This window comes from Rhizobium sp. WYCCWR 11152, assembly GCF_013087615.1.
GTDB classification, from domain to species: Bacteria; Pseudomonadota; Alphaproteobacteria; order Rhizobiales; family Rhizobiaceae; genus Rhizobium; species Rhizobium indicum.
Genome location: NZ_JABFCP010000024.1, coordinates 1 through 57,374, shown reverse-complemented (window position 1 = coordinate 57,374; position 57,374 = coordinate 1). Strand labels below are relative to the sequence as shown.

Below are 57,374 nucleotides of genomic sequence, written 5' to 3'. Positions count from 1 at the left end.
CGCTGGCAGGCCCCGACCGCGTGCTCGCCCAAATCTGCGGCCTGACCGATGGACTGCTTGCAGCATCGAACCCCGCTTCTGTGGTGGGCGTCGGCGTATCCGCTCCGGGTCCACTCGATACGGTCGCCGGCGTCGCCTCGAATATCCCGACGCTCTCAGGCTTTGTCGACTTTCCACTGAAGGCGGAGTTGCAGAAGCGGTTTTCGTTTCCGGTCGACCTCGAGAACGATGCGATTGCCGCCGCCATCGGCGAGTGGCAGTTCGGAGCCGGCAAAGGGCTCGACAATCTGGTCTATGTCACCGTGAGCACCGGCATTGGCGGTGGCGTTGTGTCGGATGGTCGCGTCGTGCGCGGCCGCAAGGGCATGGCAGCCCATGTCGGGCACATGTCGGTCGTGCCGAACGGAGAGCCTTGCCCCTGCGGCAACAGGGGTTGTTTCGAGGCCTACGGATCCGGAACGGCTTTTGCGCGCCGCGCCCAAATGAGGGCGATGGAATCCAGCGGGACGACAATCGGCAGCGATGGCGGCGCCATCGACAGCCGCAGCGTTTTTGCGGCGGCAAGAAATGGCGATCGTCTCGCAAATCAACTGATTGACGAGGAAGCGGAAATTCTCGGTCGCGGCTTCACCAGCCTGATCCATATCTTCAGTCCCGATATCATCGTGATGGGAGGCGGGCTTTCCCACGAGTTCGACCGGCTGCAGCCGGGCATTCAAGGCTACATCGCGCAATGGGCAATGCCGGCATTCAAGGATGTCAAAGTGGTGCTGGCGGCGTTGGATCAGAACTCGGGCCTCGTTGGCGCAGCGGCTCTGGCGTTTCTGACGGGGAATGGCGTTCGGACCTGATCCAGACCCTCGAGGCGACAGGCTTGGTCAGATGCGCCGGTTCAACTCGTCTTCGCTGATCCCAAAGTGGTCGAGAATGATGCCGACGTTTCGACGATGAGATTTGAAATAGACGTCGAAGAGATCGCCAAGCAGCGGAACCGTTCCGCCGGCGGCGTCGATGCCGAGATTGACGGCCATGCGGGCGAGTTTGTGGGTGGGAATGCCGAGACGTCTTGCCTCATCGATGATGAAAAGACCGATGAGGGATCCGGCAATGTCGCCGATGGCGGGGATGAGGCCGAGAATTGAGTCCGCGCCGATACGCACGCCGATGACAGGCAGTCTGACCGCGGTATCCATCAGGCGCGCTATGCCGACGGCGCGCCGAATTCTTCCGAGTTCGATGGACGTCAGGTGTTTCGCGCGGGTTGAGGTTGGCATCAGCGGCCTTTTGGCGCAAGCAATCGCTCCGCCTCATTGTGATTTTCCATTGCCTTGAAACGATGCAAACCCAATAAGGTTCGCCTGTGAAGCGGGTAGGAAGATCGACGGCGCGTCAGGCAGCCCTTCGCGGTCTTGAGCCGCTGGCGGCCGCGTCGATCTGAAAGCGGTTTACGACCCCTTCCAACGTCTGCGTTTGGCCGCCAAGCGCCCGGCAGGCCGAGGCGGTTTCGACGGCCATGGCTGCGTTGCGCTGGGTTACCTGATCGAGCGCGTTGACGGAGGCGTTGATCTCGCCGATCGCCACCACCTGTTCGGAGGACACCGAAACGATGCGGGCGATCAGGCCGGCAACCTGCTCGACCTGCCCTTCGATTTCCAGGAGCGCCTTGCCTGTGCGGTTGACGAGGTCCACGCCGGTGGAGACCTGGGCGGAGGAGGTGGAGATCAGAGCTCTGATCTCCTTGGCGGCGTTGGCCGAGCGCATGGCAAGTTCACGCACTTCTTGTGCGACGACGGCAAAACCTTTGCCTGCTTCGCCGGCGCGCGCTGCTTCAACCCCGGCATTGAGCGCCAGAAGATTGGTCTGGAAGGCGATTTCATCGATGACATTGACGATGGCGCCAATCTGGGAGGACGAGCCTTCGATCCTTTCCATGGCGGCGATGGCTTCGCGAACGACGGCTGCCGAATGTTCGGCGCTGGTGCGGGTCTCGGCCATCATGCCTGTCGCCCTGCCGGCATGGTCGGAGGCGTCTTTGGCCTTAATATTCATTTCATCGAGCGCGGCTGTCGCCTCTTCGAGCATCGCGGCCTGCTGTTCCGTGCGCGACGCAAGACTGTCGGCTGCATCGGTGATGCCGGCCGAGGAGCTGCCCACTTGCTTGGAGGTCTGGGCGATCTCCGCCATCGAAGCGCAAAGCGCGTCCATACTGTCGTTGAACTTCGCGCGCAAAGTCTCGTAGGCAGCGGCGAAGGGTGTCTTGATCCGGCAATCGAGATTGCCGGTCGATAGCTGTTCCAGTCCATATGTCAGCTGATCGATCACCGCTTCGCGGATCTGTTCCTCGGCGGCTTTTTCGGCCAGCTGGCTGCGTTCACGCTCGAATTCCGCATCGCGAAGTGCGGTCTCACGCTTCTGTGCGTCCTGCCGCTCAAGTGCGTTGCGGCGGAATACCGCGACGGCCTTGGACATGGCGCCGATCTCGTCTGACCGGTTGGCATAGGGAACTTCGGTCGAAAAATCGCCTTCGGCAAGATTGCCCATATAGGCCTTCATGCCATCAAGCGGCACGATCGCCCGGCGTCGCAGGAGATAAAGCCCCACCAGCAGCAGCGCGAACGATCCGAAGCCTGCAGCACCCGCATAGATCGTCCAGGTGACGATCTCCGAGGCGGCATTGCGCTCCTCGCCCTTCAGGAAGGCGTCGGAATTGGCAACGAGTTTCTCGACCGCGTCCTGGTGCGAATGAAAGGCGACGCGCAGTTGTTCGATCGCACCATGCGCCTTGTCTTCGTCCTTGGCATTCAGGGCCGGGATGATCTCACGGTTCATCACTCCCCAGAATGCATCGCCTTTGGCGATGACATCGTTTTCAAGCTCGTCCTTCAAAGCCTGCGGCAGCCGGGTGGTTTTCCAATAGGCGCGGCGGTCGTCATAAGCGGCCTTGAGATTGGCGATCTTGGCAAGGTTGGTATCTGTGAGTTCGGGAAATTTGCTCGCCTCGAAGGAGAGCATGTAGGATTCGACCACAAATAGCGGCGGCGGCAGAATATCGGCGATCAAATCCTTGCCGTAGACGACCTGCTCATAAACCGGCCCGTTGACTTTCAGCCGTTCAAGCGCCGATTGCTGCAATCCGATCGACATGAAAAGGCCTACTGAAACGGCGACGCCGAACGCCACCAGACTGCGAGCAATGGTGAATGCCAAGACTGTCTCCAAATAACTTTTGGCTTCTCTACTTCGAGGGGCCCGATCTACGTACGGCATTATTTGGCAAGAACACTGAAATATGGTTAATTCTTTTGATGTCGGGGTTTTAGCCAGCTCTTTCAGGTCTGGGGCAACCGTCCAAAATTGGGTTGATAGGTTTAAGCCGTGGTACCAAACCATCGCCAGCCATCGTGACGGCTCAAGGCGACATTACATTCATCGCAAAGGAGATCGGCATGGCTGAACCTCCGCTTTCCGTACGAAGCGCAAAAGCGCGTGATCTTGCTCACCGGCTTGGCGGCCATGAAACCGCTCGATAGCCGACATTGTTGAGCGTGCCCTCGAATGGGTACGCACTCGCAACCTGCCGTGCTTTCTCCTAGTGTCGAAGCTCCGCGGGAGAGTGTCAAGCGGTTGGCTTCTGATTGGGTCGATTGTCGCGCGTTAAACGCCGTTCAGGCCAATCGCATGAGAGTTTCATTCAGGTCGCCGATCTTTCGCAGCAGCTCGACCAACTTATCCGAATCATCTTGACTGAGTCGGCCCGTTCCGCCGCTGCTCTGCCAAAGCTGTTCAAATTGTTGGCTCGTCTGGTGCGCGCTGCTCATGATTTCGATGATTTGAGCGCGGTTTTCCCAGGTTGCAACGATGGTCGGTTCGTCCATCTCCACCGACATATCCGGTTCGCGTTCCAGCAAAAACAATTCCTGTTTCCTCTTGGGCGATGACGGTTTGGTTCGGATGGCGCCATCCAGCCTACCAGATGGGCCATTCCTGCGATGACTCAGGAACATGGGTTTGACAGTCTCAGAACGATTGAAAATCAAACGATTGGCTAGCGGGTGTGGGGCGGACCCGTTAGCCAATCGGCAAACCCTCCCTGGAATCACCCGAAGCAGAATTCGCATGAACAATAAATGGGAAAATTTCCCATTTGTCAACATGCGGCGACAGCGTTTTCAGCGCGGACCCGGACCCGGACCCGGTGGCGGCGGCCCAGGCGGCGGGCCGTCCTGCGGTGGCGGCCCCGCTCTATCCGGAGCGGAAAAATCTCGGTCCGGCCCGCCTCTGCCGAAGGGCGAACGATCGGGCGGCGGTCGATCCGAAGGGCCTCCTGGACGTCGAGAACCGAAGCCGTCCGGAATGCGCCCGTCGGGAAAGCCGGTCATTCTGCTTGAGTCCCGCACGCCGATATCGACGAAGCCATGACCATCAGGAGAGGGCGGCATCGAGCCGAAAGGCGCGGCCCCTCTGGGGCCTGCGCCCGGCCCGTCCTTATCCGTCGGCCGGAAGGTCTCGACGTTGACGATGCCGTTTTTCAAGCCCGGCACCAGGGGTTCAGCCTGAATGCGCGTGATGATCAATCGATCGGCGACGGCCTTGAGACGCACGAGCGTTTGCTTGCCGGCCAGGTATCCATGCGTCCTTCCAAGCGAAAGGCCGCCGATCAAGACGCGATTGCTGCTCTTGACGGGGATGCCTCGAACATGGGCGCCTTCGGAAACGGAGCGGGGCTCGATGCGCCGGGCAATGATCGTACCGTCAGGTTTGCGGATGCCGAACACGGCGACCCGCTTGCCCTTGCGCAGGCCCTTCGTCACGACACCCGTCGTGTCGATCGTCTGCCCCAATACGGTCATGCCGGTCTTGTCTATCCGGTCGATGCGGCCCTGGACTTCGCTGGCGATCGTGATGCGGGCGGCAAGCTTGCCCGTCAGCAGCACCCGGGCGACATGACCGACCTTCATCGCGCTCGCGCGAACCCGTCGGCCGTCGATTTCGATCGGTGTCGTCGCACTGAACGGTATGTGGATGTTGTTGACGATGATGCTTCCAAAGCCCTGGATGGTCCCGACGATGCCCGTTCCGCCGATCCCGTGATCTTCGTTCTCCCCGCCGCCCTGAATGGAAAGACCGGACCCGCCGATGCCATGATCGCTGGTGCCCGTCGGCTGCGCGGCGGCAATCTTGGGCCCCAGAACCTGAAGCGCTATTCCGGCCAGCAGAAATTGCCTTCTCGAAATCGCCGACGGGGTCATTCGTCCGTCTCCGTCTTGGATGCGGCGTCTGCCTGAAGATCGGCCTCGCCCTCCTCCGTCATGACATAGAGCCCAGCGATCCAGCGGCTGTTGCCGCCGGGGTCGTCCTTGATGGCCTGATGGGCGATCTTGTTGAGCTTCAGGAGCAACGCCATTCCTTCTGCACGCGCGATCTCGTCGAGCCGGGCGGCCAGAATAGGTGATATCCCGTCATAATGGACCGCGCGTTCGAAGTTGGGAGGAGGCTCGTTCATCAGGTTCATGACCGACGCCTGCACATGGTCACGGAGGTTGCGCGTAAAATAATGCCGACGGGCTTCGTCACCGGCATTTGGGACGATCGATGAGAGGTCGAGCTGGATCCAGCCGTTCTGATCGAGAACGACGATGCCTTTATCCAGCCAGTCGTCCAGGATGGAGCGGGGGTGGACGTCCTTGGTGATGTCACTCACCAGGCTCTCGAATGACGGGCCGCCGTCGCTGGAGGTCCGGGGCAGGGCACTCGGCCGATCCTCCGCATCGCAATAAAACGGATCGGCAAGCCATCTGGCGAGAATGCGGCTCGTCTGCGAAACGCCGGTGGTCAGGAAGGATGCCGCAAGCACCTGACCGCGCAGCCGGTTGACGTCCTTGCGGTGAATGCCGGTCAGAAGCGAGATGCGGCTATCCGTCTGGTTCTTGTTCGGCAGCGCGAATTCCTTCTCTGCGACCTCGATATAGAGGCGGCGAAGAACGGTCGAAAACGAGATGAAGTTGAAGCCGGAGGCGAGTGCGAGCTTGACCAGCGGGCGAAGCACGCGGATCAGCATGGACTGCAAGGTCTCTTCGGAGAAGGGTAGCTTCGCGCGCGGCTTCGACATCAAGAACACACTCGGTCTCTGAAAGACCATTGCCGGCAGACCTTCGGCAATCGTCCTCAGTCTCCCCTATGGGAAAGTCCAGACTGCCGCAACGGACAAGCCCTATGCAAGACCAGCCTATGCCATGCTTGCTGGCGGCGCGGCCGTGAACGCGCCGCCATTGGGAAGACATTTTGCGTCTTCTGTCAATGCGTTACCGGATGGGGCTCGGGTGACAGCACTGCGCCGTGGCGCCAGTCGATCAGCCGGTCGATGCGTGCAATCTTGTGGAAAACCTCGAAAACGTCGAATGAGGTGCCTTTCTCGATGTGGGCTGCCAGCAACTCGCAAAGCTCGAATATTTCAGGCGGCGTAGCGGTCATCTCGACGCCGTCATCCGTGAAGACACCCGATCGCGGCCATGCCCGCGTCTGTTGCTCGTCGAGTTTGCTGCCGACGAAGGGGATCGTATCGATGATGCCGGAGGCAAGCGCGAAGGCCGCCTCCGCCACGATTTCGGAACAGGTCGTGTTGGGCTCCTTCGCCAAGGCCGGTATCTGCAACTGCTTGAATTCCCGCATTTTTCAATCCGTCAGAGATAGTTGACCAGGCTCAGGCTCTGGAGTTTCGAAACGAGCGTGTAGGCCGTTTCCAATTGCGTCTGCAGCTGGTTGACGAGCGTCGAGGCCTCATAGGTATCCACTCCCTGGAGATCGACGAGGTTTCCCTGAAGCAGAGTGGATTGAGCGTCGAGCGCGTCATTTGCCTTTTCGAGCCGTTCCCGGGCGAGGCCGAGTTCGCTTTGCTGCGTCACGATCCCGGAGGTCGCCTGCGCCGCATAGGCGATCGCCTTGGATGCGACGGTGCTCTGCGCGTCGGAGCTGAGATCCTGGCCGAAGAGGGCAGAGACGACGACGGAGGCGAGCGCGAGATAACGCATGCCTTCGGAATTGGCGCTGGCCGACGAGGTGATGGTTTCCGATCCGCTGATCCGGCTCGTCATGTCGGTGCTGGAAGCGGCCGACCAGCCTTCGGAAGCGTCCGTCCAGGCGCTCTCGGAGAACATCGGCTCGACCGTGTCGGTGATGAAGCTGCCGATTTCTTCGCCCGTCAATTCGCTGACGTCTTTTCCGAGACCGGTTACATAATCGTTTAGAGCCGAAACGATTGTAGCCGAGACCGCCGAGGATTGATCGGTCAGAGGCTGGCTGTCGAGGTTCGTTCCGCCGAACAGGAACTCGCCATTGACTGACGTGTTTGCCGTCGAGACCAGCTGCGAAATCGTGGCGCTTGCCGTCTGCAGGGCAACGGCGATGCTCGTCGTATCCTGGCTCGCCTGGAGCGCGGTCAAATTCGAGACCAGGCTGTCCCCGGCATCCTTGAGGCTCGAAAGGGCGGTTTGCGACGCGTCCATGCGCAATTCGACGACGGCATTGCTCGTCTTGAACGAGGCGGCCTGGGCGATGGCGCTGGTGAGATTGATCGACTTTGCAGCGCCGGCGCCGAGGGATACGCCGATATCGGCGTAGGTTCCCGTGGTCGCTTCTGTCGAGGCCTGCTGCAGCTTGTTTTGGGACTGGCTGATGGTGAGCCGCAAAACATTCTGCATCGCCGATGATGAGACAAAAGATGCTTTCATGACTAGCTCGCTATGTCGAGGAGCGACTGGAACATCTCGTCGATGACGTTCAGGATCTTCGTCGCCGCTTTGTAGGATTGTTCGATGTCGAGAAGCAGCGTCAGTTCCTCGTCGAGGTTGACGCCGGTTTCGTTGGAATAGGCCTCGTCGGAGCGCGACAAGGCGGCCGCTGTGGTTTCGGAGGCCGACGTGGCGTCGCTTCGATATTGCTCGAGCCAGCCGATGGAGGCGCTGGCATAGTCCGTCAGGCTTTGCGACGTCGAGAGACCGGCGTCGGAAGAGAACGAGCGCTGTTCCGTCAGCGCCTCATACAGGGCGTCGAGATTGTCCGAGAAGCCGCTGTCTCCCGAGGTGTTGAGATCGGTGATCCCGCTGATGGAGCCATCGCGCAGCTTCGTCGCATCGCCGCCCTCGCTGGTGACAACGGCTGGATTGACCGAGATGGTGGAGGCGATCCCTGTCGTATCGTCGGAAGCAGCAGGTGTTCCCCCGGTTGCGCCTGACGCCGTCGTCCAGACGAAAAGTCCCGGCGCGCTGGTGCTGCCGTCTGTTTCCGAGAAGATCTGGACGAGCGATTTGGCGATCTCGTCGAGTTGGGTCTGGAATGTCGGGGCGATCTCGTCGCGAAGCTGCAGCAGCGCTTGCAGGCTGCCCGAGGCACTCGTCGTCGATCCCTCGCCGGCGTCGAGCGCAACGCCGTCGATATAGATGGAATTGCCTTCCGTTCCTGCAACGTAGGTTGCTGTCGACGCGAAGGTGACGGTGCGGGGAATGGTCTCGAACAGCACGGTGCCATCAGAGGTGTAGAGCGCCATATCGTTATTGTCGCGCAGGGTGGAGGTGACGCCGACGATCGAGGAGATCTGCTTCAGGAGCTTTTCACGCTCGTCGAGTGCCGAGGATGTATCGGTGCCGGTCGATGTCGCCAGCTTGACCGCATTGTTGGCCGACTCGAACTGCGACAGCAGCGTATTCAGGGTGGAAACCTGTGTGGCAATCTCCGCATCCGCCTCGGCTCTGATCGACTGGACGCCGTCGCTTGCGGTATTGAGCGAATTGGCGAGATCCTGCGCGGCGGTCACGGCCGATTGCGCGGCGGTCGTGCTGCTCGGCGACGTGCCGAATGTCTGGAGCGCCTGCTGGAATGCCGTGAGATAGGTACTCGGCGAGGTCTCGTAGTCGTTGCCGCCCACCAGCGACTTCAGGCTTTCGAGACCCGTCACCAGCGTCTGCTGGGCGCTGTCCTTGGCATTCGTTTGCAGATACTGGGCAAGCAGCGCAGTTTCCTGCGCCCGGCTGATGCTGACGACCTGGGCGCCGGAAAGAGACGTCGTCACCGACGCCTCCCGTCTCACATAGTCGGAATTTCCGACATTGGCGATATTCGTCGAGATGACGCTGCTTTGCTGGCCCGTATTGTTGAAAATACTTTGCACGTTGTTCAAGGCGGAGGTGAGCGACATGCCGGCGCCCTCCCTATCGTTTCAGATTGACGAGGACATCCATGATATCGGAGCCGGTCTGAAACACCTTGGAATTGGCGGTATAGCTGCGCTGCGCCTCGATCATCTCCGTCAGTTCGCCGGCGAGATCGACGTTCGAGCTTTCGAGAGCGCCGGACTGGATGGAGCCAAGCCCGTTCGTCTGCGGGAAGCCGGTGACCGTGACGCCGGACAATCCGTTGGCGCTATAGACGTTGCCGCTGAGCAGCGTCAGATTGTCGCGGCTGGCGACCGTCGCGAGAGGGATCTGGTAGAGAGCCTTTGTCGCGCCGTTCGCGTAGGAGACCGACACCACGCCATCCGCACCGATAGACACCGAGCTCACCGCACTTGCGGCCTGGCCGTCTGCCGAGCCCGTCGCCGAGAAGTCGGAGGCAAGCTGGGTGAAGTCGGAATAGTCCATGGTGATCGTCTTTGCCGTCACCGGATCGACGATGTCGGTGTCGGTTGCGGAGGTCAGCTGGCCATCGGCGTCGAAGGAGAGCGTTGCAACGCTCACGGCATCGGAAGAGTAGGGAAAGGACGTCGTGCTGCCAGTGGCTGCATCGGCATTGCGGTAAACCGCGACCTCCCAGGTGCTGCCGGTGACCGCGCCGCTTGCATCCGTCGTGACGCCGGTCTTGGTGAAGTAATAGTCGTACTGGACGGTGCCGCCGAGGCTGTCATAGGCAACCAGCGACATCTTTTGCGTGTCGTCGGTGACGCTTGCCGTATTGGCGCTCGGCAGCGTCGTCGTATCCGTGACGACGGTCGCTTCGGAGTTCAGGTTGCCGCTGAAATAGGCGCTGCTCGAAGCGACGGCGCTCAAGCCCGATTGGGATACGTTGACCGGCACCAGGCCGTCGAAGCCGTTGACGACCACTGCCGGTACGCCGGAATCATAGGAATATCCCATAAGCGTGAAGCCGGCACCGTTGACGAGATTGCCGTCGCTGTCGACCGAGAAGTCACCGGCCCGGGTAAGCACAGGCGTGCCGTCGGCGCTTTCCACGATGAAGAACCCGTCTCCCGAGATCGCCAGGTCGTAGGCCGAAGTCGTATAGGAAATGTCGCCCTGTTGGGAAATCGCCTGGCGCACGGATGTCTGAACGCCGCCCGAATTGTAATTGCCCGAGGAAGACGGCAGGACCAGCGACGAAAAGGACGTGGAAACGGCCTTGTAGCCGGTGGTATTCGCGTTTGCGATATTGTCGGAAACCGTGCTCAGCCGGTTTGCTTGGGCGCTCATGCCGGAGACGGCGGTTTTCATGCTTCCAAAAATGCTCATGGCTCGATCCTTTAAGGTTTGGGAACATGCCATGTGACGAGGGGCTTCCAGGGCCCGGATTGCGGGCGCACGACATCGCTGGCGCCGGGCAAGGCCGACACCGGTCGATGATCTGATTGTCTGGACTGACCCCGTGATGGCGATAGGCGCTTCGGCTCATCCGCGCGCTAGTATCGTGCGCCTGTGGCGGCGCACCAATGTTTCAGCATTTCAGGAGCGGCCCGGCTGAAGGCTCTGCCAGCTCCACTGCCGGGCCGCTTTCAGATCGTCTCATTGCAGTTTCTCCAGCAACGGCAACGGCGACGCTCCGTATCCGCCGTCAGCCCGCGGACTGAACGGACAATGAACCGGTGTCGGATGTGTCGAGCAGATCGAAGAGCTGGCTCGCCTGGCTTTCGGTGACGTCCTCGGGCTTGCCCGCCATGAACTCGTCCAATGTCACGAGCCCGTCTCCATTCGTATCGAGATCGGAGAGCAGGGATTGAGACTGGTCGTCTTCTGCGGGCGGCGGCGGTGGCGGTCCTTCGGAACGTTGCGACTGCTCGGCCGACATCGCCTCGGTCAGCGCATCGACCGATAGCGAACCTGCGCCTTCGCTGTCGAAGCTGTCGAACAGCGTGCCGGCCTGGTCTTCCGTCACATCGGACGGCCGGCCTGCGACGAACTCGTCCTTGCTGATGGAGCCGTCTCCATTCGTATCGAGATCGGAGAGCAGGGATGCAAGATCGTCATCACCGGCGGGCGGAGGTGGCGGTCCGCCGGAGCGTTGCGACTGCTGAGCGGACATGGCCTCGGCGAGCGCATCGACCGATAGCGAGCCGGTGCTTTCGCTGTCGAAGCTGTCGAAAAGCGTGTTGGCCTGGTCCTCCGTCACGTCGGACGGCCGGGCCGCGACGAACTCGGCCTTACTCACGTAGCCGTCGCCATCGCTGTCCAATTGGGCAACGTCCATGCCTTCGCCGCCATCCTCATCCTCGCCCGATACCGACTGATCGGAGAAGCGGTTCATCGACAGTGTCATCAGTTGAGACAGGAGTTTGCGCTGCTGGACGTGTCTTCATCGAGCTGCCCGCTTTTGGTTGCTTTTGCCGACGAAACCGTATTAGAGGATAGGATCTCCTCGGACGCGGATGTCGGGTACTTGCTATAGGAATAGGAAGAGACTGATGTTGCAGCGGAAATGGTCGTCATAAGCGCTCCATCGCTAGGAGGGTGAGGATGCAACGCATTACAGAACTGATAAGTTCTCTAAATCGAAATCACTAATGCCACAACCGAAAAAATTGCCCCTCAGAAATCGTAGTCTGCGTTCTCAGGTCGTCGGCACGCGTTTCGGCAGGGTGGTCTAGACCGTCATGGATATTATCGACGAACCTGCGGACGAGCCGCGCAAACGGGGCCGGCCGAAAGTTTCCAGCGACGAGGATAAGCGGGCGCATATCGTCGAAGTCGCCGGCCGCGTTTTCGTCAAATACGGTTATGCCGGAAGCACGACCGCGATCGTCGCCTCCGAGGCGGGCGTTTCGAAGCAGACGCTCTATAAGCTGTTTCAGAGCAAGGAAGAGTTGTTTGCTGCCGTGGTGGGCGCGCATCGACGCCTGATGCTCGATCTGCCCAGGCCTGCCGAAGATATCTCGATTGCCGCGAGCCTCGAGCGCATTTTCATGATCGATATGGATGAGGACAAGGATGCGGATCGCACCGGCTTCCTGCAACTCGTCTTTCGCGAGGCGGCGCAATTTCCCGAACTTGTCGATATCCTGCAGCGCGAAGGCATGCTTGCCAGCCGCCAGCATCTCGCCGACTGGCTGGGCGAACGCCGGTCGGAAGGCAGATTGACGCTGGACGATACGGCGAGCGGAGCCCGGATGCTGATGGATATGATCCTCGGCGGCATGGGTCCGCCGGAAGGGCGCGCGCAGGCCTGGCCCGATCGGGCTCAACTGTTTGCCCATCTTCGCCGCGGCATTGCCATCTTTGCCGCAGGCGTTGGCGCCACTTAAAGCGCTCAGATTCGCTCCTCGCGCTTTCATCCGGCAAAACGCGATCCCTTGACTTTCGCTTCCAATCCCGCATTGGATGAATTATAGAACCATGGAGTTCTATTAAGTTGATTCGGCCACATGTAGGTGGCTACGCTTCGCCATGACCGGCGACGACATTCCCGCAGAGATGAAAATGTTCACCCGTGACTGCCGGCAGGCTTTCGCGCGGCACCGCCGTGCCTATGAAAGGGACAGACGTTGGTTTCCACCTATGTAAGCTATCTCACGGTCGCGCGAAATCTGAACGCCAGCCTCTCGAACGTGGCTTCACAGGCAACGGTTGCCCGCGACAGCGCCTATTACAAGGAAAACATCGACAAGGTCACGACCGTCGATGAATTCATGAGCGATTACAAGCTTTATTCCTATGCCATGAAGGCCTACGGCCTTGAAGACATGACATATGCCAAGGCCTTCATGAAGAAGGTGCTGGAGAGCGATCTCAGCGATTCATCGAGCTTCGCCAACAGCTTGAGTGACACCCGTTATGCCGAGTTCGCTGCCGCCTTCAAATTCGCCGGCGAGACGAAGACGGCGCAATCGGACGTGCAACGGGACAATCTGCTCGATGCTTATGAGGAGTCCTTCGACACAGAGGCGGACGATATCGCCGACGCGACGGACTATTTCGAAGAGAATATCTCGTCGATCACCTCGGTCGACGATCTTCTGTCGAGTTCGAAGCTGAAGAACTATGTGCTGACGGCTTTCGGGCTCAGCACCGAATACACCTCGACCAGCTTCCTGAAGAGTGTTTTGACGAGCGATCTCGACGATGCCGATAGTTTCGTCAACCAGCTCGACGACGAGGTCTATGTCAACCTGGCGAAGGCCTTCAACTTCAACGAGGATGGCTCGACCGACGGCGACGTGATCTCGGAAAATCAGATCTCGCTGGTCACAAGCGCTTATGCGGTGGCCTCGGCGACGATCGCTTCCTCGGAAACCGGCGAGGCCTATGACACCTATTTCGCGGCGCAAATCGGCAACGTCACCTCCGTCGATGAGCTGATGAGCGACGACAAACTGGTTTCCTATCTGAGAACTGCCTATGGGCTTACCGATAGCGAGACCGATAACTTCATTTCCGCGGCGCTGAAAAGCGCTGATATCGCCGACGCGATCGGCTTGTCCGAGTTGCACGATGCCTTCAATTTCGATGAAGACGGCGCGCTTGCCGATGGCGACACAGCCCAGACATCGGAACAGACCGCCGCCACCACGGCGGCCTTCGATGAAAATTATGAGGTGCTGATCGCCAACACCGACACCGAAGACGCCACCGACAACTATACGACACGCATCGCCAGCGTCACCTCGATCGATGATTTCCTGATGTCGAATGATGACGACGACGATGACGACAACGACGATCTCCCGGAACTGTGGGAAATGGCGTTACGAGCCTTTGACATAGACCCGGACAGCGTTTCGAGAAGCGAGGTCCGGAAAATTCTCGAAAGCGATCCCTCGGACTCGAAGAGCTATGTCAACAGCCTCGGCGATGACCGGTTCGTCGCCTTTCGCAAAGCCTTCAACTTCGACAACAATGGCGACGTGACCGTTCCGCTGCAGGCCATGTCGGGATCCGTCGTCGACGACTATGCCGCCTATTACAAGCAGGACAAGATCCGATATCTCGAAGGCGACGAGCTGACGGAAGCGACCGACGCGGCGGACGATGAGATCACCTATTTTCGCGAGCAGATGGCGACGATCACCACGGCCAGCGAATTCCTGGCCGACGATCGCTTGGTTTCCTTCGTGCTCGAGGCGAAGGGGCTCGATCCTGATGCTGTCACGTCGGACGAGTTGGAGAAGATGTTTTCTTCCGATCTCGACGACGAAGACAGTTACGTCAACAAGCTGGACGATAATCGTTTCGCCGAACTCGTCGGCGCGTTCAATTTCGATCAGGACGGCAATATTTCGGCCGATCCGACCGGGACGGTGCAGCAGCGCGGCGACGTGCTGGAGACGATCGACGCCTATGTCAGGCTGACGCTCGAGGATGATCAAGGCGACAGCAACACCGGCGTGCGCCTTGCCCTCTACTTCCAGCGCAAGGCGCCGGAAATCTCGAGCGCCTACGACATTCTGGGCGACAGCGCGCTCTTCGAGTTTTTTACGACGAGCTTCAACCTGTCCAGTTACGTCTCGAACATGGATGTCGACAAGCAAGCCGAGATGATCGACAATTTTATCGACATCGAGGATCTGTCGGATCCTGACAAAGTCGACGATCTGATCAAACGCTTCACTGCCATGTATGACATGGCCAACGGCACAGGCACCACGTCGACGGCACTTTCGATCCTGACCGGCTCGGCGACGATAAGCGCCGATACCCTGCTTGCCATGGCGCAATTGAAAAGCGGTTGAGCGGCCTGCAAGCCCCTTCCCGAAGAGCCTGACGCAGGTGCATCGCTGCCTGCCGGCAGGGCAGGGGGCCGGCTGCCTTTGCCAGGATGCGCCTGATGAAGGCAGCGCTGGTTGAAAGCAAAAATATCCTGCACGTTATATTCATAATTAAATCCCCATTAATAAGCATAGGCGAATATTTCCGAAATGGCTGGATTGACAGCAACGGAATCTAGGGGGATTGCGCGTGAATATTCTTGATCGCGGTGCAAATGCTGTCGCGGCTCTTGCCGCTTTATCGAATTCACAAGCCATGATCGAGTTTGATCTATCGGGCAGGATCCTCACCGCGAACGAAAACTTCTGCAGGGCGCTCGGCTACGAGTTGAGGGAGATTGTCGGAAAACATCACAGCATGTTTGTCGAGCCTGCCTATGTATCCTCAGCGGAATACAAGGCTTTCTGGACGAAGCTCGCAGCCGGGAAATTCGACCAGCAGCAATATAAGCGCCTTGGAAAAGGCGGCCGCGAGGTCTGGATCGAAGCATCCTACAATCCCGTGTTCCGACGCGGGAAGCCGGTCAAGGTCATCAAGATTGCAACGGATATCACCGCGCAGAAGCTGAGGTCTGTCGAGGATTCGGGCAAGATCGACGCATTGTCTCGGGCTCAGGCGATCATCGAATTCACGCCGGCCGGCGAAATCCTGACCGCGAACGACAACTTCCTGTCCGCCCTTGGCTATTCGCTTGCCGAAATCCAGGGCAGACATCATTCGATCTTCTGTGAAGCCGATTACTCGAGGTCAGAGGCTTACAAGGAATTCTGGCGGAAACTTGCGAGCGGCCAGCTGGTTGCCGACGAATTCATGCGTGTGGGCAAGGGCGGACGGAAGGTCTATATCCAGGCTTCCTACAATCCGATTTTCGACCTGAACGGCAAAGTGTTCAAAGTCGTGAAGTTCGCAACCGATGTCACGGCGCGCGTCGAAAATGTCGAACAACTTGCCCGTTGCCTGACGAATCTTGCGGACGGCGACCTGTCGCAGATGATCCAGAAGCCTTTCATTCCTTCGCTGGAAAGGCTGCGTGCCGACTTCAACAGCGCCTCGGAGAAGTTGAAGGGCGCAATGGCAACGGTTGCCGAAAATGCCAAGGCGATCTCAGCCGGTTCCAACGAAATCCGCACAGCGGCCGACGACCTGGCAAAGCGTACCGAGCAGCAAGCGGCATCCGTCGAGGAGACGGCCGCCGCCCTTGAGGAAATCACGACGACGGTCAAGGATTCGAGCCGCCGCGCCGAGGAGGCCGGTCAACTCGTGGGGCGCGCCAGAAATCACGCCGAGCATTCCGGCCAGGTGGTGCGTGACGCCATCGGAGCGATGGACCAGATTGAAAACTCGTCACGCGAAATTTCCAATATCATCGGTGTCATCGATGAGATTGCCTTCCAGACGAACCTTTTGGCGCTCAATGCCGGCGTAGAGGCGGCACGAGCAGGGGAGGCCGGCAAGGGGTTTGCGGTCGTTGCCCAGGAGGTCCGTGAGCTGGCGCAGCGGTCGGCGAAAGCTGCCAAGGAGATAAAGAGCCTGATCACAGCGTCCGGTTCCCATGTCGCAAACGGCGTCGCCCTCGTCACGAATGCCGGATCCGCGCTCCAGGAAATCGCCAGTCAGGTTCACGAAATCAATACCAACGTCACGGCGATCGTGGAGGCGGCGCGCGAGCAATCGACTGCGCTCGGGGAGATCAGCCAGTCCATCAACACCGTCGACCAGGGAACGCAGCAGAATGCCGCAATGGTCGAGGAACAGACGGCTGCGAGCCACGGTCTTGCACGAGAGGCCGCGGCGCTCTTCGAGCTTCTCGAACAGTTCCGTTTCAACGATGCACCGAGATCCAGGTCTTCGTTTGCGCAGGCGGATCGTCACCCTGCCGCACCGACGGCTTTGAAAGTCGTTCGTAATTCGTCCCTCGCATCCATCCAGCGCGGGTCGGCGGCCGTCGCGCTGACGTCTGATTGGGAAGAGTTCTGATTACGCCGACTGAGCCATGCTTCAGCAGTATTGGCGACAAATCAATCGAGCGATCACGAACCGGGATAGCTCGGTTTGCGACGCTCAATCCAGGCATCGAGCCCTTCGCGCAAATCGGCGGTTGGCGCTATGCGGGCGAATTGTTCGCCTTCGATCAGCAGCCCCTCCGCAATGCTCTGGTTGATGCCGCGCGTCACCGCCGTCAGAATGGTCGCCGCCGCCAGCGGCGAATGACGCAGAATGCGGCGCGCGAGGTCGTGGGCGGCCGGTATGAGATCGTCATGCGGGACAAGCTGGTTGACAAGGCCGAGTTCGAGGGCGCGCTGCGGGGAGAATGTGTCGCCCGTCAACAACAATTCGAGGGCGCGCTTGCGCCCGGCCAGCCTCGGCAAACGCTGCGTTCCGCCAAAGGTCGGCGGCATTGCAAGATTGATCTCGGGCTTGGCGAACAGGGCGCGTTCGCTGGCGATGGCGAGGGGCACTGCCTCAGCGATTTCGCAGCCTCCGCCAAAGGCAAGGCCGTTGACGGCGGCGATGACGGGTTTGCGGAAGGCTTCCAGCCGCGCGGTCAATCGCTGCCCGCGCGCGACGAAATCGCGCATGGCGACATCGGTGCCCTGCGCCACGCTTTCTGAGAATTCGTATATATCGCCGCCCGCCGAGAATGCCCGCTCGCCTGCGCCGGTGAGGATGATCACTCGGATTGAATTGTCGGTTTCGATGGCGTCGAGGATCGCGAGAAAGCGGTCTATCAAGGCGTAATTCAGCGCATTGAGCTTTTCCGGGCGATTGAGAGTGAGCGCGGCGATTCCGTCGCGGCTGTCGATCAAAACAGTGTCGGCCATTCGGTTTTCCTTTCCGCTATGCTGCGTCAAGAGAAGTATGCCGCCGGCCAACGCTTGTGTATATTCACTAGTCGGTATACATAGCGACATGATCTCACACGCAATCCCGACGCGCGAACGCATCATCTCGGCGGCGGCCAAGCTGTTTTACAACGAGGGCATCAGGAGCGTCAGCGTCGATGCGGTGGCTGAAGAGGCCGGCGTCACGAAACGCACCCTTTACTACCATTTCGCCAGCAAGGACGATCTCATCGGGGCCTATCTGGAGGCGCGCGACCAGCCCAACCTCGCTCTGTTCAAACGCTGGTACGCGGAAACGACGGGCGAACCGGCGGATAAGGTACAAGGCATCTTTCGCAATCTCGCCCGCGCGGCCCGCCATCCGAAATGGAAGGGCTGCGGCTTCCTGCGCACCTCTGCGGAACTCGTCAATATGCCCGGCCATCCAGCCATGAAAGTCGGGATTGAACACAAGAAGAGGGTCGAGGCCTGGCTACGGGTCACATTCGAGGCGGCCGGAATCAAGACGGAAGTGCCGCAGCTCGCCCGGCAGATCGTCCTGCTGCTCGATGGCTCGTTCGCCGTCGTTCTGTTGCATCGCGACCCGACCTATATGGAAGCCGCAGGCGAGGCGGCTGGTTCACTGATCCGCGCTGCGACCGCAAACGCAAACGCGTAAGGCGCTCGCTCTGAAGACCGCATCTTTCGCCCTCGGCATGGCCTGAGGTCGCTGAGCGGGAAGGGCATGATGTTGAGCCTCTAAACAACGGAACAATGCTGCACTGCCGAAAAAATCGCCACGCGCGCCACTGCGCGTTTTTTCAGCATGACCCCATTGACAATTCATCCTTGATGGCACTTCATAACATTGTTCCAGTAAAACAGACATGCGTCCATTATACTGGAACAATAGGAATCATCCATAAGGGGAACGCCATGACCATTTCCTTTCGCACCGGCGTGATATCGCTGGCCGTCGCCGCTCTGTTGTCCACGCCTGCGCTGGCCGAAGGCAGCAAGCTCGATGAAGTGCTGGCCCGCGGCCATCTCGTCCTCGGCACGGGCAGCACCAATGCGCCTTGGCACTTCAAGAGCGCCGACGACAAGCTTCAGGGATTCGACGTCGACATGGGCCACATCATCGCCAAGGCGCTCTTCGGCGATCCTGAAAAGATCGAGTATGTGAACCAGTCCTCCGACGCCCGCATCCCGAACATCACCACCGACAAAGTCGACATCACCTGCCAGTTCATGACCGTTACCGGCGAGCGCGCCCAGCAGGTTGCCTTCACCATTCCTTATTATCGCGAGGGTGTCGGCCTGATGCTCAAGGCGGATGGCAAATATGCCGACTACGCCGCCCTCAAGGCGGCAGGCTCCTCCGTCACCATCTCGGTTCTCCAGAACGTCTATGCCGAGGCAATGGTGCATGCGGCCTTGCCGGAGGCGACCGTCGACCAGTACGATTCCGTCGACCTGATCTATCAGGCGCTGGAATCGGCACGTGCCGATGCAGTTGCCACGGACCAGTCGTCGCTCGCCTGGTACATGACGCAGAATCCGGGTCGCTATAAAGATGCCGGCTACGGCTGGAATCCGCAGACCTACGCCTGCGCCGTCAAGCGCGGCGATCAAGATTGGCTGAACTTCGTCAACACCGCCCTGCACGAAGCCATGACCGGCGTCGAATTCGACTTTTACGCCAAGTCCTTCAAGACCTGGTTCGGCAAAGATCTGACGCCGCCGCAGATCGGCTTCCCGGTCGAATTCAAGTAACAGCCATGCGGAGCGGGACATGTTTCCCGCTCCGCATTTAAAGAGTGAGAGCATGACGTTGTCCGAAAATCGCTCAGACTTTTCGGCATCACGCTCTGGTCTGAAAGGGCGGCCCGCATGGGTTACACGTTGAATTTCGCTGCCGTCTGGCGCAATTTCGATTTTCTTTTGAGCGGGCTCGCGCTCAGCCTCGGCCTTGCGGTGATCTCGATCCTGATCGGCGCCGCGATCGGTCTTGTGGTGGCCTTCGCGCTGACGTCCAAAAGCCGTTTTGCGGTCGTGCCGGCACGGGTCTATGTCACTGTCATTCGCAACCTGCCGATTCTCGTCCTGGTGCTTTTCGTCTTTTTCGCGCTGCCGCAAATGGGCCTGCGCCTCGACAAGATAAAAAGCTTCGTCCTGGTTCTGTCGCTTTATTCCGGCGCCTATCTGGCCGAGGTGTTCCGCGCCGGGCTGCTGTCTATTCCGAGAGGACTAACGGAAGCGGGGCTTGCCATCGGCCTGACGGGGATGCAGATCCGCAGCTCCATCATCGCTCCGCTGATGTTGCGCAACGTGCTGCCATCACTGTCCTCGACGATCATCTCACTCTTCAAGGACACCTCGCTCGCCGCCGCCATCGCCGTGCCGGAACTGACGTTTGCCGCCCGCAAGATCAATGTCGAGAGTTTCCGCGTCATAGAGACCTGGATGGTGACATCAGCCCTCTATGTCGCGACCTGTTTCCTCATCGCCGCCGTGATGCGCTTTGTCGAGCGCCGTCTGGCCCTGCCGAGTTAGCCCTGATGTCCCACACCTTTCTCGAACAACTCTGGATCGCCCGCTACGTCATCATGAACGGCATCGGCGTGACCGTGTCGATCTCCCTGCTGGCCATCCTTGCGGGCTCCGTACTCGGCGTTTTCGTCGGCTTGGCGCTCGTTTATGGCGGCGTCATTTTGCGTCTGGCCGTGCGCGCCTATACGGACATCATCCGCGGCACGCCGGTGCTCGTGCTCGTTCTGGCGAGCTACTATGTCTCCGCCGCCGTCGGCCTCGATCTCGGGCCGTTCTCGGCCGGCGTGCTCGCCCTTGCCATCTTCTGCTCCTCCCATGTCGGCGAAATCGTGCGCGGGGCGCTTCAAGCGATCCCGAAGGGCCAGACCGAAGCCGCCAAGGCGATCGGCCTGACCTTTACCCAGACATTCACCTCGGTGCTGTGGCCGCAGGCCATGCGCCAGTGCCTGCCGGCCTGGGTGAATACGGCGGCCGAGATGGTGAAAGCCTCGACGCTGCTCTCCGTCATCGGCGTCACGGAACTTCTCCTGCGCACGCAGGAGATCATCTCCCGCAATTTCATGAGCCTCCAGTTCTACTTCCTGGCTGGCGGTCTCTATTTCATCATCAACTATGGCATCGAGCACTTCGGCAAATATGTCGAGCGCAAGACCGCCCTGCCGTCCTGAGGAGTTCCCCCGATGGCCAAGACCATTCTCGACATCCAGGGTCTGCGCAAGACTTACGGCATCCACGAAGTCCTCAAGGGCGTCGACTGCGCCGTGCAGGAAGGCGAAGTCATTTCTATCATCGGCTCGTCCGGCTCCGGAAAGACCACCTTGCTGCGTTGCATCAACATGCTCGAGGAATTCCAGGGCGGCACGATTAGCCTCGACGGCGAGGAGATCGGCTACCGCGCCGAAGGCGCGACGCGGCGCCGCAAGAGCGAGAAAGAGATTGCACGCCAACGCGCGTTGACCGGCATGGCGTTTCAGCAGTTCAATCTTTTTCCGCATATGAGTGCCGCTGAAAACGTCATGCTCGGCCTCGTCAAGGTGAAGAAAATGGCCAAGCCGGATGCCCGCGCCATCGCGGAAAAATGGCTCGATCGTGTCGGCCTTTCCGCCCGCTCGAACCATTATCCCGGACAGCTTTCCGGCGGTCAGCAGCAGCGCGTCGCGATCGCCCGCGCCATCGCCATGTCGCCGAGGCTGATGCTGTTCGACGAAGTGACTTCCGCGCTCGACCCGGAACTGGTGGGCGAAGTGCTCCAGGTCATCAAGGGGCTCGCCGCCGACGGCATGACCATGCTGCTCGTCACGCACGAGATGCGCTTTGCCTACGACGTTTCGTCACGCGTCATCTTTATGAACCAGGGCGTCATCTGCGAGGAGGGCGATCCGAAGGACATGTTCGTGCATCCGAAGACCGAACGGCTGGCGGAATTCCTCAAGACCTCAAGTTTCAACTAGACGAAAGAGAATCCATGCCGATCACACGTTACGGTGGCGCAACTCCCCTAACGACTGGTTGGCTTACGATCGCATGGCAAGCGCACATTGAATGTGATGGCAAATCCATTTTATTGCTAGCATTGCTATCATGTCCCACAGGTTGCCATCATGCCCGCAGTCACAATCAGAAACCTCTCCGACGCGACGCACCGTGCTCTCAAAGTGCGTGCGGCTCATCACGGGCGCAGCGCCGAAGCGGAAATGCGCGAAATCCTCGAGGCTGCCGTCCGTCCGGAAACACGTCTGCGTCTCGGCAGCGCGCTCGCCGAACGGAGCCGTCGCCTCGGGTTGACGAATGAGGACTTTGCCGTTCTGGACCAAGCTCGCGACACATTGCCTGCAAAGCCGATGAGCTTTGAATGATTATCCTCGATACGAACGTCGTTTCCGAGGCGATGAAACCAGCGCCCGACGAAGCCGTGAAATTCTGGCTCGATGAGCAGGCAGCCGAAACCCTCTTCCTTCTAGCGTCACGATCGCCGAACTGATGTTTGGAATCGGCGCCCTCCCGGCTGGCAAACGCAAGGAAAGGCTCTGCGACGCGTTGGACGGTCTGATGGAACTCTTCGAAAGCCGTATTTTGGCTTTCGACATCACAGCGGCACGGCGCTATGCCGATCTCGCGGTCAAGGCCCGAGCCGCTGGCAGAGGATTTCCCACTCCGGACGGCTATATCGCCGCCATCGCGGCATCAAAAGGGTTCGCCGTAGCCACGCGCGATACAAGTGCTTTCGACGCTGCAGGTGTTGAAGTGATCAATCCCTGGGCGGCTTCGACCGCATAAGGTCGTTCGGCCAGTAAGAACAAGCCGCCACGTGAGTGGTTCGACGCTGGTCTGCGTTTGCAAGGCGTTGCAGGCACGCGCTCAATTTACGCTCAGTCTGCATTCCCAGCGTGCAAATTCCAGGGGGAGGGATCCAAGACATCTTGGAAATCCTGAACGCAGGATTTTGGCACGAGCTTTGCTTTCCTGTCTTGTATGCAAGATAGCCACACATCTGAGAGCACGCAGAAGACCATCGAGGAGACGATCGTCTCTGGGATTCTTTCAGCCAAAATTCGGCCTGGGACGCGTCTCAGCGAAAACCAGCTGGCAACGCTCTTCAGCGTGTCTCGAACCCGCGTCCGTGAAGCCATGATGCGCTTGGAAACACGCGGTATCGTGCATGTCAGTCCGAGACGAGGCTGGTTTGTTGTCGAGCCGTCTGCTGAAGAGGCGATCGCGGTCTATGAGGCACGGCGCGTCATCGAGTCCGGATTGCTGCGCAGCATGCGCGTGCTGACAGGCGAGGGACGCGAAGCGCTCGACGCGCATTTGAACGAGGAAAAAAGCGCAATGGCTGCGGGCGACCGCCAGCACCTGATCTATTTGATGGGCGATTTCCACATCCGCATCGCAGAATTGAGCGGCAACGCCATCATCGTCGATATCCTCCGCGATCTCACCGCGAGGACGATCCTCATTTCGATGCTCTATCAGTCTGAATTTCATGCAGCACAGTCTCATGACGGGCATTGCCGCATCTTCGAGGCCATGCAAGCGGGTGATTTCGTCAGAGCTGCCGAGCTCTCTATCGAACATCTGGACGAAGTGGAAATGGGCCTCGACCTGACCACACGCCCGGATCCGCTCTCGGAACTGCGCAGTTCGCTGTCACTCCCTCCCAAGGCCGTGTCCTCCGGCCCAACTGTCAGACCCAAAAAGCCACAACTTCAAAGGAGCAATTAAAACATGCTGACAAGACGAGTCTTCTTCGCAATCGCTACCCTGGCTGCAACCTTCGGCTTCGGCTCCGCGTCTTACGCCGATGCTCTCGCCGACATCACGGCGCGCGGTACGCTGCGTGTCGCCGTCCCGCAGGATTTTCCGCCCTTCGGTAGCGTCGGTACCGATATGGCGCCGATGGGCTACGATATCGATGTGGCCAATCTCATTGCCGAAAAGCTGGGCGTCAAGACCGAACTCGTGCCGGTCACCAGCGCCAACCGCGTTCCTTATCTGCAGACGAATAAGGTCGATCTGGTCATTTCCAGCCTCGGCAAGAATGCGGAGCGCGAAAAGGTGATCGACTTCACCACGGCCTATGCGCCCTTCTTCAATGGTGTGTTCGCACCGGCCGATGTTTCGATCGCCAAGGTGGAAGATCTCGCCGGCAAGAGCATCGGCGTCACGCGCGGCGCCGTGGAGGACCTCGAACTGACGAAGATCGCGCCGGCCGACGCGACAATCAAGCGCTACGAGGACAATAACGGCACCATCTCGGCCTTCCTCTCCGGCCAGGTCGACACCATCGCGACAGGCAACGTCGTGGCCGCTGCGATCCTCGCCAGAAATCCCCCCAAGCGCCCTGAGATGAAGTTCCTCATCAAGAACTCGCCCTGCTACATCGGCCTCAACAAGGAACAGGCGGCTCTTCTGGAGAAGGTGAACGGCATTATCGCCGCCGCAAAAACCGATGGATCGCTCAACGCCATATCGCAGAAGTGGCTCGGCGCCGATCTTCCGTCGGATCTGTAAGGACCCGGTCCTACGGATGTCATCCCGCGCCTGCGCGCGGGATGACATGACGATCCGTCACCGCAAGAGGGGACAATTCCTTGAGCTATCACTTCGAATTTGGCTGGCTGGTTGAATATTATCCCGAGATCATCAAGGGCATACTGATCACCCTGGAGCTTATCGCGATCGGCGGCGTGCTCGGCATTTCGCTCGGTATCTTCTGCGCCTGGGTGCGCGCACTCGGCCCGGCCTGGCTGAAGCCAATCATTGCGACCTATGTCGAATTGATCCGCAACACGCCGTTCCTGATTCAGCTCTTTTTCATCTTCTTCGGTTTGCCGTCGCTTGGTTTCAAGCTTTCCGAACTGACGGCGGCCAACCTTGCGATGATTGTCAATCTCGGCGCCTATAGCTGCGAGATTATCCGCGCTGGCATCCAGGCAACCCCGAAGGGCCAGTTCGAGGCTGGCGAGAGCCTTGCCATGACGCGCTTCGAAACCTTCCGGCACGTCGTTCTCGTGCCATCCCTGCAGCGCATCTGGCCGGCGCTGTCGTCGCAGGTCGTCATCGTCATGCTCGGCTCATCGGTCGTCTCGCAGATCGCAGCCGAGGATCTGACCTTTGCCGCGAACTTCATACAATCGCGAACCTTCCGCGCCTTCGAGGCCTACATTGTCTCGACAGCCATCTATCTTGTCCTGGCTATCCTGCTCCGGCAGGTGCTGGCGGTGGTCGGCGGGTTCATTTTCCCGAGGAGGGCGGCGAAATGATCGAGTTCACACTCTGGGACATCCTGCGCAACCTGCTGCTCGCCACCCGCTGGACGATCCTGCTTTCGCTCGTCTCGTTCATCGGCGGCGGCGCGGTCGGACTGGGGCTGCTGTTCCTGCGCATCAGCAAGCGCAAGGCATTCAGGGCAATCGCGAAATATTATATCGAGCTCTTCCAGGGCACGCCGCTGCTGATGCAGCTCTTCATTGCATTTTTCGGTCTCGGCCTCTTGGGGATAGACGTGCCGGCCTGGCTTGCTGCGGGATTGGCGCTCACCCTGTGGAGTGCCGCCTTTCTCGCCGAAATCTGGCGAGGCTGCGTCGAAGCGGTCGCGAAGGGTCAATGGGAAGCCTCGGCCAGCCTCGGCATGGGCCGGCTGCAGCAGATGCGCTATGTTATCCTCCCGCAGGCGCTGAGGGTTGCCATACCGCCGACAGTCGGTTTCTCCGTTCAAATCGTCAAGGGAACGGCGCTTACCTCGATCATCGGTTTCGTCGAATTGTCGAAAGCCGGCACCGTGGTCACCAATGCCACCTTCCAGCCCTTCACCGTCTACGGGCTCGTCGCTCTCATCTACTTCGCCCTTTGCTGGCCTTTGTCAAAAAGCAGCCAGATCCTGGAAAGGAAGCTCAATGTCGCTCATCGAAATCACTGAAGTCCGCAAGAGCTTTGGCACCACCGAAGTGCTGAAAGGCATCAATCTCGATGTGGAGGCCGGCGAGGTCATCGCCATTATCGGCAAGAGCGGTTCGGGCAAATCGACCCTGCTTCGCTGCATCAACGGCCTGGAGACCATCACCGACGGGTCCATCTCCGTGGCCGGCGCGCAGCTACTCGATGACGAAGTGCATCTGAAGGCACTGCGCCTCAAGGTCGGCATGATCTTCCAGCAGTTCAACCTCTTCCCGCACCTGAGCGTCGGCGGCAACGTCATGCTGTCGCAGACCGTGGTCAAGAAGACCCCGAAGGCCGAAGCCGAGGCCACCGCCCGCAAGATGCTGGAGCGGGTGGGGCTGGGCCACAGGTTCGACGCCTATCCCGACGAGCTCTCGGGCGGCCAGCAGCAGCGCGTCGCCATCGCCCGCGCGCTCGCCATGCAGCCGACCGCACTTCTCTGCGACGAGATTACCTCCGCGCTCGATCCGGAACTGGTCGCCGAAGTTCTGGCCGTCGTGCGCGGACTTGCCGCCGAGGGAATGACGCTCCTGATGGTAACCCACGAGATGAAGTTCGCCCGCGACGTCTGCAACCGCGTCGTCTTCATGCACCAGGGCCGAGTCCACGAAGCAGGCCGGCCGGAGGAAGTCTTTGCCAATCCGCAGACTGCAGAACTGAAGCAGTTCCTCGGCGTCAGTTAAGAAACGACGACATGCTCTCGCTTATACCGGCCGGCATCGTCGTGACATTGAGGCGTTCGGTTGCAGACCGGGATGCTCGCCTGGATCATGCAGGGACTCGCCAAATGGTACGGGAATCCGTTTGACAAAGGCATCCAGCCGCAGATAGCGACGATGAATCTCCCTTCCAGCTGCTCGTCAACAAGCGCGCAGGCGCTCCAATCCGCAGGCGTGCCGGGAAGGGCAGGCAGGGCTGCCCTTCCCGGGGATTGTCAGTCCTTGTTGCCAGTCGGCGCGGGCAGCAAGATGGGCTCGACCGAATGTTTCGGTGCCATCAATTGTGCAAGAATGTCGTCGGCCGAATGGCTCGAACTGCCAATGCCGGCCTCGCGCAGTTGACGATCGAGGTCGCTGCCGTTTTCCAGCGCCGCCAGTTCAGCACCGGCTTCGATGCGGCCGGCAGTGACTTCCTGGCGCTTCTTGATACGTTCGAGACTTTCGACGGCGCTACCGAGACGGGTATTGATGCCCGACTGGCTATGGGCGATCGCCGACTGAGCGCGCAGCAGCGACTCGTTGGCTTTGACATTCTCCACCTCACGCTTCATCTGAGCAATGCGCGCTTCGGTCTCCTGGATCGTGCGCAGCATCTGCTGCTGGCGGGGCAGCAGCCGGTCGAGCTCTTCCTGGTCGCGCTGCACTTCGGCACGGATACTCGCAATGCGCTGAGCGAGACCCTGCGCCAGATCCGTACGGCCCGCGGAGATCGCGGCACGAGCGCTGTCGGTATCCTTGGTCTCCTTTGCGCGGTTTTCTTCAAGTCGGCGCATGACGCTCTTGTTGGACGCCATGATGCCGGCCAGATCGGATCGCGCACTGCGCAGCGACTGCTCAGCGTCGCGGATTTCCTGGTCAAGAATGCGCATGGACTGGCTGTCGGCGGCCGCTTCCGCTGCCTCGTTGATGCCGCCGCGAATGGCGGTGAAAATCTTTCCCCAGGTGCTCACGCTGCAATCTCCCCGCTTTTCCATTCTTCAATCATATGTGCCGCATCGACGGCATTGGCAGCCAGAATCGCGACTTCCTCGACCACCGTCTCGGCCGGCGAGCGTGCTGACAGCGAGCCGAACAATTCATACCATTCCTCACCGTCGATCGTGGTGATGCCGAAGCTGGAGAGCGGCACGAACTTATGGGTCTTCAGCACCATACGTTCGAAGGCTTCTCGATTGGACACGTCCTTGCAAGGCACCAGAACAGCGCTGACAAGGATGTCGCGCTCCCCGCTTACCGCGACGAAGACGTCGAGATCGCCTTTTTCCTTAAGAGTCACGCATATGACGTCGCCCTGTTCAGGTACGGCTACATCCACATCGCCCAGTGCGTCGGGATCGGCGGCGAACAGGCGCGTTAAAGTGGTGAGGTTCCAGGTCTCCAAAAAGTCCTCCATCGGTTGGAACGTCAAAATATTTGGGTAATCGGTTTGCAACTTAAAGATCTGGTGCGCTAAATAAATTTCGCTAGGGTACGCGTTGGGAACGGGGGCGAATCGCTTGCCATTTATCGCTTCATTGATGCGGCGTGTATATCTCTCGCTCAGCGAATTGGCCTGGTCAGCGCTTTTTGTTATCCTCGTGATCCACCTGGTCGCTTCTTGCCTGCTCTTCATGCTGGCCGGCGAAGGCGATCTCGTCGGCAATCCGGTCGACTTTCTTTACTACTATATGGTGACGGCAACGACTGTCGGCTATGGCGATCTTTCTCCAAAATCGGGGCCTGGCCGAATCATTGCCGTCCTGTTCGTTCTTCCCGGCGGCATTGCCATCTTCACCGCTGTTCTTGGCAAGTTGTTGACAAATATCGGCACGATCTGGAGAAACCGCATGCGCGGATTGGGTGATTACAGCGAACGCGCCGGCCATATCATTGTTCTGGGCTGGCAAGAGGGGCAGACATACCAGACGCTCCGGCTGCTGCATGCCGAACGGCAGGCCAACGAGCCGATGAGTGTTCTGGTTGCCAAGGACCTGCCGGAAAATCCCGCCAGCAATTACGCCGACTATATCAGAACCGAGCGGCTTGCCGATGCCGATGCGCTGGTGCGGGCCGGAGTGGCCCAGGCGCGCGCGATCATCGCGCGCGGTGCAAATGACGACGAGACGCTGGCCGCCGTGCTGATTGCTGAAGACCATGCGCCCAATGCCCATATCGTGGCCTATTTCGCCGACGACCGCACGGCACAGATGGTCAAACAACGCCGGCCGCGCGTCGAGGCGGTGGGATCGCTCGCCGAGGAGCTGCTGTCGCGTTCCGCTCGTGATCCGGGCTCTTCGGAAATCGCCGCACGGCTGCTGTCGGCCGCTTCCACCGACACGGCGTTTTCGCTGCCGGTACCGCCTTTGCAAACGCCGCTACTCTATGGGGACGTGTTTTTAAGGCTCAAGCGTCAGCATAATGTGACGCTGGTGGGCATGCTGAGCCAGGGCATGACCGACCTCAACTGCCAGGACGAGACGCTGATGCGGGGCGGCGAGACCCTTTACTACATCAGCGGAATGCGGCTAGATCCCGCTGCCATCGCTTGGGCTCGAATGGGAGACGTATCATGATCGGCTGGTTCGGCAGAGACAAGAACGAAAGGCCCTTACCCAAAGAACTTGGCCCGTTGAGCGCCGCCATCGGCGGGGCGTTGGACATCGATTTCCTCTCCCTCGAAGCCGAGGCTTTGGCCGGCCAGCCGGCCATGCCGCTCCCACGGAGCGGCCCGTTCATCATTGCCGCCTACGGTGAGGTTTCGCTCGATGCCGCGACGGTTCTGTCGCGCTACTACGATGAAGACCATCGGATGATTCAGGTGATGTCGACGTCGGGCCAGCCGGGTGATGTCGACGACATCAGCTTTTATCAGCCCTGGGACAGCGTCGTGCCTGCCGGGCAGGGCGAATGGAACCGCTGGACCGGGCCGGACGGCCTGATCGGTCAGCCAAGCTACGATGCCGATGGCATCCTCTACAGCCGCTTCTGGGGCGAAGGCCCGGAGCGCACCCCATTGGCGGAGTTTGTCGAGAAGGTCGACGACGGTGAGGCGCAGCGCTCCATTCACCAGACCTGCATGCTGTATTATCGCCCGCTTGGCTCGACGCGCGAAATGCTTTTGATCAATGTCGAGCGCGACCTCGATCTCGGACAGAGCCAGGCAGGCAGCTCGGTGGAATTTCTGATCGGCTACGGACTCGCTCCGGCCGATGTTCGCCGCGTCTGATAGACCCTGTCAATTTTCAACGGAGGACTTTTTCAATGCTCGATTACGTGGCGGGTCTGCCTGCCTTCCTCGGCTATTTCGCCGTTGGTCTTGCCGCTTACGGCGTTTTCGCGGTGATCTACACATTCCTGACGCCGCAGAAGGAAGTCCAACTCATTCGCGCAGGCAATCTTGCCGCCGTCACAGCATTCTTGGGCGCGCTTGTTGGTTTCAGCCTGCCTCTGGCTTCGGCCGCAGCCAATTCGGTCAGCATCGTCGACTACATCATATGGGCGGTGGTCGGCATTCTGGCGCAGATCCTGGCTTACTATATTGCGAATTTCACCATGACGGATCTGCATGAAAAGATCACTGCCGGCGATATCGCCGCGGGCATATGGGGCGGCGGCATCGCGCTGGTCATCGGTATTCTCAACGCCGCCTGCATGACCTATTGAGGGGAGGGAACGATGCGCAGACGTAAGAGCGGGCACAAACGACCTTTCCTGGCCCTCGGCACTATCGCTGCCTCGACCCTGGCGCTGTCCGGTTGCGGCGATCAGACTCCTTCGGAGACAATGTTCACCTCCGTCGACCAATGCGTGACTTCCGGCATGGACCGGCAGGTCTGCCAGGCCGGCTATCAGGATGCCATGCGGGCCCATCTTGCCGCCGCGCCGCGTTTCAACGGGATGGCCGCCTGCGAGGCCGAATACGGCTCGGGCCAGTGCACGGAACAGTCGGCCAGTGCCGTCCCCAACAATACCGGCGGAGGCGGCAGCTTCTTCGTGCCGTTCCTGACAGGCTACATGCTGTCTTCGGCACTGAACAACATCGGCGACTATTACAATTATCGCCGGCGCCAGGAGGAGAGTGGCTCCTATTACGGCTCGACGCCGATTTATCGCAATCGCTCGGGACAAACGGTGACAACGACTGTTCGCTCGGGCGGCGGCAACGACACCTCGATCGCGCCCTCACGCCAGACTGTCAAGCCGGTCAACGTCAACACCCGCACCGTCGCCCGTCAGGGCTTCGGGGGTCGTTCGTCGTTCAGTTTCGGCGGCTGACATGAAGCGCATCACCCTTCCGGCGCGTCCTGATTGGCTTGACAAGGCGCGCGCCGTTGGCTTCGGATTTCACGAAATGTATGGCGAGCCCTATTGGCTCGATGATGCCGCCTATACGTTCACGCTCGATGAGATCGAGATGCAGATCGAAGGGCCGAGCCAGGAACTGCACGACATGTGCATGGATCTGGTCGGCGATATCGTCGGAAGCGAAGAGTCGCTCGACAGGCTGGCCATTCCGGAGGACCTGCGCGATGTGGTCCAGCGCTCCTGGCAGCGCCGCGACCGGCACCTCTACGGCCGGTTCGATCTCGCTTACGACGGCACTGGCCCGGTCAAGTTGCTCGAATATAACGCCGATACTCCCACTTCGGTGTTCGAGACAGCCTATTTCCAGTTCAACTGGCTGACCGACCAGGTGGCTTTGGGTAGCCTGCCCAAGGACGCGGACCAGTATAATTCCTTGCAGGAAAGCCTCGTCGAGGCGTTCGAGCAATTTTCCAAAGAGCCGATCTTCCACTTCGCGGCGATGACCGACAATGAGGAGGATCGCGGCACGACGGTCTATCTGATGGACTGCGCAGTGCAGGCCGGCCACCGCGTCGAGCTTCTGGACATCCGCGAGATCGGCATCGATGCGCAGGGCCGTTACACCGACCTCCAGGATCGGGTGATCGACCGCTGCTTCAAGCTGTACCCATGGGAATTCATGCTGCGCGAGCCCTTCGCCCGCGATCTCGTGCGCTCGGGCGATGTTTTCGTCGAGCCCGCCTGGAAGGCCGTGCTCTCCAACAAAGGGCTTTTGCCTCTGCTCTGGCAGCGCCACCCCAATCATCCCAACCTGCTGGCTAGCTATTTCGCAGACGACCCGGCGGCCTCGAGTTTGAGCGACTATGTGCGCAAGCCACTGCTGTCGCGAGAAGGCGAGAACGTCACGATATTCCGAGATGGCCGGGAATTGATTTCTGCCCCCGGCGATTATGGCGACGAAGGCTTTATCGTCCAGGCCTATGCCCCGCTTTTCGAAAGCGATGGCGGCTTCGCCGTGCTCGGCAGCTGGATCGTCGGTGATCGCGCCTGCGGTCTTGCCGTCCGCGAGGATCGCTCGCGCATAACCGCCAACCTATCGCGTTTCGTTCCGCACGTCATAGTCGGATAAGAGAAGATATATCGCTTCAGGCGCAGCTATCTTCGTGTACGCGTCGAGCGATGCCGCCCGAATTTCTCGGCGATCACCTCAACGCTGATCCCAGCCGTACGCCAGCGAGCAATCTTGCGGCGTTCGTCCATATCGATCTGGGAGTAGGTGCGCTTCATATCTGGTTCCTTGCAGGGATAAACCGTTGTTATCTATTGCAAGTCGCACTTCATCCTTGAACCCACCCGGCTACAAAATGTTGTGGCGTAATCAACGTTATGGAACTATGTGTGGGGCATATCTCACGCTAGAGTACATGCTTGTTTCTCGGTCGTTGGCTGAGGTGCCCGCAACCACGCCACCATTCGCAGCGATCTAGTGGACATGTTCGTCAATGGGCGTGTCGCCAATTCAGACTGGTGATCCGGGACTGGTCGCCACCGGAGAAGAAGACGGCGCTGACGTCGCGAAGACCGGCAAGCTTCTCTTCACTCGTCGCCTAGTCCCGTTTATCGATATAGAGCTCTGTGACCTGGGAAATACTTAGGTCCCCGAACGATCTCTGGTGCTTTTCCAGGTATCCTTCCGGCTCGTGCGATGTGGCCGCCGATGATGATGAGTGTGCCTTCTCGACCGCTGCCAGTCTTTGTCTTCTTTAGCATTCTGCTCTTCCTGAGCTACGACGAGTAAAAGGCCGGTCTTGAAAGGACTCGAACCGACGGCACACTAGCCTACGCGGCAGCAACTGACTAATTTGTGCAACGACGCTCTGCCGTCTCAACGTCGCACCGCGCGACAACACTCGTCCGACTGGAGGAAACAGATTTAGCAAAGTCCGATTATAGCTAGACTACACCACGTCTTCTGCCCCTGGATGAGCCCGTTTCTCAGTAACAGCCGAGGTAAGGAGGTCGAATGCCTATTCGTTTGAATTCGCTTAAAGCATCAGTCCGTCGAAGACCAGTCTGACCGCACCTTGCCATTGTGCTCGCCGAGCCGTGGCGATTTGCGCTGCGAGGCCAGCATCGCCCCTGAGAAGATGATTGGAGTCCGGATTCCCGGTATCCCTTCATTCTCTACCGCCATCTTCCGATGCGCGACTTGTGGGTCCGCGAATACGTCTTCCACCGTGTTGATCGGCCCAGCAGGAACGCCCACGCGCGCAAGGTCGGCTAGCAAATCCAACCGTTTGAAAAGCTTCGTCTGCGCTTCCATCACCGATGTCAATTCGCCTCGATGACGCACTCTGTCCGCGTTCGTTTTGAAACGGTCGTCGGCCGCCACAGCGGATAGCCGGAGGACATCGCATACGCGAGCGAACTGACTGTCGTTCCCGCAGGCGATAATGATATTGCCGTCAAATACCGGGAATACCTGGTATGGCGCGATGTTGGGATGCGAGTTGCCGAGTCTCGTCGGCGCCTTTCCCGAGGCTAGGAAATTCATTGCCTGATTGGCCAACACGCCTACAGTGCTGTCCAGGAGCGCCATATCGATATGCTGTCCCTCACCTGTGCTATTCCGAAAGATCAACGCGGCCTGGATAGCAATGACTGAATAGAGTCCCGTGAAGATATCGCCGAATGCTACGCCAATTTTCTGCGGTTCCCGACCAGGTTCACCGGTCAAATCCATGATGCCCGCCATGCCTTGGACGATGAAGTCGTACCCCGCACGCTCGGCATATGGGCCGGTTTGACCAAAGCCAGTAATCGAGCAGTAGATCAGCTTCGGATTGACCGCCTTCAGGCTTTCGTAATCAAGACCGAATTTCTTCAACGAACCTACTTTGAAGTTCTCGATGACGACGTCTGCGTTCGCGATCAGTGAACGAACTTTTTCGACGTCTTCCGCCGACTTGAAATCCGCTGTAATGCTCAGCTTTCCGCGATTGCAGCTGTGGAAGTAGGCTGCAGCGACGTCATCGCCATCCCGAATGAAGGGCGGTCCCCAACGGCGCGTATCGTCGCCCTCCGGGCTTTCCACCTTGATGACGGTCGCTCCCAGGTCGGCAAGTGTCTGTCCAGCCCACGGACCAGCCAGGATTCGCGCCAGTTCCACCACCCTAGTGCCTTCAAGCGGAAACTGCATCGGTAACTCCCTAATTCCTAAATCCGCGGATCATCGTTGGGCTACATATTCGGATAGACCGGCCCCTCGCCGCCCTGCGGCGGCACCCAGTTGATGTTCTGGTTGGGATCCTTGATGTCGCAGGTCTTGCAGTGCACGCAGTTCTGGGCGTTGATGACGAAGACGTCCTTGCCGTCCTTCTCCACCCATTCATAGACGCCGGCCGGACAGTAGCGCGTCGACGGGCCGGCATAGATGTCATGCTCGGACGACTTCTGAAGGTTCATGTCCTTGACCTGCAGATGCACCGGCTGGTCTTCCTCATGGTTGGTGTTCGACAGGAACACCGAGGACAGGCGGTCGAAGGTCAGCCCGCCGTCGGGCTTCGGATAGGCGATCGGCTTGTGCTGGGCGGCCGGCTCCAGCGACTGGGCATCGGTCTTGCCGTGCTTCAGCGTGCCGAAGAAGGAGAAGCCGAGGAACTGGTTCGTCCACATGTCGAGACCGCCGAGCGCCACGCCAAGCGCGGTGCCGAACTTCGACCACAGCGGCTTGACGTTGCGCACACGCTTCAGGTCACGGCCGATATCGCCCTTGCGCCATTCGTTCTCGATCTCGGCCACTTCGTCATTGGCGCGGCCAGCCTCGATCGCCGCTGCAATCTTCTCGGCCGCCAGCATGCCTGACAGCACGGCATTGTGGCTGCCCTTGATGCGCGGCACGTTGACCAGACCGGCCGAACAGCCGATCAGCGCCCCGCCGGGGAAGGAAAGCTTCGGCACCGACTGGTAGCCGCCTTCGGTGATGGCGCGCGCGCCGTAAGACAGCCGCTTGCCGCCCTCGAATGTTGTGCGGATCGCCGGATGCGTCTTGAAGCGCTGGAATTCCTCGAAGGGATAGAGATAGGGGTTCTTGTAATTGAGGTGGACGACGAAGCCGACGGCAACCAGATTGTCCTCCAGATGGTAGAGGAAGGAGCCGCCACCGGTCTTCATTCCGAGCGGCCAGCCGAAGGAGTGCTGCACCAGGCCCGGCCTATGGTTTTCCGGCTTGACCTGCCAGAGCTCCTTGATGCCGATGCCGAATTTTTGCGGTTCACGACCCTTCGAAAGATCGAACTTGGCAATCAGCTGCTTGGCGAGCGAGCCACGCACACCCTCACCGATCAGCACGTATTTGCCGAGCAGTTCCATGCCGCGGGTATAGTTCGGCCCGGGCTCGCCATTCTTCTCGATGCCCATATCGCCGGTCGCAACACCGATCACCGTGCCCTCATCATTGTAGAGCACTTCGGTTGCGGCAAAGCCTGGATAAATCTCGACACCGAGTGCCTCTGCATGGGTCGCGAGCCACCGACAGACGTTTCCGAGCGAGACGATGTAATTGCCGTGGTTGCTCATCAGCGGCGGCATCATGATATTCGGCAGGCGGATGGAGCCGGCAGGGCCGAGCAGCAGGAAATGATCCTCGGTCACTTCGGTCTTGAAGGGATGATCCGCCTCGTCACGCCAACCGGGCAGCAGCCGGTCGATGCCGATCGGATCGACCACGGCGCCGGAGAGGATATGGGCGCCGACTTCGGCCCCCTTCTCCAGCACGACGACCGAAAGCTCCGGATTGACCTGCTTCAGACGGATAGCCGCCGAAAGACCGGCCGGACCGCCACCGACGATTACCACGTCGAATTCCATGCTTTCGCGCTCGGGCAGTTCAGTCGTTTCGGTCATGCTGACAAATCTCGATGTTTGAATGAGATGGGAGATCAACGGGTTGGCCGAGCCGGCTCGTACCTGTAGTCGTAGAACCCGCGTTGTGCCTTGCGACCGAGCCAACCCGCTTCGACATATTTGACCAGCAGCGGGCACGGACGGTATTTGCTGTCGGCCAGCCCCTCGTGAAGGACCTGCATGATGGAAAGGCATGTGTCCAAACCGATGAAGTCGGCCAGTTCAAGTGGCCCCATGGGATGATTGGCGCCGAGCTTCATGCCGGTGTCGATAGCTTCTACGTTTCCGACACCCTCATACAGGGTGTAGATCGCTTCGTTGATCATCGGGATAAGGACGCGGTTTACGATGAAAGCCGGGAAATCCTCGGAGACGGTGACGGTCTTGCCGATGGATTCGGCGAAATCCTTGGCTATGGCGAACGTCTCCTGATCCGTTCCGATGCCGCGAACCAGCTCTACCAGCTTCATAATGGGTACGGGATTCATGAAGTGTATCCCTATAAAACGATTGGGCCTGTCGGTCGACGCGGCGAGCCGCGTTATGGAGAGCGACGATGTGTTCGTCGCCAAGATCGCGTCGGGCTTCAGGACGGTGCACACGTCCGTAAAGACCTTCCTCTTGATGCCTTCATTCTCGCTCACTGCTTCGATGACCAGATCGGCGTTCGCAAGATCCGCGAGGGAGAACGCTCCCTTTATTCGGGAGATCGCCTGCTCAGCCGCTTCGCCCTGCATCTTGCCCGTTTCCGCCTGGCGTCCGAAATATCCGGCACTCGCCTCGAGGCTCGCGCGAATTCGACTTTTGTCGAGATCGTAAACCAGTGCCTCATAGCCGTGTTTCGCCACGACTTGCGCGATCCCCGTACCCATCTGGCCGGCGCCAATGACGGCGACGGTAGAAATCTTATTCGCTATAGGCATAGTGCCTCTTGTTGATCCGGAGGTTGAAGGACGGTCCGCGCCGAATAGATCGGGTGAATCAGAAGAACGCCTGGAGGCCCGTCTGGGCACGCCCAAGGATCAGGGCATGGACGTCGTGGGTCCCTTCATAAGTATTGACCGTCTCCAAGTTCTGCGCGTGGCGCATGACATGATATTCGATCTGAATGCCGTTGCCGCCGTGCATATCCCGGGCTTGCCGCGCGATTTCAAGCGCCTTTCCGCAGTTGTTGCGCTTGACGATCGAGACCATTTCCGGGGCCATCTTGTGCTCATCCATCAGGCGGCCAACGCGAAGCGAGGCCTGCAGTCCGAGCGTGATTTCGGTCATCATATCGGCGAGCTTCTTTTGATACAGCTGCATCCCTGCAAGCGGTTTCCCGAACTGTTTACGGTCCAGGCCGTACTGACGAGCGCGGAACCAGCAATCCTCTGCGGCTCCCATGGCGCCCCAGGAGATGCCGTAACGGGCGCGGTTGAGACAGCCGAACGGTCCCTTGAGACCGGAAACGCCGGGCAGAAGCGCATCCTCGGTGACTTCGACACCGTCCATCACGATTTCGCCCGTGATCGAGGCACGCAGGGAAAGCTTGCCGCCAATTTTCGGAGCCGAAAGGCCCCTCATGCCCTTTTCGAGAACGAAGCCGCGTATTTCATGGTTGTGAGCCTCAGATTTCGCCCAGACGACAAAGACATCCGCAATCGGCGAGTTCGAGATCCACGTCTTCGAGCCGCGCAATCGGTAGCCGCCCTCGATTTTCTCGGCACGGGTTTTCATGCCGCCGGGATCCGAGCCCGCGTCGGGCTCGGTCAGGCCGAAACAGCCGATCAGTTCCCCCGAAACGAGGCCAGGCAGATACTTCTTCTTCTGCTCGTCGGAGCCGTAGGCGAAGATCGGATAGATGACCAGCGAGGACTGCACGCTCATCATCGAGCGATACCCGGAGTCGATGCGCTCGACCTCGCGGGCGACCAGACCATAGGCAACGTAGGATGCGTTCGCAGCCCCGTACTCTTCAGGCAGCGTCACCCCAAGAAGGCCAGTCCGCCCCATCAACCTGAACAGCTCCGGGTCGGTCGCTTCTTCGAGATAGGCGTCCTGGACGCGCGGCAACAGTTCGGATTCTGCGAAAGCCGCAGCGGACTCGCGGATCATCCGTTCATCTTCGGTCAGCTGGTCGTCGAGCAGAAAGGGGTCGTTCCAAGAAAAGGCCAAGATCGTCGTCCTCCCGTTGAGTTTTTGGCAGTTCGAATTTGACGGAATTAAAGCCGTTTTTTCACGACTGAGAAAGCGAGGTTTACTCATTGGCCCATGAGCTATAGTAATAGCTGATGGCAAACCTCTCGCGAAGGCTCCTTCCCTCCACCTCGGCTCTCGCAGCGTTCGATTCCGTCGCGCGGCTGGGCACCTTCTCTGCGGCAGCAGAGGAGCTTTCCCTGACGCAGGGAGCGATCAGTCGGCAGATCGCGACGCTGGAAGAACAACTCGGCGTTTTACTGTTCGAGCGCACCAGCCGTGGCGTCAATCTCACGGAGGCGGGCACAGACTATGCCAGGGCTATTGCCAGCGCTTTGGCGGAAATCCGTTCCGCTTCACTGCAGGCCATGACCAATCAACATAGCGATCAACTCAATCTTGCCATCTTGCCGACATTTGGCACCCGCTGGCTGATGCCACGCATTCCGCGATTTGTCGCCAGACACCCCGAGATCACGTTGAATTTCGCCACGCGCATAGGCGTGTTCGATTTCGACCGCGACGACATAGATATGGCGATTCATATCGGCCAGCCCGATTGGCCCGGTGCGGAAAGCATATTTCTTATGGAAGAGATGGTAGCGCCGATCGCGTCCCCGTCTTTTCTCAGGTCACATCCAATCGTGAGGGCCGAAGATCTGCTTCGCCTGCCGCTGCTGCAGATGGCGTCCCGTCCCGGGGCCTGGAGCCATTTTTTTGAAAGCCTCCAGGTCAACGGCACCCCATCGCAGGCCATGCGGTTCGAACAGTTCAGCAACGTGGCCCAAGCCTGCATTGCCGGACTGGGGCTCGCGTTGATGCCGCTTTTCCTCATCGACTCCGAGCTCGCAAATGGCCAGCTCGTCCAAGCCTTTCCACATCAGGTCAAAAGCACCAGCGCCTATTATGCGGTCGCGCCACTAAGCAGGAAGGACTTCCGTCCTGTCGTGGCGTTCCGCGCATGGCTGCTGGAAGAGGTCGCGCGTTACCGGGAAGGCGGATCGGCAGATAGCGGCGGTTGATGAAGCCACACCTGAGACACCTTCGATAATCTGGAATATCGTCAGGGGCTTCGTCGCCCGTTCGGCTTCTCGATCCTGTTCGTTTGCGCGTGTTGCTTGACTCCGCGGCTAAATCCTGCCAATTTATGCTAACGTTAGCACAAGGAATGCGCATTTGCACTTTCAATTACGCAAAGCAAGCATGCAGGGGAAACGCCTCATGGCCAGCAGGGCCCTGGTGAAGGACGTTCGGCTGCTCGGCCGCCTGCTGTGCGAGGCTATCGAAGCAAGCGACGGCAAGGAGGCCCGTGAGATCGTGGAACAGGTTCGCACTCTCTCGGTTGCCGGCCATAGAAAGACCGGCCGGCACCTGAACGACAAGCTCGCCCTCTTTTGTGCAGAAATGCCCCCCCGGACCCTCAAGCGCGTGATCCGCGCATTCAGCCAGTTCTCTCAACTCGTGAACATTGCCGAAGACGCACACCAAGCCAGGATGCAGCGCTTCAGCATCGTCGATCGTGAACCTGCCATGCCGGGAACAATTGCCAGATCGCTTTCCGTTCTGGCTGCGGCCGGGGTAGAGGCGGAAGATATCCGCAAACTGCTTCTTGAAGCGGTCGTCTCGCCCGTTTTCACGGCGCACCCCACCGAGGTTCGGCGCAAGAGCGTTATCGAAATCGAACAGGAGCTTGCACGATGCCTGACTGAGCTCGACCAAGCCGGCTTGATTGAACAGGAGATAGGTCGGCATAAAGAGGATTTGGAAAGGGCGACGACGACGCTTTGGCAAACGAACAGCCTTCGGGGGCGGCGGCTTCAGGTCGTAGATGAAATCCTCAATGGCTTGTCCTATTACGACAGCACCATTTTCCGGGTGATCCCGGAGGTGTACGAGATTCTCGAAAATCAGCTTCGAGACTCACCCTGGAGTTTCGGCGAGGACGCGCTGCCGCCATTCCTGCGCATGGGTTCCTGGATCGGTGGCGACCGGGATGGCAATCCCTATGTCAACGGCGAAACCCTGAGAGAGGCGCTCCGGTTGCAGAGTGAGAGAGTTTTCTCGTTCTATCTCGGCGAACTGCATAGCCTCGGCGCCGAACTTTCCTTGGATGACCGGTATGTGAAAGTCTCGCAGGAGCTTCAGCGCCTCGCGACCGACTCCCCCGACAGATCGGAGCGGCGCCGACACGAGCCATATCGCCTGGCGATCTCGGGCATGTATGCTCGCCTGGCGGCCACGGCACGTAAGTTCGGCAGCACGGAACTGGTTCGCGAACCTGTGGCGGTGGCCCCTTCCTACCTGTGCCCTGCCGAATTCGCCAAAGACTTGGCGACGATCAGCAAATCCCTGACAGCCAATGGCGCAGAAAAGATCGCCACTGGAAAACTGCGCAGGCTCCAACGCGCTGTAGACGTTTTCGGTTTTCACCTTGTCAGCCTGGATTTGAGACAGAATTCCGAGGTTCATCAACGGGTTGTTCATGAGCTTTTCGAGAACGTGCGGCCTGGCACACGTTACGAGGCGTTAGCCGAGAGTGACAAGATCCGCTTGCTCACCGAGGAACTACGGTCTGCCCAGATGCTGATGACACCGCTCAGGATTTATTCGGCCGAGACGGTGTCGGAGCTTTCCGTTCTGCGTGAAGCTGCCGAAGCCCATAAGCACTATGGCCGCGTCAGCATCCCCAATTACATCATTTCGAAGGCCGGAAGCCCTTCCGACCTTCTGGAGGTCATGGTCCTGTTCCGTGAGGCGGGGCTGTTCCGGCCCGATGAGCCGGAAGCGGCGTCAATCAACATCATACCGCTTTTCGAAACGATCTCGGATCTTCGAAGGTCGCATGACGTGATGCAAACAGTTTTGGCCGTCGAAGCCTATCGGACATATGTGGAAGCGCTCGGCGGCAAACAGGAAATCATGCTCGGCTATTCGGACAGCAACAAGGATGGCGGTTATCTGACTTCGGGATGGGAACTGTATAAGGCAGAAACGGCCTTCATCCAGCTCTTTGAGCGTGAAGGCGTTCGCCTCAGCTTGTTTCACGGTCGCGGCGGCTCCGTGGGCCGCGGTGGCGGCCCAAGCTATGAAGCCATCACCGCCCTGCCCCCTGGCGCGGTCGCCGGATCGATCCGGCTGACGGAGCAAGGTGAAGTCATTGCAGCGAAATATTCCAATCCGGCACTAGGTCGTCGGAATCTCGAACTTCTGATCGCCGCGACGCTGGAAGCGTCCTTGCTGCCGTCCGACGCACAAGAGCCGGATCTCGAATATCTTGGCGCCATGGAGGAACTGTCCGACCTGGCCTTTGGCGCCTATCGCCGTTTGGTTTACGAGACCGAGGGATTTGAACGGTTCTTCTGGGAAGCAACGATCATCGGCGAAATCGCAAAACTGAACATTGGCAGCCGCCCAGCCTCACGCAGCTCGTCACGTCGCATCGAAGACCTGCGTGCGATACCCTGGGTGTTCGGCTGGTCGCAGAGCCGCATGATGTTGCCGGGTTGGTTTGGATTCGGTTCGGCCGTGCGACAATGGCTGGCCGAACACCCCGACGGATTGCAAATTCTTCAGGGGATGCACCGGGACTGGCCCTTCTTCCAGACACTGATTGCGAACATGGAGATGGTGTTGGCCAAGACCAACATGGCGATCGCGGCGCGGTATGTGGGCCTCACCCCTGATGCATCCACCCATGAGAAAATCTTCGCACGCATAAAAGACGAATGGGAAGCGACGACGGCTGCGCTATTTTCCATAACGGATCAGGCCTCGCTGCTCGAAAACAATCCGGCTCTGAAGCAGTCGATCCATCATCGCTTTCCCTGCCTCGATCCGCTTAACCACATGCAGATCGACCTTCTTCGCCGCCACCGTGCCGGAGAAGGCGATCAGGACACTGAAGAGGCGCTGCATCTGACCATCAATGGAATTGCAGCAGGGCTACGAAACAGCGGGTAACGAGCGCCAATGCGGACGGCGTAAGCCTATTTTTCTTGACCTCGACAAAGATTTTGCGCTAACGTTCGCACAAACTGGGAGGAAATTCATGACACGGACCGTGCTGTTGACGGACTACGCCTGGCCGGATGACAAAGTGGAACGGGAGGTAATCGAGCAGGCCGGGTTCACCCTCGTCAGCGGTCCGGCCGAGCCGTCTCCGCCTGCCGAGATCGATGCTTTGGCTGCAAAGCATCAGCCGGACGCGATTCTGACCTGCTGGGCTCAAGTCAGCGAGACGGCAATCGCTGCGTCTCCTAACCTCAAGATCGTCGCTCGCCTCGGAGTTGGCCTGGACAATATTGCAGTCGATGCAGCGACGGAGCGGGGAATATGGGTCACGAATGTTCCCGATTATTGCGTTGCGGAGGTGTCTGACCATGCTGTCGGTTTCGCAATTGCCTGGGCCCGCGGCCTGATCCACTTCGATCGCGAAGTTCGCGGCGGGCGCTGGGACCCGGCTTCGGCAAATCTCCGCCGGCTTTCGGAGCTGGCCTGCGGCATCGTTGGCTTCGGCCGCATCGGTCGTGCAACGGCAGCAAAAATGCAGGCGCTCGGATGCCGGGTGCTAGCCTACGATCCCCATGCCTCGAATATTCCTGCGGATGTGGAGCTGGCCGACTTCGATACGCTTCTGGCCAGGAGCGATATCGTCATCGTCCATGCGCCGCTCGCGCCGGCGACGCGTCATCTCATCAACAGGGACGCCATCTCGAAGATGCGTCGCGGAAGCCTGCTGATCAATGTCAGCCGAGGCGGCGTTGTCGATACTGCTGCCGTGATCGAAGGCTTGGACTCCGGCATTCTGAGCGGCGTCGGCCTCGATGTCCTCGAGGATGAACCACGCGTTCCACCGGAGCTGATCGCTCATCCCGGCGCGATGATCACTCCGCACGTCGCCTTCTCCTCGGATGCTTCGCTGATCGAGCTGCGTCGCCGGGCGGCGGAGGAGGTCGTCAGGGTTCTCTGCGGAGAGACGCCTGAACAACCCCGCAACAGCCCCCGCCGCTAATGCCGCAAGGACACTGGGTTCATGTCTGTAGATGAGATGACGATTTTCGATGAGTTCTTGCTGAAGAGCGGCCTGAAGAATGCCTCTGAGGAGGCGATCTACAAGCCGCTGACGGGTGGTGTTTCTTCGGATATCTACCGTGTGGAGCTTCCCGGCCGGCTGATCTGCGTGAAGCGCGCACTTGCCAAGCTCAAGGTATCCGCCGATTGGCAGGCGCCGGTGTCGAGAAATGTATACGAATGGAACTGGATTTCCTTCGTGGCGCAGCACTTCCCTTCTGCCGTTCCGAAGCCTCTCGCACACGACGCGACGTCTGGCGTCTTCGCAATGGAGTTTCTTCCCGGCGATCAGTATCCGCTGTGGAAGACCGACCTGCTCCACGGAAGCGTTGACCGAAAAGCGGCAGAGCTAACGGGCCGGCGGATTGGACAGATCCATTCCGTCAGTGCCCGTATATCGGGGTTGCCGGAAAAGTTCGATTCCGGATCGAACTTCTATGCGCTTCGGCTCGAGCCATATCTGGTGGCGACCGCCGCCAAACATCCCTTCGTCAGCGATCGCCTCGCAGAGCTGGTTCAGCGCACGGCCGAAACAAAGCTGGCGCTTGTCCACGGCGACGTCAGCCCGAAGAACATTCTGCTGGGCAAGAACGGCCCTGTGTTCCTGGATGCCGAATGCGCCTGGTTTGGCGACCCGGCTTTCGACCTCGCCTTCTGCCTCAACCATCTCTTGTTGAAGAAGATTGTTGTTGGAAAGGTCGCATCTGAGCTCGCATCGTCATTCGCGGCGTTGACGGCGGCCTACCTGGATCAGGTCGATTGGGAGGATCGGGACGCTCTCGAGGCTCGGGCCGCAAGCTTGCTGCCCGCTCTCTTCCTCGCCCGGGTCGACGGCAAATCGCCCGTCGAATACATAACCGACGAATGCCAGCGCGAAACGGTCCGCAAAGCCGCCATCCCGCTGATCGCATCGCCTCGGCAAAAGCTGGCGGACGTGGCGCAGGCTTGGTTTCCATAACGAACGCAGGTTCCAGGCAGCGGCATGTTTCTTTGCCGCTGCGCCGAAAACCGTGTGGCTCTTGTGGAATGCTCAGAAGAGCGAAGCAACGACTTTCACGCAGCAATTCCCGTCATCGCTGCAAAGCCGGGAATGACGTTTCCGAACCCCCATCGGCGCGTCGCATGGGCGACCGAACAGGGCTCATCGGAAAAAGTGGCGCATTCATTCAACGAGGACATAAAGCCATCGCGCAATTGTCGCGATGGCGGATAAAAACTTTGCAGCTGCTTCGGCTCAGAACCGGGCGACCCAGCCTTCAAACGCGACCAGGAAGCTCTCGATGAACTTCTGGGTTCCTTCATTGAGGAACACCCCGTGATCGCCCACTAATTTGTCGGCCGTGCTCAGGTAAACTTCAGGCTGGGGCATGGCCGGCACGTTGATGTTGGTCAGGATAACCCTGAGCTGAAGTGCCGCTGCTGCGCCGCCAATGAGACCGGGAGAAGCTCCAGTCACCGCACCGGGCTTGTGATCCCACACGCTTTTTCCGAACGGGCGAGAACCGACTTCGATCGCGTTCTTCAATGCCGCGGGTACGGATCTATTGTATTCAGGCGTCACGAAGATCGCGCCATCGCAAGCCTTGATGCGCTCACGGAAGGATGTCCATTCCGTCGGCGGCGTCTCCGTCTCCAAGTCCTGGTTATAGAGCGGAAGGTCGCCGATCGGTACGATTTCCAGGTTCAGTCCGTCGGGCGCCACTTTCTGCATCGCGCGGGCGAACTTCAGGTTGATCGAAGCCTGACGAAGGCTTCCGACAAGGACCGCGATATCTTTCTTGGACATGTTCTCTCTTCTCGCGTGAGGGACGCGCCGGCGATAGCCGGCGCCGGTGATTGCTATTGATAAGAGGCAGGGACCGGAGGAACGACCACATAGTTGCTGAAGCCGCCATCGCGTTCGCCAATGCCTGATATGGCTTCGTTCACCCGCTCAAGCGGATAGATCTTGTGCTCGAGATACGACAGGTCGAGCACACCGGTGCGGACCATGTCTGCCATTTCCTGCCCCTGCGCAGCGCTGAACCAGTTCGAGCCGATGAGCTGAACTTGCTCGTCCATCAGCCACTTCACGTCGACCGGAACATCTTCTGCGACGCCGCCAACGACAACCACGCGGCCACCCCGACGAACTCCGCGCATGGAGTCGACCACGGTCGCGGCGGGGGCTCTCGCGCCCAGCGCACTGATAACGAAGTCCACTCCCTCGCCACCGGTTTGGGCCTTCGCCCATTCTCCGGTCGAGCCTTCGCCCAGCACGATGGTGTCGATGCGGTCAGGAGCGATGGCTTTTACGCGGTCCAGCAATTCCCTGCTTCTGCCGGTGCCCAGAATTTTGGAGATCCCCATCGCAAGACCGAGCTTGGTTGCCGCGACGCCAAGCGTACCGGTGATCCCGTCGATGAGGCAAACCTGGCCAGGTCCAGCCTGTGCATTCTTCAGGGCGCCGTAGGATGTACCGAGGTAACCGAAGCGGCCGGCCTGCTCGAAGCTGAGGTTATCCGGCAGGCACACGAGCGAGTATTCCGGGGCGGTCATGAATTGGCTGAAGCCGCCGTACGGATAAAGATCAAAGATTCTTTGACCATCGCGGCTGGTGCTGAAATACCCATTCAAGGTGTAGTAGCGGCATTGGCTGCGGTTGCCTGACCGGCACGCCTTGCAAGAACCGCAGGATCTGAGAGGGCTTACATAGACACGATCGCCAATTTTGACATTGGTGACCGCCTCGCCGACTTCGGCGACGACCCCGGCTGGGTCCAAACCAAACACTGCCGGAAACTTCGGCAGTGGCTGGTGGGGGAACCAGGTTGGCCAATTATTGATGACGTTGGCCATGTTGGGCACGATACCGCAGGCCCTGACCTGCACCAGGACGTCGTTGGGCCGGGGCGTGGGAACCGGAATCTCATCCAGCGACATCGGCTGATGCAGAGCATGCAGCCGAGCGGCGATCATAGTCTTAACCATTAACTCCTCCATAGGGACATCGGTCGGACCGTGCCCGACCGAATGCAATTTTTGCAGTTTTAGACAGGTGCGCGGCACAGAGCCGAGCGGCATTCGTCAGGGGACCAGGAACTCCTTCCCAGCCGGTCGGAAATCCGCAGGCCAGACAGTCACCCAATCCTTTCCTTGAACTTGCTTGAGCTTCGTCGATTGCTTCCCGGCATTGAACTTGCCGTCGAAAGTCCTTGGCCCGACGACCGTCTCGACGGTATTCGAGCGCAACCACGCAGCCATCGCGGCGTCGTCCAATTTCCCTGCCCCTTCTGCCGCCGCTGCAAGGATTTGCCACGCAGCATATTCGACCGCAGCCTGATACTCCGTACGCGGATAGGGGAAACCCGCCGCCTTAGCCTTGCTGTCATAAGCGCTCACGAATTCCTGGGCGCCGTGATACCTGAGGAACGGCTCGTGCTCTTCAAACCAGGTCAGCGAGGTCAAGCCGTTCGCTTTGGGATGAGCTGCGGTCGGGCCGGGTGCCGGGAACAGATAGAATTGGTTCCTGGGCTGGTAATCGATCCGACCCATTGCATCGAGAAGCTGCACGGCCTCCATGCCGATCGCACCGGACCACAGCAGGTCCGGATCAGCCGCTTTGATGCGGTTCGCGATTGCGCCGAAGTCCTTCGTGCCGAACTCGTATTCAAGGTCCAGCACGTTCTCGATGCCACGCTTCTCAGCAACTTGCTGGCCGCCCTTGGCGATCGTCAGGGCCGACGGGAATTTGCTCGTGACGAACGCGATCGTCTTGGGAGGGGTCGGCAGGCTCGCATAGGCATCGAGAACAACCTCGGTATCCGCCGATTGCGGCTCGGCCCCGATCGGAAGAGATGGGAACTGCAGCGGATACGGCGCGAGACTCGGGTCCCCCAGGCTGCTCTGAACCAGCATCTTCTTGAAGCGAGCGGCAACGCCCATTGCTGCGATGATCGAAGACGTGCCATAGGGGCCCATCAGCAGATCGACCCTATCGGCGGTCACCAGGCGCTCATAGAGCGTTCGAGCATTGGCGGGCAGCGATTGGTCGTCGAGAAGGACGAACTCCACCTTTCGTCCGAGAATACCGCCTTTGGCGTTGATCTGTTCGACGAACACCTCTGCGGCGAGCTTGTGGATTGCGCCTACGCCCGCAAGCGGGCCCGTTAACGGCAGCGTTCCACCGACGCGGACCGGCCCTTCCTGGGCAAAAACCCTCGGCATCGAGCTGAAAGCTGCTACTGCGGCTGCAGACCCGAGGAACGTTCGTCTATTCAGTATAACGGAATTCGCACTCATCTCATCCTCCCAGATGCTTCCGGCATGTCATCATCAGTCTCTGCCGCCGGCGGCAGGTCTCAGCTCTTTGCCAGCCCCTCTGCGTAGCGTTCCAGCGTCATGGGGTTCGGCATTTTCTCGGGGTGCTCCAGCGGTACTCCCGTAAATTCGCTGGCCTCGAAGAACCACTTCGAGACGGCCGGCATTCCCCAATGGACATTGGTGCTAAGGGCTGCCGCGTCCCAACGAATGGGCTCCAATTCCGCGTCTATCGTAGTGTAGTGATTGTTGAAGAACTCCACCCGGTGTCCATCGGGATCGCGCAGGTAGACGAACAGGACTCCGGAAGGGCCATGGCGTCCGGGTCCGCGCTCAACGCTGTCGCCATATCCATAACGGCTGGCAAAATCGCACACGGCGAAGATGTCGCTGCTTTCGGGAACCGTATAAGCAAAATGATGCAATTGGGGGCCGATGCCCGGCACCAACGCCAGATCGAGGCAGACACCTTTGCGATACATGAAGTTCGCAATGAGATTGTCGCCGGCCGCGATATATTCCGAAGTCCGGAAACCGAGTTCGCCGTAGAACGCGCTTAGACCCAACGGATCGGCGACCATGATCTGGCAATGATCGAGCCCCTGGGCTCGGGCGCCACGATGTTCATGCACCTCGAGGAACTTACGGGGATGGACACTCATGCTGGAGCAAAGCTCGATGCGAGCGCCCGACGGGTCGCTGACGAGCAGGGTCCGCCCTTGATTTCGAACTTCGACCCATTCCGCCGGAAGCCCCTTCTCATCAAAGAAGAACTTGGCCTTGTCGAGGTCCTCCTCCAGAAACACCCGGTAACCGATCCGCCTGCACGTCGGCTTCCCGCCGGCAGGTGCGAGCACGAGACTGTGATGGCAGGCCTCGGACAATCCGCGAAGGTATGAAACACCGTCCGCGAATTCTGTTTCAATCAGGCCGCCGACATTGAGGTAGAAATCTCGGCTACGCTCCACATCATTCACTTCAAGCACGACGTGGCTGAAGCGCGTGATGTTGAAGGGAGGTTTCAAATTAACAGCCGGAAGCATGTCATCCTCATCTATTTTTGCTAACGTTAGCATAAAAGGGCCGGCGCTTTTGTCAACGCCTGTTATTGAGCGAGACCCGCAACCGCCATCCAAAATCTAACCTACAGCAGCAACTGCGGCTGGCTTTTCAGCCAAGTCTAGCGCCGACCAGCCAGCAAACGAGGCCTCTTTTCCAAGGGCCTCCTCGATACGGAGAACCTCGTTCCACTTGGCCATCCGCTCGGAGCGTGAGAACGATCCGACCTTGAGCTGCCTGGCATCCCAACCGACCGACAGATGGGCGATCGTCACATCTTCCGTCTCACCGGATCTGGCCGAAACAATTGTCCGAAAGCCCGCTTTCTTGGCAACGGAGAGCGCGTCGAACGTCTCTGTGATCGTGCCCGCCTGGTTCGGCTTGATCAGAACCGCATTGGCGCTTTTATCCCTGATCGCTTCGGTTACCCGCGCCGCGTTCGTCACGAAGAAGTCGTCGCCGATGATTTGGCATTTGGAGCCGTAGCGAGCGGTAAACTCCTTGAATCCATCCGGATCGTCCTCAGCAAGCGGATCCTCGATAGAGACGATAGGATAGGACTTCAACCAGCCGCCAAGCATGTCGATCATCTCGGCCGTATCGAGCTGCCGATCTTCCAACGCCAGCGAATACTTACCCTCACGACCGAATTCGGAGGCCGCAATGTCGAGCGATATGGCAACTTCGCCGCCTGGCTTCAGACCGGCGGCCTCGATCGAACGCACCAAGGCGTCGAGAGCTTCTTCATTGCTGGTGAAGGCAGGCCAATAGCCTCCTTCGTCCGCCACGCCCTGGAGCTTTCCGGCACGTTTCATAATGTCGCCTGCCGCGCGGTAGACTTCAGCGGTCCACTCCAAAGCCTCCGCGAAAGTCGAGGCAGCAGGGCACATGACCATGAAATCCTGGACGTCTACCCGGCGTGCTGCATGCGCTCCACCTCCAAAAATCTGGATTTCCGGCAGTGGCATCGTAATCCCCCTGTCGGAGCCCGCGAGATACCGCCAGATCGGTTGGCCGGCCGCAGCCGCTGCCGCGTGAAGCAACGCCATCGATGTTGCCACCGATGCATTTCCACCCAGTCTGCTCCGGTTCGGGGTGCCGTCCAGCTCGATGATGGCGTGGTCCAGCTCGGCTTGATCATTGGCATTCCGGCCGACCAGCAACTTGGCGATTTCTCCGTTGACGGCAGTCAGGGCCTTGTTGATCCCCAAGCCGGCAAAGGCGCTGCCGCCGTCACGAAGGTCGAGCGCCTCGCCAGTGCCGGTCGATGCACCAGCGGGTGCAATGGCCCGCCCGGTCGCACCGGAGGCCAGCTCGATCTCTACCTCAACGGTGGGCCTGCCACGGGAATCCCAGACGCGACGGCCCTGCACTTTTCGGATTTCGGTGTTGGTCATGTTCAGTTGGTCCACAAGGTCAGATTGAAATTGGATCATTAGGCCTCACAGGCCGTCATCATAATCCGTCATATCGGGGGTCCGAGCGCCAACCAGCACCACGGCGATGGTTGCCGGTTTGTCGCTCTTGTTTCGCCAGGCGTGACGCGTTCCGTTCTGTACGAAGGCGTCGAACTGGCGCAAACGGGTCTCATAGCCACCGTCGAGTTCCATCCAGATCTCGCCGTCGAGAACAATTCCATAATCGACGGTGGGCGTTTGATGTTTGCCATCCGGCTCGAAGCGTTCGGCCAAACCTGGACTGACCGCCAGATTCTCCGCAAGAGCGGCCGGACCATCAAAATTCGGAGCCATAAAAACAGCATCTGGTGGGAACGTTAGCACTAGAAAGCGCGTTTCGCCGGGTTCCGGAACGAAGCTTGCGACCAGCGGAGTTGGATCGGTTCCGTTGAATGGAACGGCCGTGGACGTCGAAGTCGACCAGATCATCCGCGAGACCAATCCAGGGACCGTCCTGAATATGTCCGTGCGGGGAACGGCGCCGTCCTGGGCAAACCTGGCAGCACCCTGACTGCCGTGTTCCGTCACGACGCGCCGAAGATGTACGGGAACTCTCCCGCTCGAATTTTCAGATACCAAGATACGCCTCCCTGATGCTTGGATCATTGATGAGAACCTCCGGCGCTCCGGAGGCCGTCACGCGGCCTTGCTCGATCACGTAGGCCTGATGGGCAATTTCCAGCGCCTTGTTCACGTTCTGCTCGACGAGCAGCACCGCTACGCCTCGCTCATTGATCATCTGGATGATTTTGAACATTTCCCCGACGATCAAAGGCGACAGCCCGAGCGACGGCTCGTCCATGAGCAAGACGCGCGGCTTGGCCATCAGGCCACGGCCGATCGCAACCATTTGCTGCTGCCCACCCGACAAGGAACCCGCCAACGAATCCTGGCGCTCTTTCAAAATAGGGAAAAGCTGAAATACCTCAGCGAGCGTGGCGTCGCGCTCCGCACGAGCGACCGAGCGGTACGCACCGAGCAACAGATTGTCGAGGACCGTCATCGCCGTGAAGAGACGGCGCCCTTCCGGGACCACTGCTATGCCGTAATCGCAGACCCGATGACTAGGCACCTTGGAAACGTCGTTACCCTCGATAACGATCTTTCCTTTGTGCGGGCGGAGAATTCCGGCGATGGCATTGACCAGCGTGCTCTTCCCTGCCCCGTTCGGACCGACGACTGAAACGATCTCGCCTGGCTTTACACTGATAGACAGGTCCCACAGAGCGATCGCATCTCCGTAGCCGACCTCGATCTTATCGACCTCAAGCAGCATGACTGGCCCCCAAATAGACGCTGACCACAGCCGGATCTCTCATCGTTTCGCTTGGATGCCCAAGCGCCAGAACTTTACCCTGATCCAGCACAGCAACACGGTCCGCCAAAGCGACAACCGCCCGCATGAGATGTTCGACGAAGATGATCGTCGTACCGCCAGCCTTGATCCGCTTGATCATTTCAACCGCGTGGTCGACCTCGGCCGGATTCAAGCCACAGAGCACCTCATCGAGCAGGAGCAGACGCGGTTTTGCGGCCAGCGCTCTCGCGAATTCGACAAACTTTCGGTCATGCAGGTTCAATGCTGCGGGGAGCACCCCGGACTTCCCAGCCAGGCCGGTAATGGCGAGCGCCTCCCTGGTAACCGCGTCGACCGCAGCCGCGCCCATTTCATCTGCGCTACCAAATTTCGCGCAGAGCTGAACGTTTTCGAGGACTGTCAGATTATCGAACAAGCGCGGGATCTGGTACGTCCGCGCCACGCCCTGCTGCGCGATCAGATGTGGTGACCGGCCGGAAATCTTCTCGCCTTCCAGTGTGATCGTACCGGAGGTCATGGCGTAGTGGCCGCTGATCATGTTGATCAGTGTGGACTTGCCGGAGCCATTCGGGCCAACCAGAGCCAGGATTTCACCCCGCCGAACGTCCAGCGTCACGCCGGTCAAGGCGCGGATACCGCCGAAGGATTTGGTGACATTCTCGCATTTGAGAAGCACCGGACCGGAACCTGCTGCGGCTAGAGGCGCGAGCTGAGTCACGGCCTGAGCAACCGTCTCCGGTGCGGCAATTCCGCCGCGCCTGTCGGCAAACCTGCGAATAAGGCTGGGGACGATGCCGGACGGCAGCAGGAGGATTACAACTATCAGCGCAAGAGCGACGCCGGCACGGCCGAATTCCGCATGAGCGCCGCTGACGATAGCGCTCTGCAACACGGTGATGATGACCGCGCCGATCGCAGGCCCAGCCCAATGGCGAGCACCGCCGAGAATGCTCATGAGCACGACATAGAGAGGAACGGTCACCGCAAACGTCTCGCCAACCGTGACGTAGCCTACATATAGGGCGTGAATCGCACCCATTCCGCCTGCAAGTGCCGACGAAACCGCAAACGAGATCAGCTTATAGCGAAATGTCGGAACGCCTTTCACCTCTGCGACGTCTTCATCGTCGTGGATTGCGAGCAAGCCCTGACCGAATTTGCTGTGAAAGATGAAGTATGACGTCGCCAGCGCAGCAAGAGCCGCGATAAGCCCGAACATGTAGAGGGAGCCGGACGCCGTCACACCGATCATCGGGATTTCGATCCCCGAGAGGAATACGCCTGTGCCCGAGTCCAGCGGGGTGTTTGACACAATGGCCGCGACAACGAACGTCACCGACAGCGTCAGCAGCGCGAAGAACTCACCGCGCAGAGCTCCGGAACGAAAGACAACCAAGCCAATCAGAACAGCGATTGCGGCCGCCAGCAGTGCTGCAGCAGGTATCGTCGCGACGAAAGGCCACGACAACTGCGTTGCCAGCGTGGCGGTTGTGTAGACGCCAATCCCGAAAAACGCGGCGTGCCCAAAACTCCAATAACCCGTATAACCGCTCAGGATGCCCCAGCTCGTTGCCAGCACGACCCAGAAGAAGATGATATACAGATAGGAAAGGTAGTAATCCGCCATTCCCAGGTAAGGCAGCAAGGCCAGGACCGCTACGACAGGCGCCGTGATTAGAAGCTTTTTCATAATCAAATCACCGGTTTGCGCAAGAGGATGACGATGAGCACGCTGAATGCTACGAGCGGCGCCCAAGCGGGATTCACAACTGACATGGTAAGGCTCTCGGCCACGCCAATCAGCATTCCGGCGCCCAGTGCACCGATGGGGCTGCCCAATCCTCCAATGATGGCGACGGCAAATACGACCCCTATCCAGGCCTCGATTTGAGATGGCGCCAAAGTTCCGATCAGGGCGATGAAGACACCGGCGATACCCGCTGTCGCCGAGCAAAGGCCAGCCAGAATATATGACACGCGAGCAGAGTTGATGCCGAAAGCTGACGCTACGGGGGCGTCATGGGCGGCCGCACGCAGCGCCTTGCCGAGCATGGTCTTGTTCAACGCGTACCAGGCCGCTCCGGCAAGCACCCCGGCGCACACAAAGGCGGAAAGATCCAGCACGGGCACAAAGATCGGTCCGAGCCGGATGGTGGTCTGGGCATAGGGTGTTTCATAACGAAGGAAGTCAGCCGACCAAATCCATTGGATCAGCGACTCGATCAGGATCGTGACGCCGAACGTCACCAGGAGAGACGCGAATTCCTTCACCTGGAAGCGTACGAACACGCTGTGCAGCGCAACGCCGAGCGCGAAAAACAGCGGCGCGATCACCAGAACGCTCAAATATGCCGGGACGCCGTAAACGGTGCCAAACTGATAGGTCAGGTAAGCACCAAGGAAGGCCAGCGCGAAGTGACTGAGGTTTACCAGCTTCAACAAGCCCCAGCTCAGGCTGAGGCCCATCGCTAGCAGGCCATACATCCCACCCAGCAAGACGCCACCAACAGCCGATTGCAAGAAAAGAGCAAGGGTCATCAGGATCCACGTCCTTCTGTGGATACGATGATCGGCTCCAGGAACACCAGAACATCCATACGTTATGCCTCCTCCCATTTGCGCTAACGTTCGCACAACATTGGTCTCATAGCGAAGCCTGCCTGTCAACGGCGTTCAACAGGTTAATTCGCTGCCGGAGTTCGTTTCAGGCGCGGCGACAACGAGCGAGAAGTCCCGGAACGCGAGATCAAGCCTATGAGAAATTTGGAATTTTTATGACTACGCCTCGTCACCGAGCCGAGGCATCGGGGCGAAAATTAGATCGCATCGATTTGGCGAAATCGATTGTGATTTCGGAGTTTGACAACTGCGACGTCAGTGCTATCGTTGGCGAAAGCGATCATTCGAGCTAAGCACAATGGTAACAATTAAAGACATCGCCGCCACACTGCAAGTTTCACCCTCAACCGTGGGTCGCGCCCTTGCCGACGATCGACGCATCAGCGCCGAGATGAAGCGAAAGGTGAACGAAGCTGCAACTCAAGCGGGGTACATTGCCAATCGTGCCGCACGCATGATGCGTGGGGTTCAGAGTAATCTCGTTGGGCTGATCGTTCCAGATATCCGGAACAGCTTTTATTCAACCATTGCCCATGCTCTGTCGCGGTGCCTTCTTTCAGCGAATTACCAGCTGACCTTGTGTGAAACCGATGACGACAGAATGCACGAGCTTCGTCACATCAAGGAACTCACAAGCGTCAACGTCGCCGGGATCATTCTGGTCCCGAGCGCAAAACCTCATCCCGATTCTGCGCGAATCCTGAAGATGACGCCTCACATCCAACTGCTGCGAAAGGCGCCGCTGCTCGGCGAACAATGGTTTGGGATTGATGACAGACGGGCGCTTTACGAAAGCACTGAACATATCATCAATGAAGGCCACAAACGGATCGCTTATATCGGCGGAACGGAAGAGCTGCCCACTGGCGCAGCCCGCGTGCAGGGTTTCCGGGACGCGGTAAAGAGCTCCTGCCACACGATCACCATTTATGAGGAACTGGGCGCGCCTTCGTCGACCGAATTCGGACGGGCGGCCGTGCGTCGCCTTCTTTCCTTGAAGGATCGACCGACGGCGGTTGTGATCGGTGCGGTACAAAACACTTCCGGAGTCATTGATGAAATACAGGATCAGGCTTTGCGCGTCCCCCGCGACATTTCCGTCATCGGGTTTGGCGATGAACTTGGGTATCGGTGGTGGGGGCCGGGACTGACGACGGTCCAGTTGCCTGTTTCGGAGTTGGCAACGGCTTGCGGGCTTTGGTTCCTGCATCATCTTCAGAACAAGGGTGACCTAAGCAAGCCCTACAGCTTCATCTCTCCGCCCCAGTTGGTCATTCGCGGCAGCACGAGCGCCCCGTGAAATGCCGGCAGGATGCCGATCTCCCGCAGCAAGCCGTCGAATCAAAGAGAGGCGCCCCGTCCAGCGACGTGCACCTCTCTTTGATTGGCTGCGATTCATCCCATATTCCAGGGCCGGACGCTGAAAGCTCTGGAATGATCTTGATGAGACGCCGCCAAAACTAAAGCATGTCGCGCAAAAGTGTGCCGTGGTTTTGCGACAACGACATGCGTAAAAACAAAGATCTAAAGCGCGAGGAGCGAATCTGAAAGATCGCGACGCGCTTTAGGCGGCAGGCCGAGGTGGACGCCGCTTCCACGCCGCCCGCCTGCTCACCGGTACCCCTCTTCAAGATCGATCTTCAGCGCGCCCATGAGACGAACGCCGGAATTGTACCAGGCGACATTGATCGACAATTCGACAAGCTGCTTCTCCGACAGGAACTTTGCGACCCCGTTCCACACCTCATCGGAAACATCGACGTTCAGCGTGGAGTCCTTGGCAAAGGCCATCACAGCCTTTTCCTGCTCGTTAAAAAGATCCGAGTTTTCGAAATTCGGAACGGCATGGAACTGCTCCTCCGTCAGGCCCGCCCTGAGGCCATGAGAGTGATGATGCTTCACTTCATACTCGGAGTTTGTACAGTAACCGACCGTCAGGATCGCCATCTCACGCAGCTTCGGGCTGAGGTCAGCCGCCCGGACCGCATTCGCATAGGTCAGGAAGTCGTTGAGGACTGCTGGAGCATTGGCGAGCGCAAGGAAGATATTTCCGGTCGGAACCTTCCTCTCCTTCAGCAGGCGCTCATTGAGTGCGGGTTGCGTCTCGGCCAGTTCGGTATTCGAGACATATTTTACGCGTGCCATTTATCCACCCTCAACTTTGTCTTTCGCAAATCTCCCTGCCAGAGGCCGCCCTGTGCAGAACCGTCTCATCGGCATATGCTAACGTTAGCATCAATATCACTCGAAATCTTAAGGTCAAACGAAATTTTCGCGCCGCGATATAAATCCACCTGAGGAGAGTCTCCGCTCGCGCGGCGCTTAGTGCGGAGCGGGAACCACGGGGTTTTTCAAAACGCCGATCCCGGGAATTTCCACCTCGAGATCGTCACCGGGAACGATCGGCCCGACGCCCGCGGGCGTACCGGTCATGATCACATCCCCGGGCAGTAGCGTCATGAAACGGCTTAAGTAAGCAACGATGTCAGCAACCGGGTTGACGAGATCTCGCGTATTCCCGGACTGTTTGACGATGCCGTTCTGACGAAGGATGACGTCAAGGTTCGTCGGATCGAGATCCGTTATGATAGCCGGACCCATCGGTGCAAAAGTATCGTAGCCCTTGCCCGCCAACAGGCATCCGAATTTGCTTTCCTGCCGCTGTATGACGCGGTCGCTGATATCGTTGCCGCATGTGTAGCCGAGGACGTGCTGCAAGGCCTTTTCCTTGCTGATGTGACGTCCGCCTTTGCCTATGATGGCAACCAGTTCTGCCTCGTAGTGCACGATTTCGCCGTCACGCGGATATTCAATCGCATCGCCGCTGCCGCTCGCTGCCGTACTTGGCTTCATAAACAGCACCGGAAGCGTCGGCTGCTCTTTTCCGGACTCGTCGGTGTGCTGTCGGTAATTGTACGCGACGCCAAATATCCGAGGCCGCTCCACCGGGCACAAGAGGCGGACGTCTGAAAGCCGATCCACCTCCCCTGTCCACTCGATAGTTTCAAACGGATCACCGGCAATACGTTCAATCCTGCCCTCACTTTCAGCCCCGTAGTGAATTCCATCGACGGCCTGGTAGCGCACAATCTTCATTTTTCGATCTCCACTTTTGCTAACGTTAGCGCACTCGTGAGGAGTTCGTCAATGTACCTCGATCTGTGGTCAATGTCGAAGGCGCCAAGTGCGGACGACGGCGACCACACTGTGCCAGAGTGGCATGCTCATGCGATTATCGCCGCTGCCGTGAAACCAATATCAAGCGGTTTTCTGACGGTTCGGAAACATCAGCCGGTAGCCCTGAGGTAACGATGACGATTGCATCTGAAACATGCGTGCGCTGCGCTGTATCCAGTGCTACCCGAGCAATTTGTATGCTGGCTGCTGTTTCGCAGCGCCCCAAAACGTAGAAATGCCTGCGTATGCTGCAGGCAGTTGACATCTGTTGCCGGCGTCCGACCCAGCTGTTCCAGTTCGTGCAGAATGCGACCGAGGGTGAGGGTTCGGCGTTCATGATGATCGCGCCTCCACTGGGGTTCGATAGAGGATGACCCGACCGGTCGGTACGATCTGTGAGAGGAAATCAAAGTCGCGGACGTTGCCAGTCAGCACGCTCGCACCCAGCTGCCGTGCCTGCAAGAAAACCATGGCGTCATTGACGAAGCCGCGCTCATGTCCTTCCCCCTTTGGCA

The 57,374-nt window shown here is 59.2% G+C and carries 52 protein-coding genes and 5 pseudogenes (1 of these 57 running past the window's edge); 27 read left to right on the top strand and 30 right to left on the bottom strand.

The window, feature by feature from the left end; translation table 11 throughout:
- On the top strand, positions 1-851 hold the 3' portion of the coding sequence (locus tag G9X67_RS30685; protein WP_171600398.1) for an ROK family protein. Its footprint begins 106 nt before the window's first position; the window shows 851 of its 957 coding nt (coding positions 107-957); its start codon lies off the left edge, out of view; its stop codon occupies positions 849-851.
- A gap of 27 nt (positions 852-878) precedes the next feature.
- Here G9X67_RS30685 and G9X67_RS30680 read toward each other — a convergent pair whose 3' ends face one another.
- Together G9X67_RS30680 and G9X67_RS30675 are read right to left on the bottom strand one after the other, a co-directional pair.
- Positions 879-1,274: a DUF4112 domain-containing protein gene (locus G9X67_RS30680; protein ID WP_138332874.1), complete on the bottom strand. Its 396-nt coding sequence runs from the start codon at positions 1,272-1,274 to the stop codon at positions 879-881.
- Positions 1,275-1,389: 115 nt separating this feature from the next.
- Positions 1,390-3,207, bottom strand: coding sequence for a HAMP domain-containing methyl-accepting chemotaxis protein (locus G9X67_RS30675; RefSeq protein WP_171600397.1), 1,818 nt, complete (start codon positions 3,205-3,207; stop codon positions 1,390-1,392).
- A 239-nt stretch (positions 3,208-3,446) separates the two neighbouring features.
- Here G9X67_RS30675 and G9X67_RS30670 point away from each other — a divergent pair.
- Positions 3,447-3,514 (top strand): annotated as a pseudogene (locus tag G9X67_RS30670) (plasmid stabilization protein); the annotation flags it as partial.
- A gap of 151 nt (positions 3,515-3,665) precedes the next feature.
- Here the strand turns inward: G9X67_RS30670 and G9X67_RS30665 are convergent.
- The 8 genes and pseudogenes from G9X67_RS30665 to G9X67_RS30630 form a co-directional block, all read right to left on the bottom strand.
- Positions 3,666-3,914, bottom strand: coding sequence for a hypothetical protein (locus G9X67_RS30665; protein ID WP_171600396.1), 249 nt, complete (start codon positions 3,912-3,914; stop codon positions 3,666-3,668).
- A 255-nt stretch (positions 3,915-4,169) separates the two neighbouring features.
- A complete protein-coding gene (locus G9X67_RS30660) occupies positions 4,170-5,249 on the bottom strand; it encodes a DUF5666 domain-containing protein (protein WP_171600395.1) in 1,080 nt (359 codons plus the stop codon).
- Positions 5,246-6,139 carry a DUF6502 family protein gene (locus tag G9X67_RS30655; protein ID WP_138332882.1) on the bottom strand — a complete coding sequence of 298 codons (894 nt, stop codon included), beginning with the start codon at positions 6,137-6,139 and terminating at the stop codon, positions 5,246-5,248. Before G9X67_RS30655 ends, G9X67_RS30660 begins: the two co-directional genes overlap by 4 nt.
- 155 nt (positions 6,140-6,294) lie before the next feature.
- Complete coding sequence (locus G9X67_RS30650) at positions 6,295-6,669, bottom strand: DnaT-like ssDNA-binding protein (protein ID WP_138388896.1); 375 nt, start codon at positions 6,667-6,669, stop codon at positions 6,295-6,297.
- Positions 6,670-6,680: 11 nt separating this feature from the next.
- Positions 6,681-7,727 carry a flagellar hook-associated family protein gene (locus tag G9X67_RS30645; protein WP_171600394.1) on the bottom strand — a complete coding sequence of 349 codons (1,047 nt, stop codon included), beginning with the start codon at positions 7,725-7,727 and terminating at the stop codon, positions 6,681-6,683.
- Positions 7,728-7,729: 2 nt separating this feature from the next.
- Complete coding sequence (gene flgK / locus G9X67_RS30640) at positions 7,730-9,190, bottom strand: flagellar hook-associated protein FlgK (protein ID WP_171600393.1); 1,461 nt, start codon at positions 9,188-9,190, stop codon at positions 7,730-7,732.
- A gap of 13 nt (positions 9,191-9,203) precedes the next feature.
- Positions 9,204-10,496 carry a flagellar hook protein FlgE gene (locus tag G9X67_RS30635; protein WP_171600392.1) on the bottom strand — a complete coding sequence of 431 codons (1,293 nt, stop codon included), beginning with the start codon at positions 10,494-10,496 and terminating at the stop codon, positions 9,204-9,206.
- A gap of 319 nt (positions 10,497-10,815) precedes the next feature.
- A pseudogene (locus tag G9X67_RS30630) lies at positions 10,816-11,687 on the bottom strand (EF-hand domain-containing protein).
- 164 nt (positions 11,688-11,851) lie between these two features.
- On the opposite strand from G9X67_RS30630, the gene G9X67_RS30625 reads away from it, so the two are divergent.
- The 3 genes from G9X67_RS30625 to G9X67_RS30615 all read left to right on the top strand — a co-directional run bounded on the left by G9X67_RS30625 (position 11,852) and on the right by G9X67_RS30615 (position 16,937).
- A complete protein-coding gene (locus G9X67_RS30625) occupies positions 11,852-12,499 on the top strand; it encodes a TetR/AcrR family transcriptional regulator (RefSeq protein WP_171600391.1) in 648 nt (215 codons plus the stop codon).
- Positions 12,500-12,739: 240 nt separating this feature from the next.
- Complete coding sequence (locus G9X67_RS30620; protein ID WP_171600390.1) at positions 12,740-14,923, top strand: DUF1217 domain-containing protein; 2,184 nt, start codon at positions 12,740-12,742, stop codon at positions 14,921-14,923.
- A gap of 226 nt (positions 14,924-15,149) precedes the next feature.
- Positions 15,150-16,937: a methyl-accepting chemotaxis protein gene (locus tag G9X67_RS30615; protein WP_171600389.1), complete on the top strand. Its 1,788-nt coding sequence runs from the start codon at positions 15,150-15,152 to the stop codon at positions 16,935-16,937.
- Between the two features lie 53 nt (positions 16,938-16,990).
- On the opposite strand, the gene G9X67_RS30610 is transcribed toward G9X67_RS30615, so the two are convergent.
- A complete protein-coding gene (locus G9X67_RS30610; RefSeq protein ID WP_171600387.1) occupies positions 16,991-17,782 on the bottom strand; it encodes a crotonase/enoyl-CoA hydratase family protein in 792 nt (263 codons plus the stop codon).
- A gap of 37 nt (positions 17,783-17,819) precedes the next feature.
- Here G9X67_RS30610 and G9X67_RS30605 point away from each other — a divergent pair, with 37 nt between their 5' ends.
- The 12 genes and pseudogenes from G9X67_RS30605 to G9X67_RS30550 all read left to right on the top strand — a co-directional run bounded on the left by G9X67_RS30605 (position 17,820) and on the right by G9X67_RS30550 (position 26,457).
- Positions 17,820-18,461, top strand: a complete 642-nt coding sequence (locus tag G9X67_RS30605) for a TetR/AcrR family transcriptional regulator (RefSeq protein ID WP_171600386.1) — start codon at positions 17,820-17,822, stop codon at positions 18,459-18,461.
- A gap of 257 nt (positions 18,462-18,718) precedes the next feature.
- Positions 18,719-19,558: a transporter substrate-binding domain-containing protein gene (locus G9X67_RS30600; RefSeq protein ID WP_138388904.1), complete on the top strand. Its 840-nt coding sequence runs from the start codon at positions 18,719-18,721 to the stop codon at positions 19,556-19,558.
- A 117-nt stretch (positions 19,559-19,675) separates the two neighbouring features.
- Positions 19,676-20,338, top strand: a complete 663-nt coding sequence (locus G9X67_RS30595) for an amino acid ABC transporter permease (RefSeq protein ID WP_171600385.1) — start codon at positions 19,676-19,678, stop codon at positions 20,336-20,338.
- A 5-nt stretch (positions 20,339-20,343) separates the two neighbouring features.
- Positions 20,344-21,003, top strand: coding sequence for an amino acid ABC transporter permease (locus tag G9X67_RS30590; RefSeq protein ID WP_171600384.1), 660 nt, complete (start codon positions 20,344-20,346; stop codon positions 21,001-21,003).
- A gap of 12 nt (positions 21,004-21,015) precedes the next feature.
- Positions 21,016-21,786: an amino acid ABC transporter ATP-binding protein gene (locus G9X67_RS30585; RefSeq protein ID WP_138388906.1), complete on the top strand. Its 771-nt coding sequence runs from the start codon at positions 21,016-21,018 to the stop codon at positions 21,784-21,786.
- 150 nt (positions 21,787-21,936) lie between these two features.
- Positions 21,937-22,191, top strand: a complete 255-nt coding sequence (locus tag G9X67_RS30580; RefSeq protein WP_025397318.1) for a hypothetical protein — start codon at positions 21,937-21,939, stop codon at positions 22,189-22,191.
- Positions 22,188-22,612, top strand: a pseudogene (locus G9X67_RS30575) (type II toxin-antitoxin system VapC family toxin). Before G9X67_RS30580 ends, G9X67_RS30575 begins: the two are co-directional and overlap by 4 nt.
- Positions 22,613-22,807: 195 nt before the next feature.
- Complete coding sequence (locus G9X67_RS35460) at positions 22,808-23,557, top strand: GntR family transcriptional regulator (protein ID WP_171600383.1); 750 nt, start codon at positions 22,808-22,810, stop codon at positions 23,555-23,557.
- A gap of 3 nt (positions 23,558-23,560) precedes the next feature.
- Positions 23,561-24,346, top strand: coding sequence for a transporter substrate-binding domain-containing protein (locus G9X67_RS30565; protein WP_171600382.1), 786 nt, complete (start codon positions 23,561-23,563; stop codon positions 24,344-24,346).
- Positions 24,347-24,426: 80 nt separating this feature from the next.
- Complete coding sequence (locus G9X67_RS30560; RefSeq protein ID WP_171600381.1) at positions 24,427-25,098, top strand: amino acid ABC transporter permease; 672 nt, start codon at positions 24,427-24,429, stop codon at positions 25,096-25,098.
- Positions 25,095-25,754, top strand: a complete 660-nt coding sequence (locus tag G9X67_RS30555) for an amino acid ABC transporter permease (protein ID WP_171600380.1) — start codon at positions 25,095-25,097, stop codon at positions 25,752-25,754. The genes G9X67_RS30560 and G9X67_RS30555 overlap by 4 nt, the downstream gene beginning before the upstream one ends.
- Complete coding sequence (locus G9X67_RS30550) at positions 25,732-26,457, top strand: amino acid ABC transporter ATP-binding protein (protein ID WP_171600379.1); 726 nt, start codon at positions 25,732-25,734, stop codon at positions 26,455-26,457. Before G9X67_RS30555 ends, G9X67_RS30550 begins: the two co-directional genes overlap by 23 nt.
- A gap of 251 nt (positions 26,458-26,708) precedes the next feature.
- Here G9X67_RS30550 and G9X67_RS30545 read toward each other — a convergent pair whose 3' ends face one another.
- Both G9X67_RS30545 and G9X67_RS30540 read right to left on the bottom strand, forming a co-directional pair.
- Positions 26,709-27,443 carry a PspA/IM30 family protein gene (locus tag G9X67_RS30545; RefSeq protein ID WP_171600378.1) on the bottom strand — a complete coding sequence of 245 codons (735 nt, stop codon included), beginning with the start codon at positions 27,441-27,443 and terminating at the stop codon, positions 26,709-26,711.
- Positions 27,440-27,886, bottom strand: a complete 447-nt coding sequence (locus G9X67_RS30540) for a YjfI family protein (RefSeq protein WP_029871137.1) — start codon at positions 27,884-27,886, stop codon at positions 27,440-27,442. The genes G9X67_RS30545 and G9X67_RS30540 overlap by 4 nt, the downstream gene beginning before the upstream one ends.
- Before the next feature lie 103 nt (positions 27,887-27,989).
- Here G9X67_RS30540 and G9X67_RS30535 point away from each other — a divergent pair, with 103 nt between their 5' ends.
- From G9X67_RS30535 to G9X67_RS30515, 5 genes are read left to right on the top strand one after another with little or no spacing between them, the layout of a single operon-like run.
- The gene (locus G9X67_RS30535) at positions 27,990-29,045 is read left to right on the top strand and encodes an ion channel (protein WP_171600582.1); all 1,056 of its coding nucleotides are present in this window, start codon (positions 27,990-27,992) and stop codon (positions 29,043-29,045) included.
- Complete coding sequence (locus G9X67_RS30530; RefSeq protein ID WP_029871135.1) at positions 29,042-29,698, top strand: YjfK family protein; 657 nt, start codon at positions 29,042-29,044, stop codon at positions 29,696-29,698. The genes G9X67_RS30535 and G9X67_RS30530 overlap by 4 nt, the downstream gene beginning before the upstream one ends.
- Positions 29,699-29,733: 35 nt before the next feature.
- On the top strand, positions 29,734-30,135 hold the full coding sequence (locus G9X67_RS30525) for a DUF350 domain-containing protein (RefSeq protein ID WP_003550237.1): 402 nt from the start codon (positions 29,734-29,736) through the stop codon (positions 30,133-30,135).
- A gap of 12 nt (positions 30,136-30,147) precedes the next feature.
- Positions 30,148-30,747, top strand: coding sequence for a DUF1190 domain-containing protein (locus G9X67_RS30520; protein ID WP_138332939.1), 600 nt, complete (start codon positions 30,148-30,150; stop codon positions 30,745-30,747).
- A 1-nt stretch (position 30,748) separates the two neighbouring features.
- Positions 30,749-31,906, top strand: coding sequence for a glutathionylspermidine synthase family protein (locus tag G9X67_RS30515; RefSeq protein WP_171600377.1), 1,158 nt, complete (start codon positions 30,749-30,751; stop codon positions 31,904-31,906).
- Positions 31,907-31,947: 41 nt separating this feature from the next.
- Here the strand turns inward: G9X67_RS30515 and G9X67_RS30510 are convergent.
- The 5 genes and pseudogenes from G9X67_RS30510 to G9X67_RS30490 form a co-directional block, all read right to left on the bottom strand.
- Positions 31,948-32,064: pseudogene (locus tag G9X67_RS30510) on the bottom strand (helix-turn-helix domain-containing protein); the annotation flags it as partial.
- Positions 32,065-32,830: 766 nt separating this feature from the next.
- Positions 32,831-33,976: a CaiB/BaiF CoA-transferase family protein gene (locus G9X67_RS30505; RefSeq protein ID WP_171600376.1), complete on the bottom strand. Its 1,146-nt coding sequence runs from the start codon at positions 33,974-33,976 to the stop codon at positions 32,831-32,833.
- A gap of 41 nt (positions 33,977-34,017) precedes the next feature.
- Complete coding sequence (locus tag G9X67_RS30500) at positions 34,018-35,682, bottom strand: electron transfer flavoprotein-ubiquinone oxidoreductase (RefSeq protein ID WP_171600375.1); 1,665 nt, start codon at positions 35,680-35,682, stop codon at positions 34,018-34,020.
- 35 nt (positions 35,683-35,717) lie between these two features.
- On the bottom strand, positions 35,718-36,605 hold the full coding sequence (locus tag G9X67_RS30495) for a 3-hydroxybutyryl-CoA dehydrogenase (RefSeq protein WP_171600374.1): 888 nt from the start codon (positions 36,603-36,605) through the stop codon (positions 35,718-35,720).
- A gap of 58 nt (positions 36,606-36,663) precedes the next feature.
- The gene (locus tag G9X67_RS30490) at positions 36,664-37,839 is read right to left on the bottom strand and encodes an acyl-CoA dehydrogenase (protein ID WP_131666857.1); all 1,176 of its coding nucleotides are present in this window, start codon (positions 37,837-37,839) and stop codon (positions 36,664-36,666) included.
- Positions 37,840-37,955: 116 nt separating this feature from the next.
- On the opposite strand from G9X67_RS30490, the gene G9X67_RS30485 reads away from it, so the two are divergent.
- The 4 genes from G9X67_RS30485 (at position 37,956) to G9X67_RS30470 (ending at position 43,888) form a co-directional block, all read left to right on the top strand.
- On the top strand, positions 37,956-38,882 hold the full coding sequence (locus G9X67_RS30485; RefSeq protein WP_171600373.1) for a LysR family transcriptional regulator: 927 nt from the start codon (positions 37,956-37,958) through the stop codon (positions 38,880-38,882).
- Between the two features lie 181 nt (positions 38,883-39,063).
- Positions 39,064-41,820 carry a phosphoenolpyruvate carboxylase gene (ppc, locus tag G9X67_RS30480; protein WP_171600372.1) on the top strand — a complete coding sequence of 919 codons (2,757 nt, stop codon included), beginning with the start codon at positions 39,064-39,066 and terminating at the stop codon, positions 41,818-41,820.
- 88 nt (positions 41,821-41,908) lie between these two features.
- Positions 41,909-42,871 carry a C-terminal binding protein gene (locus G9X67_RS30475; protein WP_171600371.1) on the top strand — a complete coding sequence of 321 codons (963 nt, stop codon included), beginning with the start codon at positions 41,909-41,911 and terminating at the stop codon, positions 42,869-42,871.
- A gap of 21 nt (positions 42,872-42,892) precedes the next feature.
- Positions 42,893-43,888, top strand: coding sequence for an aminoglycoside phosphotransferase family protein (locus G9X67_RS30470; protein ID WP_171600370.1), 996 nt, complete (start codon positions 42,893-42,895; stop codon positions 43,886-43,888).
- Positions 43,889-44,164: 276 nt separating this feature from the next.
- Here the strand turns inward: G9X67_RS30470 and G9X67_RS30465 are convergent, their stop codons facing one another.
- The 9 genes from G9X67_RS30465 to G9X67_RS30425 all read right to left on the bottom strand — a co-directional run bounded on the left by G9X67_RS30465 (position 44,165) and on the right by G9X67_RS30425 (position 53,601).
- Positions 44,165-44,716: an NAD(P)H-dependent oxidoreductase gene (locus G9X67_RS30465; RefSeq protein ID WP_113546418.1), complete on the bottom strand. Its 552-nt coding sequence runs from the start codon at positions 44,714-44,716 to the stop codon at positions 44,165-44,167.
- A gap of 53 nt (positions 44,717-44,769) precedes the next feature.
- Positions 44,770-45,888 carry an alcohol dehydrogenase catalytic domain-containing protein gene (locus G9X67_RS30460; RefSeq protein WP_171600581.1) on the bottom strand — a complete coding sequence of 373 codons (1,119 nt, stop codon included), beginning with the start codon at positions 45,886-45,888 and terminating at the stop codon, positions 44,770-44,772.
- 108 nt (positions 45,889-45,996) lie between these two features.
- Positions 45,997-47,211, bottom strand: a complete 1,215-nt coding sequence (locus G9X67_RS30455; RefSeq protein ID WP_171600369.1) for an amino acid ABC transporter substrate-binding protein — start codon at positions 47,209-47,211, stop codon at positions 45,997-45,999.
- Positions 47,212-47,270: 59 nt separating this feature from the next.
- The gene (locus G9X67_RS30450; RefSeq protein ID WP_171600368.1) at positions 47,271-48,272 is read right to left on the bottom strand and encodes a VOC family protein; all 1,002 of its coding nucleotides are present in this window, start codon (positions 48,270-48,272) and stop codon (positions 47,271-47,273) included.
- 96 nt (positions 48,273-48,368) lie between these two features.
- The gene (gene eno, locus G9X67_RS30445) at positions 48,369-49,724 is read right to left on the bottom strand and encodes a phosphopyruvate hydratase (RefSeq protein ID WP_246705475.1); all 1,356 of its coding nucleotides are present in this window, start codon (positions 49,722-49,724) and stop codon (positions 48,369-48,371) included.
- Between the two features lie 6 nt (positions 49,725-49,730).
- The gene (locus tag G9X67_RS30440; RefSeq protein ID WP_246705474.1) at positions 49,731-50,174 is read right to left on the bottom strand and encodes a cupin domain-containing protein; all 444 of its coding nucleotides are present in this window, start codon (positions 50,172-50,174) and stop codon (positions 49,731-49,733) included.
- Between the two features lie 139 nt (positions 50,175-50,313).
- On the bottom strand, positions 50,314-51,021 hold the full coding sequence (locus G9X67_RS30435) for an ABC transporter ATP-binding protein (protein ID WP_018244723.1): 708 nt from the start codon (positions 51,019-51,021) through the stop codon (positions 50,314-50,316).
- A complete protein-coding gene (locus tag G9X67_RS30430; RefSeq protein WP_171600366.1) occupies positions 51,011-52,753 on the bottom strand; it encodes a branched-chain amino acid ABC transporter ATP-binding protein/permease in 1,743 nt (580 codons plus the stop codon). Before G9X67_RS30430 ends, G9X67_RS30435 begins: the two co-directional genes overlap by 11 nt.
- 2 nt (positions 52,754-52,755) lie before the next feature.
- A complete protein-coding gene (locus G9X67_RS30425) occupies positions 52,756-53,601 on the bottom strand; it encodes a branched-chain amino acid ABC transporter permease (protein WP_171600365.1) in 846 nt (281 codons plus the stop codon).
- 379 nt (positions 53,602-53,980) lie between these two features.
- On the opposite strand from G9X67_RS30425, the gene G9X67_RS30420 reads away from it, so the two are divergent.
- Positions 53,981-54,982, top strand: a complete 1,002-nt coding sequence (locus G9X67_RS30420) for a LacI family DNA-binding transcriptional regulator (RefSeq protein WP_171600364.1) — start codon at positions 53,981-53,983, stop codon at positions 54,980-54,982.
- Between the two features lie 311 nt (positions 54,983-55,293).
- On the opposite strand, the gene G9X67_RS30415 is transcribed toward G9X67_RS30420, so the two are convergent.
- The 3 genes and pseudogenes from G9X67_RS30415 to G9X67_RS34775 form a co-directional block, all read right to left on the bottom strand.
- Positions 55,294-55,827 (bottom strand): carboxymuconolactone decarboxylase family protein, encoded by a 534-nt coding sequence (locus tag G9X67_RS30415; RefSeq protein ID WP_171600363.1) that lies wholly within the window; start codon positions 55,825-55,827, stop codon positions 55,294-55,296.
- A 177-nt stretch (positions 55,828-56,004) separates the two neighbouring features.
- Positions 56,005-56,778: a fumarylacetoacetate hydrolase family protein gene (locus G9X67_RS30410; protein ID WP_171600362.1), complete on the bottom strand. Its 774-nt coding sequence runs from the start codon at positions 56,776-56,778 to the stop codon at positions 56,005-56,007.
- Positions 56,779-57,192: 414 nt separating this feature from the next.
- Positions 57,193-57,374, bottom strand: a pseudogene (locus tag G9X67_RS34775) (hypothetical protein); the annotation flags it as partial.

Coding starts and splice junctions, on each gene's coding strand:
- G9X67_RS30680 (WP_138332874.1), bottom strand. CDS start 1,274: ATGCCAACCTCAACCCGCGCGAAACACCTGACGTCCATCGAACTCGGA.
- G9X67_RS30660 (WP_171600395.1), bottom strand. CDS start 5,249: ATGACCCCGTCGGCGATTTCGAGAAGGCAATTTCTGCTGGCCGGAATA.
- G9X67_RS30655 (WP_138332882.1), bottom strand. CDS start 6,139: ATGGTCTTTCAGAGACCGAGTGTGTTCTTGATGTCGAAGCCGCGCGCG.
- G9X67_RS30650 (WP_138388896.1), bottom strand. CDS start 6,669: ATGCGGGAATTCAAGCAGTTGCAGATACCGGCCTTGGCGAAGGAGCCC.
- G9X67_RS30645 (WP_171600394.1), bottom strand. CDS start 7,727: ATGAAAGCATCTTTTGTCTCATCATCGGCGATGCAGAATGTTTTGCGG.
- flgK (WP_171600393.1), bottom strand. CDS start 9,190: ATGTCGCTCACCTCCGCCTTGAACAACGTGCAAAGTATTTTCAACAAT.
- G9X67_RS30635 (WP_171600392.1), bottom strand. CDS start 10,496: ATGAGCATTTTTGGAAGCATGAAAACCGCCGTCTCCGGCATGAGCGCC.
- G9X67_RS30625 (WP_171600391.1), top strand. CDS start 11,852: ATGGATATTATCGACGAACCTGCGGACGAGCCGCGCAAACGGGGCCGG.
- G9X67_RS30610 (WP_171600387.1), bottom strand. CDS start 17,782: ATGGCCGACACTGTTTTGATCGACAGCCGCGACGGAATCGCCGCGCTC.
- G9X67_RS30605 (WP_171600386.1), top strand. CDS start 17,820: ATGCCGCCGGCCAACGCTTGTGTATATTCACTAGTCGGTATACATAGC.
- G9X67_RS30600 (WP_138388904.1), top strand. CDS start 18,719: ATGACCATTTCCTTTCGCACCGGCGTGATATCGCTGGCCGTCGCCGCT.
- G9X67_RS30595 (WP_171600385.1), top strand. CDS start 19,676: ATGGGTTACACGTTGAATTTCGCTGCCGTCTGGCGCAATTTCGATTTT.
- G9X67_RS30590 (WP_171600384.1), top strand. CDS start 20,344: ATGTCCCACACCTTTCTCGAACAACTCTGGATCGCCCGCTACGTCATC.
- G9X67_RS30585 (WP_138388906.1), top strand. CDS start 21,016: ATGGCCAAGACCATTCTCGACATCCAGGGTCTGCGCAAGACTTACGGC.
- G9X67_RS30580 (WP_025397318.1), top strand. CDS start 21,937: ATGCCCGCAGTCACAATCAGAAACCTCTCCGACGCGACGCACCGTGCT.
- G9X67_RS35460 (WP_171600383.1), top strand. CDS start 22,808: ATGCAAGATAGCCACACATCTGAGAGCACGCAGAAGACCATCGAGGAG.
- G9X67_RS30565 (WP_171600382.1), top strand. CDS start 23,561: ATGCTGACAAGACGAGTCTTCTTCGCAATCGCTACCCTGGCTGCAACC.
- G9X67_RS30555 (WP_171600380.1), top strand. CDS start 25,095: ATGATCGAGTTCACACTCTGGGACATCCTGCGCAACCTGCTGCTCGCC.
- G9X67_RS30550 (WP_171600379.1), top strand. CDS start 25,732: ATGTCGCTCATCGAAATCACTGAAGTCCGCAAGAGCTTTGGCACCACC.
- G9X67_RS30540 (WP_029871137.1), bottom strand. CDS start 27,886: ATGGAGGACTTTTTGGAGACCTGGAACCTCACCACTTTAACGCGCCTG.
- G9X67_RS30530 (WP_029871135.1), top strand. CDS start 29,042: ATGATCGGCTGGTTCGGCAGAGACAAGAACGAAAGGCCCTTACCCAAA.
- G9X67_RS30525 (WP_003550237.1), top strand. CDS start 29,734: ATGCTCGATTACGTGGCGGGTCTGCCTGCCTTCCTCGGCTATTTCGCC.
- G9X67_RS30520 (WP_138332939.1), top strand. CDS start 30,148: ATGCGCAGACGTAAGAGCGGGCACAAACGACCTTTCCTGGCCCTCGGC.
- G9X67_RS30515 (WP_171600377.1), top strand. CDS start 30,749: ATGAAGCGCATCACCCTTCCGGCGCGTCCTGATTGGCTTGACAAGGCG.
- G9X67_RS30505 (WP_171600376.1), bottom strand. CDS start 33,976: ATGCAGTTTCCGCTTGAAGGCACTAGGGTGGTGGAACTGGCGCGAATC.
- G9X67_RS30500 (WP_171600375.1), bottom strand. CDS start 35,682: ATGACCGAAACGACTGAACTGCCCGAGCGCGAAAGCATGGAATTCGAC.
- G9X67_RS30495 (WP_171600374.1), bottom strand. CDS start 36,605: ATGCCTATAGCGAATAAGATTTCTACCGTCGCCGTCATTGGCGCCGGC.
- G9X67_RS30485 (WP_171600373.1), top strand. CDS start 37,956: ATGGCAAACCTCTCGCGAAGGCTCCTTCCCTCCACCTCGGCTCTCGCA.
- ppc (WP_171600372.1), top strand. CDS start 39,064: ATGCAGGGGAAACGCCTCATGGCCAGCAGGGCCCTGGTGAAGGACGTT.
- G9X67_RS30475 (WP_171600371.1), top strand. CDS start 41,909: ATGACACGGACCGTGCTGTTGACGGACTACGCCTGGCCGGATGACAAA.
- G9X67_RS30470 (WP_171600370.1), top strand. CDS start 42,893: ATGTCTGTAGATGAGATGACGATTTTCGATGAGTTCTTGCTGAAGAGC.
- G9X67_RS30465 (WP_113546418.1), bottom strand. CDS start 44,716: ATGTCCAAGAAAGATATCGCGGTCCTTGTCGGAAGCCTTCGTCAGGCT.
- G9X67_RS30460 (WP_171600581.1), bottom strand. CDS start 45,888: ATGATCGCCGCTCGGCTGCATGCTCTGCATCAGCCGATGTCGCTGGAT.
- G9X67_RS30455 (WP_171600369.1), bottom strand. CDS start 47,211: ATGAGTGCGAATTCCGTTATACTGAATAGACGAACGTTCCTCGGGTCT.
- G9X67_RS30450 (WP_171600368.1), bottom strand. CDS start 48,272: ATGCTTCCGGCTGTTAATTTGAAACCTCCCTTCAACATCACGCGCTTC.
- eno (WP_246705475.1), bottom strand. CDS start 49,724: ATGATCCAATTTCAATCTGACCTTGTGGACCAACTGAACATGACCAAC.
- G9X67_RS30440 (WP_246705474.1), bottom strand. CDS start 50,174: ATGATCTGGTCGACTTCGACGTCCACGGCCGTTCCATTCAACGGAACC.
- G9X67_RS30435 (WP_018244723.1), bottom strand. CDS start 51,021: ATGCTGCTTGAGGTCGATAAGATCGAGGTCGGCTACGGAGATGCGATC.
- G9X67_RS30430 (WP_171600366.1), bottom strand. CDS start 52,753: ATGAAAAAGCTTCTAATCACGGCGCCTGTCGTAGCGGTCCTGGCCTTG.
- G9X67_RS30425 (WP_171600365.1), bottom strand. CDS start 53,601: ATGACCCTTGCTCTTTTCTTGCAATCGGCTGTTGGTGGCGTCTTGCTG.
- G9X67_RS30420 (WP_171600364.1), top strand. CDS start 53,981: ATGGTAACAATTAAAGACATCGCCGCCACACTGCAAGTTTCACCCTCA.
- G9X67_RS30415 (WP_171600363.1), bottom strand. CDS start 55,827: ATGGCACGCGTAAAATATGTCTCGAATACCGAACTGGCCGAGACGCAA.
- G9X67_RS30410 (WP_171600362.1), bottom strand. CDS start 56,778: ATGAAGATTGTGCGCTACCAGGCCGTCGATGGAATTCACTACGGGGCT.